Here is a 57,671-nt window from a genome sequence, read left to right as displayed (position 1 = left end):
TTTCTAAAGATTCCGATGACGGTATTATTTCATATAATGTAACCGAAAATTCTTTTTTATCCTCTGATGGATACAAATACAATAGTTTTTGTCCTTTATAGGCGTCACTGAGATTTTTATCTCTAACAGGAACCACAATTGCCTCAGACCCATTTTCAAACTTTTCTGTACCTGCTTTATTCCAATCATAAACCTGATTTTTAAACGACGAATCAGTTTTTACCTTTGATTGATACTGTTCAAACCAAACCTTCGCTTGATCAACATGAATAGATTGCTCTATTTTTTGTTTACCTCCCGCTTCTTCTAAAGCACAACGATTTGTTAACACTGCAACTCCTAAAACCATTAAGAGGATTGCTAATTTTCTAGTATTTTTCATACAAATATATTTTTATAAATATAAGAAAAATACTATGCAAAATTAAAGGAGCAAATTTTATTTCATAAAAAAAACCTGCTCGAACTAACGAGCAGGTTTTTTATAAAGTTTTAACTAACTAAACTAGTAGTTAAATTGCAATCTGTTATCTTCAATTTTAGCGTTAGCTTTCAATGCCGGTAAAATTCTACTTGCATCAGATGCGCTTTGTGCTTTTACTTTAGCAACGTATTCTGCGTGATTAGCAGCTGCAGGAGCTTTTACTGTACTGATGTTTTTCACTACATATACACCTGTATTACCTTCAATTGGAGCAGAGATTTTGTTTGCAGCTAATGCAAATGCATTACCTACCACTTTTGGCTCTTGTCCTACACCTCCAGGCAATACCGGGCTATCCATAGTAACATTAGCAGCTTGTTGAACTTCTACACCAGCACTTTTAGCAATAGCTTCAAGTGATGAACCTTTCATTTTTGCTTTTAAGATCTCCGCTTTTTTCTTGTTTTTCAAAATTGACTCTACATAAGGTCTTGCCAAAGTTACTGATACTAAACCTGATTTGTTTTCACTTTTGTATTGTGCAATTACGTGACCGATATTAGCCAATTCAAAACGTTTTACATCTCCAGTGTTCGTTTCTTTATCAAATGCCCATCTGATGATGTTACGTTGATTTCCTAATGGACCAAATGCTTCGTCCATAGCTTTTGCAGTTATTGGAGCAGCCACTTTTAAACCTAATTCTTTTGCCGTAGCATTAAAATCTTTATCGGCAGCGTCCATTTCAAATTTAGTTGCCAATGTAAATACTTTATCAGAAGTAGCTTCAGAAGGCTCAATTTTTTGAGCGATAGTAGCTAAACGAATTCCGTCTTGTTTGTCGGTAATTTTGATCACGTGAAATCCAAAAGGAGTTTCAACTAAACCAACTTTTCCAATTCCGTTACTGAATACAAAATCATTGAATGGTTTCACCATTTGGTTTGGACCAAAATATCCTAAATCTCCTCCTTGTTGCGCAGAAGAATCATCTGAACTTGTGAAAGCCAACATCATGAAACTATCAGGATTTGCCTGAACCTGAGCAAGAATTTCTTCTGCTTTAGCTTTAGCTTCTTCTTTAGTTCTTTTCTCTTTTGTATTTGGAGTTTGAGAACCTTCGTATCCAATTAAAATATGACTTGCTTTTGCATTAACTCCTGCTTTAAATCCTAAAGATTTAGAAATTGCATAGTATCTTCCGTAAACATACGGTCCGTAAATTGCTCCTGCAGGCAAACTGAATAATTTATCAGCATCAACAGCCGGCAAAGCATTTTTTGGTACATATGTTGAATCGTAAGGAACATCAGAATTTGAGTTTACAAATTCAGCAATGTTAGTAGCATTTTTAAATCCTGGCAAAGTATCGTTCTTACCTGTTTTAGCATTGTACTCTACTCTTCCGTTTAATAATGCCGTAATTTTAGCTTTAATTTCAGCTTCGTCTTGTTTTGAAGCTTTATCTTCTACTAAAACATATTGAATTTCACGAGTTGCATCCGCTTTGAATTTCTTCTCGTTTTTCTTCATATATTCTACAATCTCTGAATCAGAAATTTTCACTTCACTATCTTTAATTGAAGAATACAAAGCAGCAGCATAAGCAAAGTTTACTTTGTTAGCTTCCATTTCATATTTTAGTTTTCCTTCGCTTACAGTAGTGTAAAGTCCTGATTTTACTAATGTATTGTAGATTTGAAATTTAGCGTTTAGCTCAGCATCTTTTTCTTTTTGAGAGATAAATTGTGCTGCTTCAGGATTGGTTTTAAAGTATTCTTTAAATTTAGCTACATCAAAAATACCGGCAGCATTTAAGAACATTGGGTTTTTACCAATATTCGGATCTGCCTTTAAAACTTCAAGCAGGTGTTTTTCACCAACTCTCAATCCTAATTTATCAAACTGTGTTGATAATAATGCGATTGAAACCTCTTGGTCCCAAACTCTGTTTGCAGCTTCAGTGGAAGTAATTCCTTGACCACTTTTTTCAACATTACTAACTTTAACTCTAAAGTCTTCAAATGAAATATCTTTTCCATCGATGCTTCCCACATCTTTTGAACTTTGACCAAAGGTTCCTCTTGTGAATAGATCTTGTATTATAAATGCAAATAATGCAAGTGCAATAACTCCTATCAATAAAGCGGAACGCTGTCTAATTTTTGCTAAAACTGCCATTTTTATTATCGTTAATTTTATATTCAGTTTGCGAAAATACAATTATCTAGTTAATAACAATACAACTAGCGTTTTATTTTACACAATTTTTTTTATTAATTTAAAAAATCACTCTTTTATTGTCAATTTAACCAATTCTATTTTCTTATTTGTGGCTTCTTCAATCACAAAATGATAGTTTCCAATTCGTATTTCTTCTCCTTTTTGAGGAATTTCTTTGGTCGAATTGACAATAAAACCACCTAAAGTCCCGTAAGAATCCTCCTCAGGAATCGCTAATTTATAGGTTTCATTTAGATATTCTACATCTAATCGGGTCGAGAACAAATACTTACCTTCTCCCAATTCCTGCTCCATCAATTCCTCATCTAAATCATGCTCGTCTTCGATCTCACCAAAAAGCTCTTCAACAATGTCTTCTATTGTAATAATTCCGGAAGTCCCTCCGTATTCATCCAAAACTACGGCCACATTTTTTCGTTTTTTGATCAACAGATTTAATACATCTTTTATTAAAATGGTTTCAGGAACAAATTCAACCGTCATCAAAACCGATTTTATTGTTTTTGGTTTTTTAAACAAATCAAACGAATGCACATACCCCACAATATCATCGAGTGAGTTTTGACTCACTATAATTTTTGAATATCCGGTTTCTACAAATAACTCTTTAAGATCCGTAACACTGTCAAACAAATCAATATCGACAATTTCGGTACGCGGGGTCATAATATCACGAGCCTTTACACCTGAAAATTCCAGTGCATTCTGAAAAATCTGAATTTCAGAATCTACTTCTTCATCATCTTCAACAGCATTCATTTGTTCTGCGATATAATTCCCCAATTCAACTTTGCTAAAATACAACTGTACCTGATCTCCTTCTGTTTTAAAAAATTTACGCAGAATAAAATCTGAAATCCAAATGAAAAAAGTAGAGAAATAATAGAACAAACGATAAAACAAATAGGCCGGAATCGCAAAAATCTTGATTAACGAATTGGCATAAATCTGAAAAAAAACTTTTGGAAAAAACTCAGCAGTTACCAAAACCACAAAAGTCGAAATAGCGGTCTGAATCAGCAAACTTGCTAAATTTGAAAAATGCCCTCCTGAACTGATGATCCATTTCAGAATCAAATCTCCCATGTAAAAGGCATAGACAACCAAAGCCAGGTTATTGCCAATAAGCATTGCAGCAATAAACTTTGAAGGATTTCCGGTAAGTTTTGTTAGAATTTGTGAGGCAAAATTATCTTGTTTTTTTTCAATTTCAAGATAAATTTTATTAGATGAAATAAAAGCAATTTCCATTCCTGAAAAAAAGGCTGACAATATTAGACATAATATTATAATCCCTATTTCCATTGTTTACTGCTTTTTATTACGGTCATCAAATTTCTTGACAAATTTCCTCCTGAAGAAGAACATAAATACTGCCATACCTGCAATTAAAAAACTTAAAGCGGCGGTATCATTTCCATCGTTTATCTTTGTAAAACCATCATAAATAAAGTAAATGGCAAATATGATGTAAACGTATTGTGTATATTTTATGTAACCCATAATCTCTTTTTTTTATTCGTCTGATTCGATCTCGCCGCTCACACGCTGCGAATTAATCACTTTAAAATCCTTACTAAAATCTATCCCTTGCCCATTTGAGGTTCCTTTTGCATCTGTAAGCTTAAATTTCCTTTCGGTATAAAACCATTCGTTATTCTGATCGAAGTACAGCTGTTCTGTTTCCAGCATTTGCCCTTCTTCAGAAGTGATTCTAACTTTTCCCTGCAAGTCAATTATGCCGGTTGGCTTATAAGACACTGCATAATTTGATCTGATAAAGGTACGCTTTTGATTTTTATCGTATAAAGTAACATCAATTCCTTTTGGGAATTCGGTAAATGGAAAATCCAAATTAGAATAATCCAGCATTTTAGGACTTTTCAAAACCCCGGTTATACGCCCGGAATCTGTATATTTAATATCAACGGTATCTGCATCACTTCCGGGAACAAACTCTGAGAAGTTAATTTTCTGAACTTCTTTAAAATTACTTTCGCACCCAAAAAACAGTGTCACAGTAAAAACTGTGACAGCCGCTATTGTATATCTTTTTGATAAATTCATTTGCCAAATGTAGTAAATTGTAATGAGCTTAAAAAAACATAAAAGTTTATGTTTAATTGAATTTACTTTTCACGAACCATTTATCATTAAATGAGAAGCTCATACTAAAATTGAAATAGTTTTCCTGAACTAAACCTGCTGACGTCGTTCCTCTTTTTCCGAACTCAAGTCCAATATTAACATTTGAAAAAGATCCGTTATTAAGTGGAATCCCCATACCCAATGTCATTCCTAGGTCATTGATCTCTTGATTATTTACGACCAAACCAATTTTCTCGTATTTTAATCCGGCTCTATACGTCATTCGGCTAAAATAGCTTGTGAACGATCCATAATTAGGAATATAGTAACCGCCTATCGCATACTTTTGATATTTTTCGTAACGTACATTATCTCTTGTATTGTAAAAATTTGCAAGCTGTCCCTCGCCCTGAAAAGAAATGGTAGTACCTACCAACCATTTTCTGGCTTCTCCGATACCAGCACCAAAGGTTATTTTATTTGGCAACTTTAGTTTATTTGTTTGTTCAGGAGTATTAATTGGATCCGAATCACCATCTACCTGAATAACTCTCGTGCTGTTTGAATTTAAGTTACTGGCAAACGTATAATTCAAACTGGTAAACAAACTTAGTTTTTTATCAATTTTTGTTTGATACATTGTACCAATATTAAAATTAACACCTGATAACTCAGAAGTATTTGTTTCTCTGGTTGCGTTTTCAACATTTGTTCTAAGCGCTAAACTACTAGTTGTAATTTTTCCGAAATTATATTGTGCATCAACTCCAATATTCCAGTTCTTTTTAATCTTATATCCTAAACCAAAAAACACTTTATTAACTCCGCCTTTTCCCTGAAGCTGAGTACTTGTAGCCCCTTCTGTATCTGTAAGGTCATTTTGAATTTTATATCCAACAGAACTTAACGGAACCAAACCAAACGCTGCACCAAATTTTCCCATTGGAATTCCTAATGCCAAATAATCAAAAGTAGCTCTTTGCGCTTTTTCCGATTTTTCGCCTGTTTTCAGATTAGTTGTACCAAAAGATCCCCCAACTGTAAAAGTTGTAAACTTTAAACTCGCATAACTTGCAGGATTTTCAATATTCAGGTGAATACTATCCTGCTCCACCGCAACTCCTGACATCGATCTGTTTTCAAGGGTCCCTTTAAATCTTGTATCTCCAATTCCGAAGAAAGAATAAGGCGATGCGGTACCCTGCTGAGCGAATGAAACGAACGAGATAAGCAAACAAGCGCTTACTATAATTTTTTTAATCATTGTCGATTTTATATTGAAATGTTTGGTTCAAACTCTCCAAAAGGAAATTTGAATTGGCAAATATGGTATTTTTTAATCGTTTAGCCAAAAAATCTGCATCACCTCCCGTTAAAATTATTATAAAATTTGAAAAGTTTGCCCGATATTCATCGATAAAACCATCAATCTCATAGACGAATCCATTGACCACTCCGGAATGAATTGCCTGTTTGGTGGAATCTCCAATATAGGAATCCGGAGACTCTAAAGTGAGTAACGGCAGTCTGGCTGTAAAATTGTGCAAAGATTCGTAACGCAACCTTAGTCCCGGAGATATAGCTCCACCTAAATAATTATCATTTTCGTCGATGAAATCGTAGGTTATACAAGTTCCGGCATCAATTACCAGTCTGTTTTGTTTGGGAAATTTCAAAGTTGCTCCGGCCGCCAAAACCATTCGGTCTATTCCTAATGTTTTTGGAGTTGCATATTTATTGGTGAAGGGAAAAATATCCTCATGGGTTAAAAAATGAACTTTTAGATCCTTTTCGAAAGTCAGGAAAGATTGTTTTTCGATATTTCCAACCGATGCAACTACCAAATCGGAGCATTTCTGAAATTTTTCTAAAATTTTTTTAATTTTTTTTTCGAGCTCATTTTTCTCAAAAGTAAAAATTTCAAGAACAGTACCACCCTCAAATACAGCAGCTTTAATTCGGGTATTTCCAACATCAACCGTTAAAATCATGTTTGTTTTTTTTGCTAGGCGAAGATACGAATTGATTTTTTTAAAAAAATGTTTTGGATAAACGAAAAATGATTCTATCTTTGCACCCGCAATGCGCACAGCACGGTACCTTAGCTCAGATGGTAGAGCAATGGACTGAAAATCCATGTGTCCCTGGTTCGATCCCTGGAGGTACCACCAAAACCCACTCAACCGAGTGGGTTTTTTGTTTTTACTATCTTTCCTTCGCAATCAAACATTCTAACACAAACTTTTTTCTTTCCGATTAGACTTTGCGTTCCTTGTATAATCCTTCATGCACATTCCGGTTAGAAACAGCACACGGATGATACAGATTCTATGTATTATTTTCCAGAGAATAATAACATCTCTCATGATCCGCTTCTGCCTTTTCGGGACTTAAACAATCATGTTCATCTCCCTTAGTGCTTTACACTATTCAATAGCTATGGCTCTCTCTGAGCAACTGTTCCCGAATACTTTCTTCAGGGGCATAAATTATAGCCTAAATATTTTACGATAACTATTCTGCCTAAAAAACAGCATATATCTTTTATTATCTTTTTGTTAAAAAATCATTAAATAAATAAAAAAATATCTTATATATTCGCGAAATAACACTTTATACTTTTATTCATCATCAAGTACACAAAGTAAGCTTATGAGCAATACCTCTACAAAGGGCATCTGGAAAGTAATTTCGGCATCGTCGATGGGAACCATGATTGAATGGTATGATTTTTATATTTTCGGAAGTTTAGCAGTCGTCATTTCAACCAAATTCTTTCCCAGTGATAATCCTACTGCTGCATTCTTATCGACTTTAGCCACTTTTGCTGCCGGATTTGTAGTGCGGCCTTTTGGGGCATTGTTTTTCGGAAGACTTGGTGATATCATTGGCCGCAAATATACTTTTATGGCTACCCTCTTATTAATGGGAGGCTCTACTTTTTTAATTGGCTGTATTCCGAGTTACGAAACAATTGGCTTTTTAGCTCCTTTATTGGTTTTAATTCTTCGTTTACTTCAGGGTCTCGCTCTTGGGGGCGAATATGGCGGAGCTGCTACTTATGTTGCAGAACACGCTCCTGCGGGACAAAAGGGTTATTGGACTTCGTGGATTCAAACTACCGCAACAGTTGGTTTGTTTATTTCTTTGATGGTCATATTAGCTACAAAAAATATTCTTTCGCCCGAAGATTTCGATTCCTGGGGATGGCGTGTTCCGTTTTGGGTTTCTATTGTGATGATTGGAATTTCGTATTTGATTCGTAAAAACATGGATGAATCTCCTGTATTTGCCAAAGCTAAAAAAGAAGGAACAACAAGTACCAATCCTTTAAAAGAAAGTTTCGGGAATCGCTATAACCTTAAATTTGTTTTACTCGCATTGTTCGGCGCTACTATGGGGCAAGGTGTGGTTTGGTACACGGGGCAATTTTATGCCATGAGTTTTATGAAAACAGTGATGAATATTAATTCGTCACAAGTAGATGAATTACTGGGAATCGCATTGTTGTTCGGAACACCATTCTTTATTTTTTTTGGATGGCTGAGTGATAAAATCGGACGAAAACATATTATGATGGGAGGAATGTTGCTTGCTATTTTGTTTTACAGACCTATTTACAAAAAGATGTACAACACAACCGATCTAAAGCACAAGACTGAAATAGCCGAGAAAACAACTACAAATACAGCTGTTTTTAAAGAAAATCAAACCATTACCACTATTTCAAAAACCTATACAGACGGAACTACGTATACAGAAAAGAAAACAAACTTTGCCGATCAAAAAGAATCTCAAAGCAGTGTTATTATAAATATCAATTCTAATGATGAATGGACTTTAATTTTCTTAGTTTTCATTCAGGTTTTATTTGTTACCATGGTTTACGGCCCAATTGCAGCGTTTTTAGTTGAACTGTTTCCAACTAAAATCAGATATACTTCGATGTCACTTCCCTATCATGTAGGGAACGGAATTTTTGGCGGACTACTCCCGGCAATTTCAACTTATTTTGTAACTCATGCTAAAGCTGCCGGAAAAGATGATTTTTATCTTGACGGACTTTGGTACCCAATTATTATAGCCTCAGTATGTTTTGTAATTGGAATGGTTTACATCGATAATAAAAATAAAACAAATCACCTTTAATATACTATTTATGAATTCAATTAAACAAGCTTTAGGTGTTCTGTGGATTATACTGGCAATTGCAGCGACTTATTTCTGCATTTTCGAATTTGGCTTACCTAAACTGCTTTCAGACAAACAAGACGATCTTGTATTCGGAATCATTATTCTTTTCATTCTTACTCCATTAATTGTTTTGGGGCTAGGTACTTTTGGCTATTTTGCTGTAGCAGGAGAATACAATACTAAAATAAAAAGATAATTAAAAACGAAAGGACTGTCTAAAAACAGACAGTCCTTTCTCACCACTAACAAAACCAAAAATCTTTTACCTGTAGGTTCTATTTTTCTATTTATTTCGATAAATTATTTTTTAACAAATTTCATTACCTGAGTATGTCCGTTCTCATCAACTGCTTTCACAAGATATAAGCCTGTTTTCAAATCGTTTACAGCAAACTGAGAATCCTTATTTTCTTTCGCATTAAAGCTTTTCACTAATTGCCCCGAAACTGCATATACCTGAACTTTTGACACTGGTACATTTAAAGTAAAATAGTCTGTAACCGGGTTGGGATACAGATGAACTGCACTTCCTTTTTCAAAATCCGTAATGGCTAAATTTGCTACTTTATTACCATAAATTCTATACTCTCCCGCAGGAAGATTTAAGGGAGCATTTACGTCAGTAACATTAATAGTAGTATTGTCCATCAAATTATACCAGGTACCTGTATATTGAAAACCTGTTGGAACATTTTGTGCAGTAACATCAAAATTTGCCACTATTAAAACATCCTTTAACTGAGTTGAAGACAAGGCCGGATTTGTAATTTTAATATTAACTGATAAAGAATTTGTATTTGCAATTACAGGAGTTCCTAAAAACACAGGCTCCTTTATTTTCAAGGTAATCATCTTTGCCCAGTCAGTGTAAATTTTACTACGCGCTGAATTACCCAGCCAATTATTGACCCATTGAGGCTGTGGCTTTGTATCTAGTTTACAATCGCCTGCAACGCCATCAAAATCATTGTTAACCGAATTATCATTACAGGTAAAAATAGAATTCTCCCATCCTAATTCTCCAAAATGCCAGATCATTTTTGGCCCCGGAACTAATAACGAAACGGCACCAATTGCCGACATTCTGGACAAGGCCGTATCTAACGTTTTTACATTATAGCCCGTTCCTGAATTTCCATATTGTATGTTTTTATACATCAAACGTTCTTCATCATGACTTTCAGCATATCCCATTAATCGGTTTGCGGTAAAACCATGACTTCCGCTAGACATTCTTGAAATATTACTCTCACTTGCGTACCCCATTGACAATTGGTTGTAGGGTCCTGTCATTTTCCCCCACATCATTACTCCTTTAGAAGGTGTCTCAGCAATTCTGTAATTCGCCCACTCTTTTTCCTCAGTATCAGATCCCAGGTGTTCGAAAATTGTATAATGCGTAGGATCCAAACTCCATGAATAATCAGCATATTTCTTTAGTACATCTACCCTGTCTTGTTGATAGGCATCTGTACAGGCTCCATCAGAAGCTGTACAATTTTGTGTAAAACCTTTGGTTAAATCCCAACGAAAACCGTCAATTTTATATTCTTCGATCCATTGCTTGACAACACGATCGACATAGTTCTGCGTTTTTAGTGACTGGTGATTGAAATCTTCCCCCACATTGTAGGCATGTTTAGCCACTGTATTAAAATAAGGGTTTTCGGCAGTTGGCGAACCAAAACCATCTCCATCCGGATCATTCATCCACATTCTCACCATAGGATTTCTTCCGAAAGCATGATTTAAAGCAACGTCCAGAATTACTGCAATTCCATTTTGATGGCATAAGTCGATGAATTCTTTTAACTTATCTGAAGTCCCGTAAAATTTATCCAAAGCCATATGAAAAGAGGTATTGTAACCCCAACTTTCATTGCCTTCAAACTCCATTACCGGCATTAATTCGATGGCATTTATTTTAAGGTTTTTGAAATAATCGATACGGTCTATTAAACTTTGATAGTTTCTGGCTGCATCAAAATCACGAACCAAAACTTCATAAACTACTAACTTTTCTTTTTCAGGTTTTATGAAGTTGGTCACCTGCCAATTGTATGGTGTTTGTCCGGTTTTTAGAACGGTAACTTCAAAATTCTGTCCTGCCGGATAAACAGGCATGTTGGCATAAGAAGCTGAAGGAATAGAAGGATCATCATAAGGTGATAACACCAAAGTGGAATACGGATCGGCCGTTTTTACCATCGAAGGTGAATTAGCCAATGGTGTTGTATCTACCACCCAATATTGATACGTATTATTTGCGCCTGAAACCAAACCTGTTAATTCCAGCCAAAATTTGCCCGAAACAGGGTCTTTTTTCATAGCATAAGCCGATGAAGGCTGCCAATTATTAAAACTTCCGGCAACGTATACAAAGTCTTTTAAAGGCGCATCCAAAACCAAAGTCGCTTTTGTGGCATCGGCCAGATTGTAGTTTATTCCGTCTGTCAAGTCCGCCGGCATTGTTTCTAAAACCGTATTTGGATTTACCACAACCGAAAACTTCTTTACAATAGTAGTTGCTCCCTGAGTCACACTCAGTTCATAAATTTGATTGCTTGTAATATTTGAGTGAGAATAAGAATAACTTGCCGTACTTGTATTGGTATTAATGGTCGCTCCATTTGACTTCAAGAGGTAGCTTGCCGCACCATTTGTATTGGTGGCTACTATATTAAAATTTGCTCCTGAAACAATAATTGTTGTACTATTTTCTGCAGGACTAGTGAGGCTTACCTGAAAGCTGCCTACTTCTACTAAAATATCCTGCGATTTTTTATCACCATTTCCGTTTTTGGCTTTTACCAAAAAACCAATTCTTCCAATCCCTGTGGTATTGTAATAAACTGTTGGCGTAATGGTTTTGGTATACGTGTCTGTACCCGAATTATAGGTAAACTTGCTCGCCTCGCTTGAGGCATCCCAGGAACCATTATCCGGACTTCCCTTCTGAGTAGTATCGTTGGTATCAAAAGCCCAGGCCCACATATACAAGGAATGATCGGTAATTCCCCAGCTATTCTCATCAACACTGGTACCGTTAATGGTGATGGTAATGGGTGTAGTCTCTTCAAAAGTTGACGGACTTACGGAGTAGCTTACCGTTTGCGTTTGGGCAAAAGTAGCCACAGACCACAAAAATGTGATCCATAGTAAAGTTTTTTTCATAATGTGGTTGATTGGTTGGTTAGTTAGTCTGACTAAAAAAAGGGCTATCTTCTAACAGATAGCCCTTTCAATTTCAGTAAAAAATTATTCCTGATTTGGAATCATTAAATAGCTTCCGTCTAAATCATTAAAATAAATAACATATTTAGATTTTGCTACTGGTATATTTTCACCGGAACCTCCTCCTGAGAATGGAGTAGTTCCTCCCCATGAAACGTCCCATTTATCATCTGCTCTGAATTTAAGCCCTCCATCTTTCAACGCCGTTACTCCCAGAGTCCAGATATGATCGTTGAACGTAGATTTTTTCATCGCTGTCGATGTATTCCAGCCTCCTGGTGTACTATCGCCAATGATACCAACTGTACCATATGTTTTAGCAGCAGACGCATCATACGGAGTTAGTTTGTACGTTAGTTTTTGCACATCGATTTTAAAGGTGTAATACCCTTGAGTTGCAATTACAAAACTAGCCGGATCAGCGTCAGATTCTTTTCCTCTGTACACTAAAACATCACCTGCACCACCATACATTGGAGCCCAGCTGCCTAAAGTACTAATGGCTTTAAAAGCACCCGCTTTAAAGAATCCTGTAAATGTATATTCGTTAGGATTTTTTGGATTTCTGAATAAAATTTGGTTTCCTTTATTATTGTCCCATCCTGAAACCGTTGCATCACCAACTAAATACCATTCTGTAAATTTGTAATCTACTTTTCCGGTATAAGGCGTTACACTAATTGTGATTAGTGTTTTAGAAACCTGTGGAACTCCGCCTGAAACGCTTGACGCTATTTTGACATCAAATAAAGAAGCCACTTCTGTTTGAGCTCCAAGATCAATCGCTGCCTGGTTCAAATCTTTTGCAAGCACTGCAACCTCGGCTATATTTGTGGTTCTTTCCAGCGTAACTGCTTTCGAAAAATCACCTCCTTTTTTATCAATCAACAACGTATAACTTACTACTACAGGAGCAGAATAGGTTGCTTTAGACCATGTAAATTTGGCCACTTCCTGTGAAGGTTTATCCACATCTAAAACAAATGCTTTTCCTGTTGCAGGTGCCGTAATTTCAGGTGTCGCAACAGCATCAACAATTTGTCTGTTCTCTACATCATCGGCATTACATGAAACAGCTAAAACACCAATAAATGCGATTAAAATTTTATATATATTTTTCATTTTAATGTTTTATAAAGTTAATACCCAGGATTTTGCTTCAATGTTGGATTGGCTTGGATATTTCTTGCAGGAATTGGCATTAAATCTCTGAAAGATGCAGTTGCTGCTCCCGCCATAATTCCACCTTTCCATTGCCAGATTTTAGATCCTCCACTAAACTTACCAAAACGAATTAAATCAGTTCTTCTGTGACATTCCCAAAACAATTCTCTTCCTCTTTCATCTAAGATAAAATCAAGTGTTAACTGTGGAAGTGTAATTGCCGGTGCACCCGCTCTGCCTCTAATTTGGTTTACGTATCCTAAAGCTGTATTAAGATTACCGCTGGTAGCTCCTCTAAGAGTAGCCTCAGCATACATTAAATAAGCATCTGTTAATCTGAACATTGGAAAATCAATATCCGGAATATCATTTCTTTGTGCTGCAGAACCATCCGCATTTTTATTGATGTATTTTGTTACTGCATAACCATCCGTAAAGGTCGATACATTATTAATGTCTAATGATTGTCCATTCGTATAGAATGTTCCTCTTTTATCCCCTGTTGCAGTTGCATCAGGAAAAAGAGCTACAAACTCTTTACGAGTTCTAATCCCTTGCCATCCACCATCCATTCCTCTGGATGCTGCATCCATGCTACCTCCAATAGAAGCGTGCATGATAAAACTCATTCCTCCACCAGTTGCTCTAATGGCATTACCATCACTAACAATTGGGAAAATAACTTCAGACTGAGCGCCATTTCTGTTATTATCTGCAGAGAATAAGTATCTGTACGGAACATTTGCGAAAGTATAACCTGAACTCGTAATAATTTCATTACACAATGTTGCAGCTTCATTGTTCTTGTCTACACCAATGTATACTTTAGCGTTCAAATAAACTTGCGCCAATAAAAATTTGGCAGCGGTTTTATCCACTCTTCCATATTCATTTGCTTTTGAAGCTACTAAGCTATTGTCTAAGTCCTTCAATTCAGATTCAACAAAAGCAAAAACTTCCGCTCTTGTTTTTTGCTCCGGATAAAAGAATCCAACAGGGTCTTTTTCTGTTGTAATTGGCACATTTCCGAACAAATCCATTAAGTTGTAATAAGAGAAAGCTCTTAAGAAACGAGCCTCAGCTCTAAAGTTAGCGATATCAGCTTTCAGCTTGGCATCAACATTTCTTGACGCTAATTTCTCTTCTGTTGTTTGTCTTAAAAACTCATTCGCAACACTAATGTGGTAAAACGCTCTGGAGAAAGTCCCTTCCAAAAACTCATTTGCAGGAGACCATGTTTGCGCATTCAAAGTTGGTAAAGTACCATCAGCCCAGGCAATAATCGCTTCATCTGTGGTAAATTCCTGTGTCACAAAAAGTAATCTTAAGTAACTGCTAAAGTCACCACCAAGTCCAGCGATATCAGGGTTTTTTCCAGGTATAGCCGCATCACCATCACCATCATTACCTCCAACATACAAACCTGCATATAATTTAGCTAAAACCTGTTTGTACGAGGCCGGATCTTTAAAAAAGGTTTCTGATAAAAATTCATCATCATCCTTTGGCGTCACGTTTAAGTCGTCCGTACACGAAGTAAGCGTCATACTTAATCCTAAAACGAATAGGAAAAAATAAGATATATATTTAAATGATATTTTCATTTTGTTTGTTTTTAAATTTTTGATTTTCAGTCTACTATTAGAAATTCGCATTTACACCAAACAAGAATGTTCTTGCTCTCGGATAAACGTTATTATCAATTCCGTTGAATTTCTCAGGATCTAAACCATTGTATTTTGTTAGAATGAAAACATTCTGAACTCCAGCTGTAAATCTTAAAGAAGCACCTTTAATGATCGTTTTATCAAAAGTATATCCAAGTGTAACGTTGTCTAATTTGATAAAAGAAGCATCTTTCACAAAATAGTCAGACAAGTAACGTGATGTACCATTGTCTTCAAAAGTGAAACCAGTATTGTAGTAGTCTGAACTTACGTTAGACAAATCTGTTTGTCTTCTTAATCCCGCATCAGAATACCCTAAATTAGAACTTACGTTATCAAAAATCTTATTACCTACACTTGCTCTCCAGTTCATTGTAAAGTCAAACTTTTTGTAGTTTAAGGTAGAAAACAATCCAAAAGTATAATCAGGTGCAGCTTTTCCAGCTCTGTAACGGTCAGCCGTATCAATTTTTCCGTCTCCGTTTCTGTCTACATAAGCCCCGGCAATTGGTCTTTTGTTTGCATCGTATAATTGCTCGTATACAAAAAATGAATTTGGTGCATAACCTACTGAGTTAATCAGGATTTTATTTCCGTTTCCTCCGGCGATATTATCTCCCGTTAAGTACCCCTGAAAACCAGGAACTGTAATTCCTAATTCCGAAATATTCTGATCGATATAAGTCGTGTTAAAAGCTACATTCCAAGTCAGATTATCACTTTTAATAATATCAGAAGCAATACTAAATTCAACCCCTTTTGTTCTTACACTTCCAATATTAAAGAAACCTTGATTTCTAATATTAGCACCATCAGGAACTGCGATATCCGCTAACAAATCAGATGATTTTTTATCAAAATAGTTGATAGATCCTGTAATTCTGTCATTGAAGAATCCGTAATCGATACCAATGTTAGATTCTGCCAATTCTTCCCATTTGATATTTTCGTTATATCCTTCTGGTCTTGCAGTTGGATAAATGGTATTACCAAAAATGTATTGTGAGTTAATTGTTCCTAAAGTTACCCTTTGTAAATAATCGTACTGAGCAGAGATATCCTGTTGTCCTGTCGTTCCGTAACCCACTCTTAATTTCAAACTTGAAACCGTTGAATTCCCTTTTAAGAAAGCTTCTTCAGCAACATTCCATGCAAAAGCACCTCCTGCAAAATTTCCCCATCTGTTGTCTTTAGAAAAACGAGAAGTTCCGTCTCTTCTGTAATTTAAAGTCAGTAAATATCTGCTGTCATACCCTAAATTCAAACGTCCGAAGAACGATTGTAAGTTCACATCCGGATCTGTAGCTACGTCCTCATTAGGATTTGGCTGTCTTGTTTCTCCAGATGAATATTTTTCTTTTTGAAATAATTGGTAGTTATAACCTGCCGTTGCATCAATTTTAATTTTTCCTAAATCTTTAGTATAATTAAAATAAGCATTTAAGTTTTTATTTTGAAGTGCATCCGTATATCTCGAATAGTTTCCAAGATTTACATAACCCGGATCGCTGAATGCTTTTGGCTGAAATCCTAAAATACTTTGTGTACTTACTTCAGTAAATCCGCTGCTGTCAAATCTGTCGATACCTGCTTCAGCAACAACTCTTAAATCTTCAAAAAAGTGAAGTTTATAATCTACTCTAACATTCCCCCATTTTCTGGTTGAAGTTGCTCTTCTGTTATCCTGATTTAATCTTGCTACAGGATTTCTTGCTGGTAATAACGGTAAATTTCCGTTTGGCTCCAACCATTCAAAATATCCTCCATAACGAGAACCTGTCTTATAAACCGGTTGCGTAGGATCAAATCCGATAGCGCTTCCGATAACTCCACCCTCATCCTGAAATTGATTTTTACCGAAAGCTAAATTTCCGCTAATATCGATTTTTAAATGATTGTCAAACAATACCGGATTTAACGATATCGATGTCGTAGTTCTTTCAAAAGAAGTGTTTCTTAAGATTCCAGGATTATCAATATTACCAACAGATAAACGTACTGGCAATTTATCAAATAAAGAACCGCTTACAGAAATATTATTGTTGGTTGTCAAGGCTGTATGAAAAATTTCATCCTGCCAGTTTGTATTTGCATTCCCTAGTAAAGCCTGTTGTGCAGGAGTACCTTTGGTTTTTACTAATTCTCTGTATTGATCAGCACTCATTACATCCACTGTATTGGCTACTGTATTGATACCAACCTGAGAACTGAAGTTCACTTTAACCCCACCTTTTGATCCTTTTTTAGTTGTAATTACGATTACACCATTTGCAGCTCTTGATCCGTAGATTGCAGCAGCAGATGCATCTTTAAGTACTGTAAAAGATTCAATATCATTAGGGTCAATGGTAGATAAAATACTGGTAGAACCGCTTGGTACTGCATTGCTTAACGGAAGTCCGTCTAAAACAATTAATGGCTCGTTTGAAGCATTTAAAGAAGATCCTCCACGAATTCTGATATCTGCTTTAGCTCCCGGAGCACCACCTCCCGTTACATTCACACCTGAGATACGACCGCTAATTAAACTCTCCGGAGTCACGTTAATTCCTTTGTTGAAGTCTTTTGCAGCGATTTGAGATACAGAACCTGTTGCATCCTTTTTCTTAACCGTACCGTAACCTACTTGCACGACAACTTCTTTAAGCTGATTGGTATCTTCTTCCAAAGAAACGTTTAGTGTTTTTTGACCATTATAAGCTACAGTTGACGTTTTATATCCAATAAATGAAACCAAAATTTTGTCCCCATTTTTTACATTAGATAACTGAAATTTACCGTCAAAATCTGTTGATGCTCCACCGGGAGCACCCTGTACATTTACATTTACTCCCGGGATTGGCTGTCCCGTTGCCAAATCGACAACTGTTCCGGTTAAAGTGCTTTGAGCTAACACAGTAAACGGCAACAAGAGGAATAAAAATAACAACTTTTTGTAAATTGTTTTCATACTTTTTGTTTAAATTTAGTTTGAGTTTTTGATTGTTAGTTAAGTTTTTAATTTTACTTCGAATTTCAAAATTAGGAATTAATTAACATGACCAACCGGTTGGCTTTTTTATTGGTTTACGAAAACGTGGTAGTGTTGAAAACTTTCTTTTTTTTGTAATCTTTTAAGTCAAAAATTGTCGATTTTAGAAATAAAAGATACCTTTATTAACAATTAGATTTTTTTCAAATAACAACTATGAAACGTAAAATAACCCTAAAGCAGATCGCAAAGGAACTTGACGTCTCTATTTCAACGGTCTCAAAATCACTAAGAGACAGTCAGGAAATAGGAGAAGAAACGCGCGCAAAAGTGCAGGCATTTGCAAAGTTTTACAACTACAAGCCCAACAATATTGCCCTTAGTTTAAAAAATCGAAAAACCAAAAGTATTGGTATTATCATTCCGGAAATTGTACATCATTTTTTCTCTACCGTGATCAACGGAATTGAACAGGTTGCCAATGAAAATGGCTACAGCGTTGTGATCTGTTTGTCTGACGATTCTTTCGATAAAGAAGTTTTAAATATGGAAATGTTAGCCAACGGAAGTATCGATGGCTTTATCATGTCACTCTCTAAAGAAACACAATACAAAGGTGATTTTCACCACATTACCGAGGTTATCAATCAGGGAATGCCGGTAGTTATGTTCGACCGTGTCACCAATGATATTTTATGCGACAAAGTCATTATTGATGACAAAGCAGCTGCTTATGAAGCCGTTCAGAGTCTGATTGACAACGGCCGCAAAAAAATCGCGCTGGTCACTACCGTAGATTATGTAAGTGTGGGAAAACTCAGAACCGACGGTTACGAAAAAGCACTTCTCGATAATGGATTGCCTTTTAATGAAGATTTAATCATAAAAATCGAAGATGTAGACACTTGCGAAATCACCATCAGTCAGTTATTGCATGACCGTGCGTTTGATGCTGTTTTTGCCGTAAATGAGCTTTTTGCGGTAACCATTATCAAAACCGCAAGCAAAATGGGCCTCAAAGTTCCCGAAGATATCGCTGTAATTGCCTTTACTGACGGGATTATTTCTAAATACTCTACTCCAAGCATCACCACCGTAAGCCAGAGTGGTGAAAAAATGGGGAATAAAGCCGCTAAAATGCTGATCGAAAGACTCGAAGCGGAACATGAGGACGATGAAGAAGAGAACGAAAATTACACCACAGAAGTTATTGAAACCCATCTGATAAAAAGAGAATCTACTGACTAAAAACCTAAAAATCAAGATTTTCTAAAGTCACAAATAACATTTATGACTTTTTTGTTAGCGTATTTAAAAAAATAATTAATACTTTTACGCCTGCTCAAAGCTTTTACTTTTACTTCGAAAATAATAAGTAAGTTTTGATAAGCAAAGCGCTTATCGTCTAATTAATTCTTTAATTACGATAATGGAAAAGCGTAAATTAAGTTTCTGGGAAATTTGGAACATGAGTTTCGGTTTCTTGGGAATACAGTTTGGTTTTGCACTGCAAAATGCAAATACTTCAAGAATTTTTGAAACTCTGGGTGCCAAAATTGACGAAATTCCAATTTTATGGATTGCGGCTCCGGTTTCAGGATTAATTATCCAACCCGTAATTGGTTATTTTAGCGATAGAACCTGGACTCGTTTGGGCCGACGACGCCCCTATTTTCTAATTGGAGCCATCTTGTCGTCTGTTGCCTTATTCATCATGCCCAACTCTCCAACTTTATGGATAGCTGCCGGTACGTTATGGATTATGGACGCGTCGATAAATGTTTCAATGGAACCTTTTCGCGCTTTTGTTGGAGATAACTTACCTGAAAAGCAGCGTACTTTAGGTTTTGCCATGCAAAGTTTCTTTATTGGAACCGGTGCGGTTGTAGGTTCGGTTTTACCCTATCTTTTTACCAATGTTTTCGATGTAAGCAATACGGCTCCGGAAGGAATTATACCGGACTCTGTTAAATGGTCCTTTTATATTGGCGGAATTGTTTTCCTGCTTTCTGTTTTATGGACTGTTTTTAAAACAACAGAATATACACCCGAAGAACTCCATGCTTTTGAAGTTCAAAGCAAAAAAGACAAGGAAGATCTTATTCTCAATCCGGAAACAGAATCTCAAGGTAACATCAAAAGACAATTCTTTTTAGGATTACTATTGGCGGTAGTCGGAGCTCTGGTTTCCTTTTTAATTTTCGAGAACAGTCTGGCTAAAGAACTATACATACTGTTTATCGGATTGGTTTTCATGGGTGTTCTATTCATGATTGCTTCACAATTAAGAACTTCTAAAGTTCAAAATGGTTTTACGATCATCATGACCGATCTATTGAACATGCCTGTCACGATGAAAAAACTGGCCTGGGTGCAGTTCTTCTCTTGGTTTGCCTTATTCTCAATGTGGATTTATACGACACAAGCGGTTACACAACATATTTTTGGTACTACAGACACTACTTCTAAAATTTACAATGATGCCGCCGACTGGGTTTCAGTTTTGTTCACAGTTTACAACGGAGTGGCTGCAGCAGTTGCTTTTTTATTGCCGGTTATTGCAAAAAAAGTAGGCGTTAGAGCAACACATTTATTGGCCTTATGTACCGGAGGTGTTGGTTTAATCTCCATTTATTTTATTGGCGACAAACAAATGCTGATCCTACCAATGTTGGGAGTGGGTATCGCGTGGGCAAGTATACTTTCAATGCCTTATGCCATGCTATCCGGAGCTTTACCGGCAGCAAAAATGGGTTATTATATGGGAGTTTTCAACTTCTTTGTAGTCATACCACAAATTGTAGCTGCCACAATCTTAGGATTTGTCATTAAACAATTCTTTCACAACGAACCTATCTACGCCTTAATTATTGGAGGTGTATCTATGATATTTGCCGGATTACTTACCCTTAGAGTAAATAGCAGAACTAAAATTGAAATTCATGAATAATAAAAAAGCATTCATCTTCGATCTTGATGGAGTGATCGTTGATACCGCTAAATACCACTTTTTAGCCTGGCAAAAAATTGCAAAGGCCTTAAATATAAATTTTACACACGAACACAACGAATTACTTAAAGGAGTAAGCCGCGTGCGTTCGTTAGACATAATCCTAGAATTAGGAAACGTTCCCGCTTCTCAGGAAGACAAAGACAAATGGCTCATTCAAAAAAACGAAGACTACTTGTCTTATTTGGTTGACATGAATGAAAGCGAAATTCTTCCCGGAGTTTTTAAAATTCTTCAATTTTTAAAAGAACAAAATCAGGGAATTGCATTGGGTTCTGCCAGTAAAAATGCACGCCCGATTCTGGAGAAAACCGGAATACTTTCGTACTTCGATGTTATTGTTGACGGAAACGACGTTACCAATGCCAAACCGGACCCTGAAGTTTTCCTAAAAGCAGCTCAATTGTTACAGATTAGCCCTGAAAATTCCTTTGTTTTTGAAGATTCAGTTGCCGGAGTTCAGGCCGCCAATATTGGAAAAATGACCAGTATCGGAATCGGTTCCAAAACAATTCTACACGAAGCACACTATGTCTTTGAGGATTTTACCTCAATGGATATTCAATTCATCAAATCATTAATCGCAAAATAAATCAATCAATCGCAAAAATGAATCAAGATTACATTAAACCAGACAATTGGTCCATCATCGAAGAAGGCTTTGACGCTGAAAGAGTAAAATCATCAGAAAGTCTTTTTAGCATCGGAAACGGTGCTATGGGTCAGCGTGCCAATTTTGAAGAAACCTATTCGGGTGAGACTTTTCAGGGAAGCTACATCGCGGGAATCTATTATCCGGACAAAACAAAAGTAGGCTGGTGGAAAAACGGATACCCTAAATACTTCGCCAAAGTATTAAACGCTCCAAACTGGATTGGAATTGACATTCAAATCAACGAAGAAAACCTGGATTTGCACCATTGTACTGCTGTGAAAAATTTTCGCAGAGAATTAAATATGAAAGAAGGCTGGTACAATCGTTCTTTTGAAGCTACTTTAAAAAACGGAACCGAAATTGCCGTAAACATTCGTCGTTTTCTTTCTTTAGATCTGGATGAAACCGGAATCATTAAGTACGAAATCACTCCTTTGAACAAGGATGCCAAAATTGTTTACAAACCTTATATTGATGCAGGAGTTACCAATGAAGATGCCAACTGGGACGAAAAATTCTGGGAACCTCTTGAAGTTAAAAAAGCAGCAAATGAAGCTTTTGTAACGGCGCAGACTTTTAAAACGCATTTTAAAGTAACCACTTTTATGCACAATACGATTTTTGCAAACGGAGAAAATGTAAACATTTCGCCTTCAACAATCGATTCAACTGCAGATAAAATTCAGTTTACTTACGGTACCATTATCGCAAAAGGGCAAACCTCATCGATCCAAAAAATTGGTGGATATACGGTTTCTTTAAATCATGAGAATACTTTAACTGCAGCCGAAAAATGCATTAAAACAGCCGTTGCTCTTGGTTATGAAACTTTACTTCAGAATCAAATCAATGCCTGGAGTAAAATCTGGGAAATGTCAGACATTACCATTGACGGAGACGTAAAAGCACAACAGGGAATCCGTTTTAATATTTTTCAGTTAAATCAGACTTACTTAGGGAAAGACAGCCGTTTGAATATTGGACCTAAAGGTTTCACCGGAGAAAAATATGGCGGATCTACCTATTGGGATACTGAGGCTTATTGCATTCCGTTTTACATGGCCACTAAAGATCAGCAGGTTGCCCGCAATTTACTGACCTACCGTTTCAACCAATTGGACAAGGCAATTGAAAACGCCAAAGACAATTTAGGTTTTAAAAACGGTGCCGCTTTGTATCCAATGGTAACCATGAACGGTGAAGAATGCCACAACGAATGGGAAATCACACACGAGGAAATCCACAGAAACGGAGCTATCGCTTTTGCGATTTACAACTACCACCGTTTTACCGGAGACTACTCTTATATTCCCGAAAAAGGTTTAGAAGTACTTATCGGGATTGCACGCTTCTGGCACCAAAGAGCTTCTTTCTCTAAAGCCAAAAATCAATATGTGATTCTGGGCGTTACAGGTCCAAATGAATACGAAAACAATATCAACAATAATTTCTATACCAATTATACTGCAAAATGGTGTATTGATTATGCCGAAGAACAAATTAACAAAGTGGCTGCCGAATATCCTGCAGATCATCAGCGAATTATGGAAAAAGTAGCTCTTTCTCCTGCTGAAATTCTGGAATGGAAAAAAGTTGCTGATAATATGTATTTCCCAACTTCAGAAGAATTAGGCATCTACCTGCAGCAAGACGGGTTCTTAGACAAAGAATTAATTCCTGTAAAAGACTTAGACCGTTCTCAGCGTCCTATCAATCAAAAGTGGTCCTGGGATCGTGTATTGCGTTCCCCTTACATCAAACAAGCCGACGTTTTACAATGTTTCTATTTCTTTGAAGATCACTTTTCTAAAGAAGAATTAAAACGTAATTTTGAGTTTTACGAATCTTTTACGGTTCATGAAAGTTCGTTGTCGCCATGCGTACACTCTATTCAGGCGGCTGTTTTAGACAAAATGGACATGGCTTATACCTTCTATTTAAGAACCTCTCGTTTGGATCTCGATGATTACAACAAAGAAGTTGAAGAAGGCTGTCATATTACCTCAATGGCCGGAACTTGGATGAGTATCGTAGAAGGTTTTGGAGGAATGCGTGTGAAAAACGATCAGCTTCATTTTTCTCCAAAAATCCCAAAAGAATGGAACGGTTATTCTTTTAAAATTAATTTCAGAAATCAAATTTTAAAGGTAGCTGTAAATCATAACGAAACAACTTTTACGGTAGACAGTGATCAGGATTTAACCCTTGTAGTGAATGGAAATCCGGTAACCGCAGAAAAATTGTTTCAAACCAATTAATACAACACACTTAAAAACTTAACAACATGAAAAACTTATTTTTCGCAAGTTTAATCCTGTTTGCTTTCAGCTCCATAGCAAAAGCACAACAATTAAAATCACCCGAAGGAAAGTTCGTAATGGAGTTTTCGCTTCAAAACGACGGAACTCCGGTTTACAATCTGAAATACAAAAATAAAGACGTTGTAAAAACCAGTAAATTAGGTCTTGAACTTAAAGATGATAAAAAATCTTTACTGAATGACTTTACAGTTGTTGACAGCAAAACAAGCACTTTTGACGAAAACTGGAAACCGGTTTGGGGAGAAGTAGATCAGATCAGAAACCATTACAATGAACTGGCTGTAACTTTAAACCAAAAAGGAACGGATCGTCAAATTGTAATTCGTTTCCGTTTATTTGATGACGGATTAGGATTCCGATATGAATTCCCAACACAAAAAAATCTTACCTATTTTGTAATCAAAGAAGAGAGAACACAATTTGCAATGGCGGGTGACCACACTGCATTCTGGATCCCGGGAGATTATGACACTCAGGAATACGATTATACCAAATCGAAATTATCTGAAATCAGAGGTTTATCTCAAAAAGCATATACTGCCAACGTATCTCAGAAATCTTTTTCTCCAACAGGAGTTCAAACTTCTTTGATGCTGAAAACCGCTGATGGAATTTACATCAACTTACACGAAGCAGCTTTGATCAACTATTCTTGTATGCACCTGAATTTAGACGATAAAAACATGATTTTTGAGTCTTGGTTAACTCCAGATGCAAAAGGCGATAAAGGATACATGCAGGCACCAAGTCATTCTCCTTGGAGAACCATTATGGTAAGTGATGATGCGAGAGAGATCTTGGCTTCAAAAATGACTTTAAACTTAAACGATCCGTCAAAAATTGATGATACTTCGTGGATTAAACCTGTAAAATATATTGGGGTTTGGTGGGAAATGATTACAGGAAAAAGTTCCTGGTCGTACACCAACGACTTTCCAACTGTACAATTAGGTGTTTCTGATTTCTCCAAAGCAAAACCAAACGGAACACACGGAGCGAATAATGCCAATGTAAAAAAATACATTGATTTTGCTGCCGCAAATGGCTTCGATGCTGTTTTGGTTGAAGGATGGAACGAAGGCTGGGAAGACTGGTTTGGACACTCTAAAGATTATGTATTTGATTTCGTAACGCCTTACCCGGATTTTGACGTGAAAGGTTTACATGCCTATGCAAAATCTAAAGGCGTAAAAATTATCATGCACCATGAAACGTCAGGTTCAGTTCGTAACTATGAGCGCCATATCGACAAAGCCTACCAATTCATGAAAGACAACGGATATGATGCTGTAAAAAGCGGTTATGTTGGAGACATTTTACCTCGTGGTGAAAATCATTACGATCAATGGATTGTAAACCACTATCAATACGCTATCGAAAAAGCAGCCGATTATAAAATTATGGTGAATGCTCACGAAGCCGTTCGTCCAACCGGAATTTGCAGAACGTATCCGAACTTAATTGGAAACGAAGCAGCGAGAGGAACCGAATACCAGGCTTTTGGAGGTTCTAAACCAAACCACGTAACCGTTTTACCTTTCACCCGTTTGATTGGAGGCCCGATGGATTACACTCCGGGAATCTTCGAAATGGATATCAGCAAAATGAATCCGGATAACAAATCTCATGTAAACAGTACATTGGCAAACCAACTGGCATTATACGTTACGATGTACAGCCCGTTGCAAATGGCGGCTGATACTCCTGAAAACTACAACCGTTTTCCGGATGCTTTTCAATTCATTAAAGATGTTGCTGTAGACTGGTCTGAAAGTAAATACATCGAGGCTGAGCCAGGCGATTTTATCACGGTTGCCCGTAAAGCAAAAGGAACCAACAACTGGTTCGTTGGAAACGTAAACGGAGAAACTGCCCGTACCTCAAACATTGATTTCAGTTTCCTTGAAAAAGGCAAAAAATACACGGCTACCATCTACGCTGATGCAAAAGATGCGCATTACAAAACCAATCCGCAAGCTTACACCATCAAAAAAGTAGCGGTGACCAATAAATCAAAATTATCTCAGTTGTCTGCTCCCGGCGGCGGTTATGCAATCAGTATAATCGAAACGAAGTAATTTTTTCAAAGACAAGTAATTTCCCCAAGATTGCTTGTCTTTTTTTTAATCAACATCTTTTTGTTACATCGAACGAATTGTCTCATCTCGACTCCGCTCGAACGGACACTGAAAATCACTTGAACTGACACCGAAAATCACTCGAACTGACATTGAAAATTGTTCGACTAACACTGAGAATAACTACCTATTACTATGAAAAACAAAAAAACATCACTTATCTATAAATTAGTTCTAATAATTTTGCTGTTTTCCGCTTCCGCGAAAGCGCAAATCCAAAAAACAGAACCTCCTTTTTGGTACGCAGGGATGAAAAACCCGGAATTGCAGATTATGTTCTACGGAAAAAACATTTCACAATACGAAGCTTCCGTATCTAATAATGTGACGATCAAAAATGTAGAGAAAACCGAAAACCCAAATTATCTTTTTGTAACCATTGATACTAAAGATGTAAAAGCTTCTGACTTGGTTTTCTCCTTCAAAATCAAAAACAAAGTTGCTTTTACTCAAAAATACACACTTAAAGGAAGAAGAGCCAACTCGGCAGATCGAAAAAGCTATGACGCATCGGATGTAATGTACCTCATCATGCCGGATCGTTTTGCCAACGGAAATCCGAAGAACGACAGTAATACCGCTTTAACCGAAAAAGGGAACCGTCAGGATCCAAGTGGCCGTCACGGTGGAGACATCGAAGGAATCATTAAAAATCTGGATTATATTTCATCTCTTGGTGCAACCACTATTTGGAATACGCCCCTTTGTGAAGACAACGACAAACAGCACTCGTACCATACTTATGCACAATCAGACGTGTACAAAATAGATCCGCGTTACGGAACGAATGAAGATTATGTTCGCCTGTCTGCAGAAATGCATAAAAAAAACATGAAACTGGTTATGGATTATGTGACCAATCACTGGGGAATTACCCATTGGATGATGAAAGATATTCCGACCAAAACATGGTTCAATCAATTTGAAACTTTTACGCAAACGCACCACCGTCGTGAAGTAATTACCGATATTCACGCTTCAAAAATAGATCAGGAAGTTTGTGTTGACGGCTGGTTTGTGCCTTCAATGCCCGACTTAAACCTTAGAAATCCTTTGGTTGCCAAATACCTGACTCAAAATGCGATCTGGTGGATTGAATATGCCAATCTTGACGGATTTAGAGTTGACACTTACAATTACTCTGATCAAACTGCAATGGCCAATTGGGCAAAAGCAGTTACGAACGAATATCCTAATTTCAATATCGTTGGAGAAATATGGATGCACAATCAGGCGAATTTAGCCTATTGGCAAAAAGACAGTAAAATTGGTGCGATCGAAAATTACAATTCCAATCTGCCTAGTGTGATGGATTTTACACTTCAAAGCCAAATTAGTTCAGCTTTCAACGAAAATGAACCAAGTTGGGATAATGGACTGATTAAATTCTACAACAATTTTGCAATGGATTATTTGTATCCCAACACCAATAATATTTTAGTTTTTGCCGAGAATCATGACACTGACCGTATCAATCATAATTTTAAATATGATTTAGCAAAATATAAACTAACAATGACTTTATTGGCTACAATACGTGGAATTCCGCAAGTATATTACGGTTCAGAAATTGGAATGGGCGGTGACAAAAGCAAAGGAGATGCCGACATTCGTCAGGATTTCCCTGGCGGATGGGCCGGTGATAAAAACAATGCTTTCACCAAAGAAGGCAGAACAGCTGAGCAGGCTGCTTACTTTGATTTCACCTCTAAACTATTCAACTGGAGAAAATCAAACGAAGCTGTTCATTTCGGAAAGATGACACATTACATTCCGGAAAACAACACTTATGTTTATTTCAGATATACAGATGCTAAAACTGTAATGGTTGTTTTCAATAACAATACAAAAGAGCAAGTTGTAAAAACAAATCGTTTTAAAGAAAACATCAAAAATTTTAAAACAGGTAAAGATGTGATCACCGGAAAAACATTCGATTTAACATCTGAAATTACTTTGGAGCCAAAATCCGCTTTGGTTTTAGAATTGGAATAGAATTTTATTAGTCACGAATTCACAAATTATTTTTTGACAATCTTTGAGAAACAAAATTCGTGAATTCGTGGCTATTTAATTTTTAATAAATTCCTTGTCCACCTTGCCTAAAACTTTGCGCCCTTTGCGGTTAGAAAAAACACTGCATTTACCGCAAAGATTCACAAAGTTTTTTAGCCACAGATTAAAGGATTATCACAGATTTTTTAAAATCATTCTAATCCTTTAATCTGTGGCTATTATTTTTCCTTTGCACCTTTGTACCTTTGCACCTCTGAACCTTCACGAAATGAACAAAATGCTAAAAATAGCTCATAGAGGTGCAAAAGCATACGAACCTGAAAATACGTTACAAGCTTTTCAGAAAGCCTTAGACCTAAATTCAGACGGAATTGAACTCGACGTTCACTTGAGCGCTGACGGGCACTTAATCGTAATTCACGATGAAACGATAGACAGAACAACTAACGGAAAAGGTTTCGTAAATACTTTTTCTATAGCTGCTTTAAAATTGTTTCTTATTGAGGAGAAATATCAAATCCCTACTTTAAACGAGGTTTTTGATTTGGTTGACAAAAAATGTCTGATCAATATCGAATTAAAAGGTTTAGCAACTCCTGCTAAAGTTGTCGCGTTAATTGAACACTATATCTCAGAAAAAAACTGGAATTACAATCATTTTATAGTTTCAGGTTTCGATTGGAATATGCTAAAAGAAACATCTGATTTAAATCCAAAAATTCCAATTGGTGTTTTAACAGAAGAAAACATTGATACTGCTCTGGCTTTCGCCAAAACTATAAAAGCAAAAGCAATTCATCCTGATTTTCAATTATTAAATACAAATAATGTAAAAGAGATTCAGAAAAAAGGATTCTTAGTTTTACCCTGGACGGTAAACGAGGAGGATGACATTCAAAAAATAAAAAGTTATGCTGTAGATGGAATAATCTCTGATTGTCCGGACAAAATATAAATTTAAAATTTTAGCCACAGATTAGAGGATTTATACAGATTTTAAAATTCTTTTAATTCTTATAATCTGTGGCAAATAAAAAAATATGACTCAAAATTTCGACATAATTATCGTCGGCGGAGGTGCGGCAGGTTTTTTCACAGCGATTAATATTGCAGAGAAAAATCCTAAACTAAAAATTGCCATTTTAGAACGAGGAAAAGAAGTACTTTCTAAAGTTCGTGTTTCAGGTGGAGGAAGATGTAACGTAACGCATGCCTGCTTTGAACCCAATGAATTGGTTAAATTTTACCCGCGTGGCGAAAAAGAACTTCGCGGTCCTTTTCATCAGTTTTGTTCGGGAGATACCATCGAATGGTTCGAAAAACATGGGGTTGAGTTAAAAATCGAAGAAGATGGCAGAATGTTTCCCGTTTCCAATTCCTCCCAAACCATTATCGATTGTTTCTTAAAAGCCACCGAAAAACTAGGCATAAAGGTACTCACGGGGCAAAGCGTACAATCGATTTTTAAAAAAGAAGATTGTTGGAAAATTGATACTCAAAATGAAAATTTCGCTGCCGAAAAATTAGTAATGGCCACGGGAAGCAATCCTAAAATCTGGGAAATGCTGCAAACACAAGGACATGCAATCGTAAGTCCGGTTCCCTCCTTATTTACTTTCAACATCAAAGATCCCCGAATAAAAGAATTACCCGGAGTTGCAGCACAAGTCACTGTAACCGTAAAAGATACCAAACTCGAGTCGACGGGACCTTTGTTAATCACACATTGGGGAATGAGCGGTCCCGCAGTTCTGAAACTGTCTGCCTGGGGTGCCAGAATCCTGCACGACAAAAACTATCAGTTTACGATTTTTGTCAATTGGCTGAATGATGTTGATAGCGAAGATGCTGAAAAAATCTTAAAAGACTTAAAACAGGAACACGCCAAAAAAGCCGTCTCGAAAAAATCTCCTTTCGATTTTCCGAATCGTTTGTGGGAAAGTTTAGTTCTGGCTTCGGGCATTGACACCGAAACCAAATGGGCCGATTTGTCTAAAAATCAATTGCAACAGCTCGCTTCACAACTTACAAAAGCAACATTTCAGGTCAACGGAAAAAGCACTTTTAAAGAAGAATTTGTAACTGCCGGAGGGATTGATTTAAAAGAAATCAACTTTAAAACCATGGAAAGCAAACTACATGAAAATCTCTATTTTGCTGGCGAAATTGTCAATATTGATGCCATTACAGGCGGATTTAATTTTCAAAATGCCTGGACAAGCGGATTTATTTTGGCGAGCTCAATTTAATTAGGGTACAGTCTCGGTTTTCAGTCACAGTTAATCCGAGACTGAAAACTGCGATTTATCAATTAACAAGACTTTACATCTTCACTAAGATTTCATTAAGACTATTCTAATAATTTTACGTTCAGCTAAATACCATTAGATGAAAGTAAAATTACTTACCACCATTTCTTTTTTCACTTATCAGCTTTCTATTTCACAATCAGAAAAATTACTTCACGGAAAAGTTATCTGCAATTATACCCCACTTAACAAAGTCGAAGTCATAAACAAAACAGCCAAAACAAGCACAACAACTAATAATTTAGGAGAGTTTTCTATTCTCGTTAAAAGTAAGGACAGCTTATTGTTTTTTTCAAAAGATTATTTTTTCACCAGACTAAAAATAACGCAGGAAAACATCGATCAGAACAACATCACCGTTAATATGGTTATAAAACCGGAAGAATTAAACGAAGTAGTAATTACCAATATCAAATTTGATCGGGTAAAAACCTCTCAGCAAAATATAGACGATATAAAATTAGCAAAAGATGCAGGATCTTTAGAAAAATATACCGGTGTTTACAACGGAACTATTACCAATGGTATCGATTTTGTACGCATTGGAAAAGGTTTATCTAATTTGTTCAGTAACAAAGAGGATGAGCCTGCCAAAAATAAAATCTCGAAAACTGATTTCAAAAAACTCGTAGCAGCATCAATTCCACATGATTTTTTCATCAAAAATTTAAACTTAAAACCAGAAGAGAAAGAGCTGTTTATTGAATTTTGTGATGCTGATCCCAGATCTAAAAGTCTTTTAGAAAACAGCAACATTCTAATTACAATGGATTTTATGTATGCCAAAAATGAGATGTTCAAAAAGCTGAAAACGGAGAGTCAGAACTAAGCATCCGTTTTTGAATCATTCAGAAAAATGTAATCTCTTAAACTCTTCCATTTAGTATAAAAAACGGCCAAAGCAATTATTAAAATTGCCAAAACAATAGATAGAATAATTAACAGTATTTCGATTTGATTTACATAATCTCTATCGATCCCATTCATTTTATCTCTTAAATCATGATTTGCATCATAAAGTCTTAAATTTCGATCCTCACAATAATCAATCTCGAATTTGTAGCAATATTGCAGCCTTTTATTAATCAATTCATCATCTAATCCATATTCTTTTGCTTGTTCATATATTTCAATCGCTGTTTTATTCTTCTCAATTATTTTGACAATATTAGCCAATTCGAAAAGCAAGATCGAAATTATTCTGTCCTTTGGTTTTAAAAAGGTTATTCGTTCATTCAACTGATAATAAATAGATTTACTTAATCTCTCTAATTCAGATTTTGACAAATTACTTTTAGGGATTTCATCTGTACCAAAACTTGTACCTATTAAAAATTCCCCCGAAACATTGTTTAAATTCTTAATTTTAGTCTCTAAAATTTTTAAATGTATCCATTCTGATCCTTCATGAGATTCAGAATTAATCTGAATTGACTTCTTAATCCAATCATAAGCTTTCTCATTTTCTCCCATTAATTCGTAAAGCGTTCCAAGATTCGATGCTGTAGAATATCGATTTGGCTTAATCTTTTCAATACTTAGATATAATTTTAATGCTTCTTCATACTTTTTTAAAACAATTAAAACATACCCTTTATCAGACAAATAATCTATATCCTTTGTCTTTTTATAAATACTATCCAGTTCAAAAAGCAACTGGGAAGAAACTCCTGCGTCAAAATTATGACCATGAGGAACAATTCCTCTGTAATCAATGTAAATTAAATATCCATTTTTTAATGTTTTCGTTTCACCATTCAAGCAGGCAAAACACTTAAATGAGATTAAAATCAAAATTACTAAAGAGAGCTTAAATTTATTCATAAAGCAGATTTATCATAGAATTAACTTGAAACAAAAAAAGCTTGTAACCTGAAACTATAAACTATCAATTCAACCACCAGATACTAGCATTTAAAACTGCGGCAAATGCTACCCAAATCATATACGGAATCAATAAATATCCGGAAATTTTATTGATTTTAACGAATTTCAAATACGTTTCATAAATCATCAGCCATAAAAGTACAATTTCAATTAGGGCTAGCATTGGGTTCTTTAATTCGAAGAACAAGTAAGACCAGATCGCGTTTAACGTCAGCTGAATTATAAAGAAACCTAAAGCCATTTTCACCGTCTCTTTCTGCTCTTTTATTTTATCCCAAACCAATCCCGCTGCTACCGCCATCAAAATATAAAGCAGTGTCCAAACTGGCATAAAAATCCAATTAGGCGGATTAAAAGGAGGTTTTATAAGAGTAGGATACCATGTTTCAACACTTGGTCTTGTCACTATACTTGCAGAATATCCTACCATTAAACAAATAACTAATGCAATTGCAATTTTGACTGCCTTGTTCATTTTACTATGATTTTTTTCCAAAAATAATCAAAAAGAAGGCGTAAATCCTATAACTACCCTTTAGTTTGTTATTAGTTGGCACTTGACTTACATTTTCCAACAGAACTTATATGACGCAATATTTTAAAAACTATCTTTGCCAAAATTTTATAGTTCATGTTTACAGCAGCTGATTTTATTCCTAATACCTATACTTCATCCATCGAAAACGGAAATTTTGAATGGAGCGCACCCAGCAACATCGCGTTAGTAAAATACTGGGGGAAAAAAGACAATCAGATTCCGGCAAATCCTTCAGTAAGTTTTACCCTTAAAAATTGTAAAACGATTACTAAACTTGCTTATACGAAAAGAGAAACTTCTCCCGCAAGTAATTTCTCCTTTGATTTACTTTTTGAAGGGAAACCAAAAGAAGACTTCAAACCAAAAATTCAAAAGTTTCTGGAACGAATTGAAATCTATTTACCTTTTCTGAAAGAGTATCATTTTACTATCGATACTCAAAATACTTTTCCACACAGTTCCGGGATTGCTTCGTCGGCTTCCGGAATGGCAGCTTTAGCAATGAACTTTATGAGTTTAGAGAAAGTATTAAATCCTGAAATGACAGAAGACTATTTTTACCAGAAAGCTTCTTTTTTAGCCCGCTTGGGATCCGGAAGTGCCTGCAGAAGTGTAAAAGGAAATCTGGTAGCTTGGGGAAATCAGGCAAATATTAAAGGAAGTTCGGATTTGTATGGCGTTGAATTCCCTTATACCGTTCACGAAAATTTCAACAACTATCAGGATACCATTTTACTGGTTGATAAAGGTGAAAAACAAGTTTCCAGTACTGTTGGACATGATTTAATGCACAATCATCCCTACGCTGAAAAGCGTTTTGCTCAGGCACATGAAAATCTGGATCAGTTAATTACCATTTTTGAAAGCGGTAATCTGAACGAATTTATAAAAGTAGTTGAAAGTGAAGCATTGACATTACATGCCATGATGATGACTTCTATGCCCTACTATATTTTAATGAAACCGAACACCTTGCAAATCATTAACGCCATCTGGAAGTTCCGAAATGAGACTCAGATTCCGGTTTGCTTTACACTTGATGCCGGAGCAAATGTTCATGTTCTCTATCCCGAAAACGTTAGCGATAAAGTGCTACAATTTATTCAGGACGAATTAGTTGTATTTTGTCAGAATGGTCAGTACATTTGCGACGAAATTGGAGATGGTGCAATTGCATTGTAATTTTGCGTATCTTTAATTAAAATTTTGATTATGGACATTCAATTAGAAAAACTTGAGTTAATAAAACTATTAGCAGAGACAGAAGATCCATCTATCTTGAAATCAATTCGAAAAATCTTTAAGAAGGAGCAGAAAGACTGGTGGGATGATTTGACAGAAGAACAAAAAGCAAACGTAGCTCAAAGTGAATTAGAGTTTGAACGAGGTGAATTCAGTAGTTTTGAAGATGTTATGAAAAAATACAGATAGTGAATCTTAAAGTAAATTTTTCAAAAACTGCTGAACGAAATTTAGATGATATTTTAAAATTCATCGAAGCCAGGTGGTCGGAAAAATCGAAAAAGTTGTTTATTATTAAATTTGAAAAAGCAATTTCGATAGTAAGTATGAATCCTGAGATTTTCCCAAAATCATCCGTAAATAAAAAATATCGAAAATGTGTTATAACCAAACAATCGAGTTTATTATATAGTTATAGCGCTAATGAGATTAGGGTTCACACTATTTTCGACACCAGACAAGACCCAAATAAAATAAAAAAAGACATACAATAAACATGAAAGGACCCTTATTTTACTCAAAAATATTACTCTTTGGAGAATACGGAATCATCCGCGACTCTAAAGGACTTTCTATTCCTTATAATTTTTATAACGGTGCTTTGAAAAAAACCGAAGATCCTTCGGCAGAAGCAATGGCATCCAACGCAAGCTTAAAACGTTTTGCAGCTTATCTTGAAACTTTACAAACAGAACAGCCGGATTTGGTTGCTTTTGATTTGACGGCTTTAAAGAATGATGTAGAAACCGGAATGTATTTCGATTCCAGTATTCCACAAGGATACGGAGTGGGAAGCAGTGGTGCACTTGTTGCCGCAATTTATGATAAATATGCTACTCATAAGATCACCGTTTTAGAAAATCTGACTCGCGAAAAACTATTACAATTAAAGAATATTTTCGCTCAAATGGAAAGTTTCTTCCATGGAAAGAGCTCTGGTTTAGATCCTTTAAACAGTTATTTAAGCATTCCTATTTTAATCAATTCGAAAGATAACATTGAAGCAACCGGAATCCCAACTCAGAGTTTTGATGGAAAAGGGGCTGTATTTTTGTTAGATTCAGGAATTGTAGGCGAAACTGCTCCGATGGTTAACATTTTCATGGAAAGCCTGAAAGACAAAGGCTTCCGTACTATGCTTAAAAATCAGTTTGTAAAATATACCGATGCTTGTGTAGAAAACTTTTTACATGGTGACATGAAATCGTTGTTTACTAATACTAAAAAGCTGTCAAAAGTCGTTTTAAACAACTTCAAACCAATGATTCCGGAACAATTTCATGGGATCTGGCAAAACGGAATTGACACGAATGACTACTATCTGAAACTTTGCGGTTCAGGAGGTGGCGGTTATATTCTGGGCTTTACCGAGGATTTGGAACGTGCCAAAGCATCTTTAAAAGATTATAAATTAGAAGTCGTTTATCAATTCTAAATCCTGTCTTTTAAAACTCGCTTTCTTTAAATAAACCATAAAAGTTTAAACTTATGAATAGTGTTTTAAAGATTATCAAAGCGATTTTTTCAGGAGGAATTCTATTTTTAGCACCTTTAATTTTATTAGCGGTACTTTTAGAAAAAAGATTTAGTATTGTTCAAAAAATCACTGTTCACTACACGAAAGTAAAGTTTTTAGCATTGGTTATTGAAGAGGTTGCTGTCATTGTCTTTATCTGCTCTGCAACCGGATCACAACTTTTCCTTTTCGACTCCTGATGCTTCAAATTCACTGGGAGTCTATCTTTGTTTTGCAGAAGGAGAACCTAAAAACAAGTCTAGAATTAAAACCTGAAACCAAACTCAAAAAATGTTAAGCAGACAGCACAAACTTTTAGTAATGAAAATTGTTAGTTTGTTCTCCGTGGTGAGAGGCTATAACATCCCGATTATCGTTTTGGCTCAATACTTATCCTCTATTTTTATACTTGCACCGGAAAAAAGAGCACTGGATATTTTACTGGATTTCAATTTATTTTTAATCGTTTTTGCTTCCGCAATCACTATTGCTTCAGGTTATATTATCAATAATTTCTACGACAGCCAAAAAGATTTAATCAACAGACCTAACAAATCAATGTTAGACAGATTAGTCAGTCAAAAAACAAAATTATCCGTTTATTTTACACTCAACTTCATTGCAGCCTTAATGGCGCTAATTGTTTCCTGGCGTGCTTTTCTATTCTTTTCGGTATACATTTTCCTCATTTGGTTCTACTCTCATAAAATAAAAAAATACCCTATTGTTGGCAATCTTTGTGCGGCATTCCTGGCAGTAGTTCCATTCTTTGCTATTCTGTTATATTTCTACAATAAAATTTCATTTGAAGAAATCGAGAATCACATGAGTCATTTCATGGTTATTTCATCTCATGCGGTTTTCTTGTTTTTATTGTTGCTCATTCGAGAAATGATAAAAGATCTGGAGAATCTTAAAGGTGATTTAGCTAACAATTACAGGACAATTCCAATACTTTACAACGAAACGGTTTCCAAACAAATCATTACAGTTTTAACGATCCTTACAGTGATTCCGGTTTATATTTTAATCAACATTTACGATGTGGGTTATATGGATATTTACTTTTATGTCTGTTTTGGTGTATTGCTATTTTTCCTGATTTATTTGTGGAAATCAAACTCTAAGGAACAATTTTTACTATTACACAATGTCTTAAAATTCCTGATTGTATCGGGAGTATTTTGCATCGTATTGATTAACCCAAGTGTTCTATGGCACGGGAAAAATTTATTACTAAAATCTTAACGGTTTAATAGCTCATTTTTGCCCTTTGTTTTGCTTTCACCGTGTAAAATCTTCATAGTGTAACTTTCAAAATGCTTAAAAAAGACAATTGTAACACTCTTATAACTCTAAAAAACAACAGCTATCAATCTAAGAACAATGAACTTAGGATTATTTAGCAAGAATAAACTATCTTTGCACAAATTACAGAATTTATGAACAATAAGGAAGGCAATAATAAAAGAGGCGGTTCGAGACCAAATAGCTCAAGACCAAACTCTAACAAGCCAAAACCTCCTATGGCAAAACGTGCTCAAGGGCCGAAAAAGGTGAAACCTGCTGTGAAGGCTGCCGAAGAAGAAAAGGCGCAGAAAATTAAAAAACAGAATCAGGCTCCAAAAAGACAAAAAGCTTCAGACGAAATTCGTTTAAACAAATACATCTCAAATTCAGGTGTTTGTTCTCGTCGTGATGCCGATATATACATTCAGTCCGGAAATGTTAAAGTAAATGGAGTTCCGGTAACTGAAATGGGTTATTTAGTAAAATTAAATGATGTTGTAAATTTCGACGGTGTTACTTTGACTCCTGAAAAGAAAGAATACATCTTATTAAACAAACCTAAAAACTTTACCACTGCTCTTGACGAAGGTCAGGAATATCGTAATGTTTTAGAGTTAGTTCGCGGTTCTACAACGGCAAAAATTGCTCCGATTGGAAGAATGGACAAAAACACAACCGGTTTATTGTTGTTTACTAACGACACGGACATGATTCGTAAATTTACTTTACCAAATCAAAAATCATCTAAAATCTACCAGGTTTCTTTAGATAAAAACTTGAAATTTGAAGATTTAGAAAAAATAAGTAAAGGCTTAGTTCTTGATGGACACCGTGTTTTCGTGGAAGAAATCAGTTATATTGAAAAAGAAGCAAAAAGTGAAGTAGGTCTTAAATTACGTTCTTCGAATGTAAAAGTAGTACGTGCTATTTTCGAAAACTTTGACTATGATGTATTACGTATTGACCGTGTATCGTTTGCAGGTTTAACTAAAAAGAATTTACCGAGAGGTAACTGGCGTTTTTTAACCGACCAAGAAGTTATCAACTTGAAAAACGTATAAGAAACTACTCAAATTGATTTAAATATAAATCCTGTTTTACGCTGTAAGACGGGATTTTTTTATTTAGAAGCTGAAAAAGTTATGACCGAATAACGTAAAAATAGATCTTCCTATAGATTGGTTTTTTTCTTCTACTGTTTCGTAACAGGAAAAACCGAGGATAATTTTGATTCCGGGAGGAATACTGTTTAAAATATCTCTTTTTTGATCTTCTAAAAGCAATTTTAAACTCTCTAATATTTGGATATTATTCTTAAGATAAGAGACGACTAATAAAGCAGAAAAGTTTAGAATCTCTCGGGCTGTTTCACTTTTGATTCCAACTTCATTAGAAATCATTTCAGAAATCCTGCCTTTTTTATTGGTAAATATTTCTTTCAGCAAACTATTCCCTTCTAATCGATAACAATCATCAACTGATAAAATACGTCCTGATGTAAAATCGACTTCCTGATAAAAAGTGGAATCGTCCTGCATCATTGAAGTAATTCCCTTGTAAAAATCCGACTCCTCCGCCCTGTTATACAACCCCATTAAAACCGTACCTATCGAAACATCAATTCCTTTAATTAAAAGTGCATCATTTTCAAAATAAAACTTGTTCAACTTTGAAACAACATTAGAAGAAATAAAACGTCTAAGTTCAATTTGTAGGTTAGGAGTCATATTTAACTTGTTTGAAATTATTTAAATCCGTTAAAAATAATCGACGAAGTGAGGCTTTTTATCGTTTATCAGGATAAAAATATAAAATATTCTAACATTTCCAAAAAATAAGTTAAATGGTGAATTGTAGCTTAAACAGTTGTTAAACATAAAAATTCCGAACCTCCAGTAAACATAACCCATTCGTTATCAAAACAAACAAAAATCCTCTCAAAAAAAAATCACATTTTTTTGATAAAAAATTAAAAAATAAGAAAAAGCTTAAGGATAAATACGCGATTTAAAACAGTAATACGCGATTTTGCCAGACAATGCTAATAAAAATACCCAGGAAAATAATGCAGCATAAAAAATTTACAAAACTCGAAGCCAAAAAACCTAAAACGGATCCTGTTGCCGCTTTCAGTGCTCTTTGATGATTAGTCGAATCGTAAATCAACTCTCCAACGAAAGCCCCCACAAAAGGCCCAATAATAACCCCAAAAGGAATAGGAGCAATAATACCAACAATTAAACCAATGTTAGTTCCCCACACGCCATACGAACTCCCTCCAAATTTTTTAGTCCCTTTTGCCGGAATGATATAATCAAGAATCGTAATTACAATCGTTAGCAAAAGTGTAATACCTAAAACCCAATAATTGTTTTCAACCGCTTTGGTCAGGTACAGCAGTAACAACCCCACCCAGCAAGATGACAATCCGGGTAATACAGGCAGAAAACTGCCAAAAATCCCAACAATCATACATATAAATCCAAGCAACAACAATAGTAAATCCATGTCTATTTTTTTGTAAATTTGATCTACAAACTTTCTAAAGGAACAAATTAATGCGTCAATTTTTGCAATTTATCTCCTGTAGTTTTCTGATCCTTGTCATCAATAGTAATTTGTATGCCCAAACTAAAAAACTCTCAATAGACGACAGACTTCTGCAAGACAGCATTTATAAAAGTAATAAGAAAAAAGTGCTCAACTTTTCGATGAAAGATTTTAACACTTTATTCTTCGAATATTTTAATCGAAAAAATGATCCAAATATTGTATTAAGCAAAACAGAGTACTACAATTACACCGTTCGTATTGCTGCTTTCTCTGACCGACTAGCTTCTTTATATCCTGAAGAAAAAGAAGTTGCCGCAAAAAACAAAGAAAAATGGCTGTCGGAAAATTATGAAGATTATTTGCAATTCAAAGCTTCTCAAAAAAAATAATTGTATTTTTATATTCTAATTTATTTATTCAATCCAACATCAAAGTCTTGAAGAAGTTTTTCCTTTTATTCGTAATTCTATTTTTCCATTCTTGTCAATATTTTGAGAAGAAGGTTCCGTCTGAAAAAGAATTACTTCAAAAAGAACTAAAATCGATTAACTGGAAAGAAGTTGATGAATTTCCATCTGTTGCCAATTGCGAAAAAATTACCGATAAAAAGCAACGTCAACAATGCTTTTTTGAGGTAATGGCACAACTTATTCAGGAAAAACTGGATATTGACACCCTTTCCATACTCTATCCCGAACTTGACACCATCGAAGTAAAAGTGACCGTTTTTCCAAACTCAACAATGAAATTTGAACCTCAATTTCCTAAAGATTCTGTTGCCTACGACACTATTAAAATCGATAGTATTCTACATGCCCGCTTGGTTAATTTCCCTAAAGTAAATCCGGCACTTAAACGTGGAATTCCGGTAAAAACACAATTTATCTTACCTGTTATTCTCAAGGCAAAAGAAAAAAAATAGTTGTTTTCTCGTTTATATAAGAGAGATTCTATTTCGTGAACTTTCTTCCCTTCCATTCATAAGAGCCAAACAAGCTGTATAAAGCTACAGCCGAACTAAAAAAAGGATACAACAAACTACTTAAGAACAAACTTTTTATTTTGTCTTTCACTAAAAAACGGTTCGTAGCATAGAGTAAAATATAATCGATTGCGAATTTTGAAAAAGCCAACAAAACAAAGAAATAATAAGGCAAAATCGAAAAAACAACACTACAAACCCCTACTACAAAACTCAGATTTCCTAAGAAAACAATAAGACCTAATAGCTTTCCAAAACTGCTTTGATAGGAACTTGTTTTGGCTGCCCAACGAACCCTTTGATAAAATAAGGTCTTCCAGTCCTCCGTTGGTTTTGTGCTTACAATTGCGTCTGCCGCTTTTAAATAGTGAACTTCATCAGGAAATAAACCAACCGCTTTTTGCAGTAAAAACACATCATCTCCACTGGCAATTTTGCTATTCCCTTCAAATCCATTTAAATCTTCAAACAGCGATTTAGTGTACGCAAAATTGGCTCCGTTGCACATAAAAGCGCTTTGAAGTCCAAAACTTCCAATAGTAGCACCTTGCAGACTCGTTAAATCCAATTGCTGAAAATGATGCAAAAAAGAGTTCTCACATTCGTACGTTACCGCTCCTGCCAGCATCGAAACCTTATTTTGCTGAATGTAATTATCGAATGTCAACAACCAATTCTCAGGCACCAGACAATCGGCATCTGTAGTAACAACCCAATCTGTTTTCACCAATTGCATAGCAGTAGAGATAGCATCTTTTTTGGGAGAATTCGAAATCCGAAGATTGTCAATTTGCGAAATTTGAAATGTGAAATGTGAGATTTGAAATTTCTCCTTAGAATTATCATCTACCAAAATAACTTCAAACAAATCATTAGGGTAATTCAGTTTTGAAAAACTTTCTAAAAGGTTAGGCAAATTCTCTTCTTCATCCCGAAACGGAACTATAATCGTAAAGCTTGTTTGAGGTTTCAAATCTATATTTTGGTACTTTTTTACTTTAAAAAAACCATAAATAAGCAAACCAATGGTAATCAAATAAATACCTAATATGACAGACAAACCCCAAATCATTCTGCTGTTTTGGTCTTAAAATTTAGTACATAATAAGCTCCTATAACAACCGGTAAAACCACATTAAGAAACCACATCAACGTGCTGATAAAAACTACAATCCACTCGTTTACCCCTAAAATTCCAAAGAAATAAATCGCAACACTTCCTTTTACCGCAAAATCCAGAAACTGAAAAGTAGGCAGTGACGAAGCCAAAAAGTAAACTACAGCAATAGTAGCAATTAGTGTAAAATAAGGCAAATCAACATCAAAAGCCAAGAACAAAAAGTAATACTGATGTGAAAAGACTAAATACCGTAAAATTCCTAAAACAATATTCTTACGATGAACTGATTTTGGGATTTCATTAATCTTATGTATCAATTTCTCGATTGAATATCCCTTAATTTTTATTTTCTTTAGGGAAAACAGAACAACAAAAAGCAACACAAAACCCCCAAATAAAACGGCAACCGTTTGCGTTGTAATAATCTCATATTTGGCATTGAAATACAATAACCCAAAAATCCCGAAAATCACCGTTAAGATCATCTGGATTCCGTTGCAGATCAGGTTTAAGAAAATTACTTTCTTTGCCTCTGATTTCGGATAATACAAGGCTTTTCCGGCGTACTCTCCTACTCCGTTTGGCGTAAAAATTCCGGCTGTTAAAGCTGCCAGCACTTGTTTTGTGGCTTCTCCTAAAGAAATCTCATGAATTACTTTAGCCAGATTTTGCCATTTCAGGATCTCGAAATAACGATTCAAAACGCTCAAAAGTAATATAAACCCAATTCCTAATACGGACTGATTTTTACGAAACAGCACAATGAATTTTTGCCAGTCCAATTGATCATTATGCGCCAACTGATTATAAATAAAGTAAAATGCACCTCCTACAATCAAAAGTTTGATTAGAAGAACAAGGAATTGCTTAGCTTTGTGAGGAATTGAAATCATGTCGCAAAAGTAATCAATTTGAAAATGTGGCAATTTGAAAATTGGAAAATGAAATGTTAGAATCAGGAAATAAAAAGCGAAATTTAATTAGCTCGCTGGTAAATCATCATTTTTGCATAGAAAACGTAACAAAAAGTTCAATATTAGAGGTTTTAAAAGCATCCAGTACCAAGATTGTAGAATTTGATGAAAAATTCGATTGGTCATTTTTATCTGATGAAAGTTCAAGCAAAACCACAAAACCATTTATGTTATTTGACCAAATTAATGAATGGAGTTATCTAATATGGAATGTTTGGGATTTTGAAGAAACAAAGCAAATGACATTATTTCTTTCGAAAGAGCTTAATACAAAAGTTTATTATTTTTTCGTTGATCCTTGGATTGCCACTTGCAGATGGGTTTTAGCAGATAACGGAACTCTTTTGACATCCTATTATGAAAGTCATGGTACAATTTTAAATAACGAAGACAATTCTGAAACCGAAGATATATTAAAACAAGAAGATGATTTCGAAGATAAGTTTTGGAATTTATACAACAGTATCTGTCAATCAATAGAAATACTGAATAAAGAACAAAATGTAATATTAACAAAGGGATATCTAAGCTGATAAACTTTAAACGTGAAACATCAAACCTGAAACAAAAAAATTGACAAAAGAACGCATCATATTAGGTATTGACCCCGGAACGACAATTATGGGTTTCGGATTAATTAAAGTCACCAATAAAAAAATGGAATTTCTGCAGCTTAACGAACTGCAATTATCCAAATACGACAATCATTACCAAAAATTAAAAATCATATTTGAGCGTACTATCGAACTAATAGAAACGCACCATCCGGACGAAATTGCGATTGAAGCTCCTTTCTTTGGCAAAAACGTTCAATCTATGCTGAAATTAGGGCGTGCACAGGGTGTTGCAATGGCAGCGGGACTCTCGAGAGGGATTCCCATCACAGAGTACGAACCGAAAAAGATCAAAATGGCGATTACCGGAAACGGAAACGCCAGTAAAGAACAGGTCGCAAAAATGCTCCAGCAGCTTCTTGGACTAAAAGAATTACCCAAAAACCTCGACTCAACAGATGGTCTTGCGGCTGCCGTTTGTCATCATTTTAATTCCGGTAAAGTTATTGCCGGTAAAAGTTATTCGGGTTGGGATGCTTTTGTGAAACAAAATGAAGAACGAGTTAAAAAATAAGTGATCAGTGATCAACTTTTTAGTGTTCAGTTTTTTAAACAATAAATAATACCGGATGACATTTCAAGATTTATTAGCTTATAAAAAATCTTTTTCTTTAGCAATGAAAATATTTGAAATTTCAAAATCATTTCCAAAAGAAGAGATATACTCATTGACCGATCAAATTAGACGCTCTTCACGAAGTGTTCCTGTAACTATTGCTGAGGCATATCGAAAGAGGATTTATCCTAAGCACTTTTACAGCAAGTTAACTGACTCTGATGGAGAAAATTCAGAAACACAAGTTTGGTTGGAATTTGCTTTTGCCTGTAAATATATTTCTAGCGATCTATACAAAGAACTCCTCTCTGAGAGTACTGAAATAGGAAAACTAATTAACTATATGCTTCTAAATCCTGAAAAATTTGGAGTTAAAAAAGAGTAAGCAGTATTCATCTGCTTAATACTCATCTTTTAAAGTTAAAAACCTGAACACTGAAAATCTGAACACTGAATACTATAAATGAGCGGCATCTACATCCATATCCCTTTTTGCAAGCAGGCTTGTCACTATTGCGACTTTCATTTTTCGACTTCAATGAAAAAGAAAGACGAGATGGTTTTGGCTTTAGCCAAAGAAATTATCCTGCGAAAAAATGAATTGAACCTTACCGACTCCGCTCGAAGTGACAATCAAATAGAGACTATATATTTTGGTGGCGGCACCCCATCCGTTTTAAGTAATGATGAGATAAACTTTTTAATAGAGACCGTTTACAAGAATTACAATGTTGCAGAGAATCCGGAGATCACGCTCGAAGCAAATCCCGATGATTTATCTCCTGAGCGTATTCTGGAATTATCTAAAAGCCCTATAAACCGTTTAAGCATTGGAATTCAGTCTTTTTATGAAGACGATTTAAAGATGATGAACCGCGCTCATAATTCGGTGGAAGCCAAAAAATGTTTAGAAGAAGCAACAAAATATTTCGATAATATTTCGCTCGATCTGATTTACGGAATCCCTGGTCTGACTGACGAAATGTGGAAACAAAATATCGAAACCGCTTTAAGCTTCGGGATTCCTCATATTTCAAGTTATGCTTTGACAGTAGAGCCCAAAACAGCTTTAAAAAAACTAATTGACACTGGTAAAATTGCAGAACCACAAGACGAAGCAGCTTCCAATCATTTTATGATTCTGGTTGATATACTTCAGAAAAATGGTTTTATTCACTACGAATTATCCAATTTTGGAAAGGAAGGTTACTTCTCCAAAAACAATTCGGCATATTGGCTGGGCAAAAAATACATTGGAATTGGACCTTCGGCTCATAGTTTTGACGGCCACAAAAGAGGTTGGAATATTGCAAATAATGCTTTGTATCTAAAAGCAATTCAACATAATGAACTTCCTATTGAAACGGAAATTCTGACTCTTTCAGATCGTTATAATGAATATATTATGACAGGGCTACGAACCATTTGGGGCGTTTCTCTGGAAAGAATTGAAAACGAATTCGGATCGGAATATTTGAATTATTTACTAAAACAATCTCAAAAATTCTTAACCGATGATTTGCTTTCAATTGAAAACAATATTCTTAGGCCAACTTTAAAAGGAAAATTTTTAACGGATGGAATTGCAAGTGATCTCTTTTACTTAAATTTGGAAGAATAAAAATTGAACGCTGATAAAACGGATGCAAGCAACGCTGATAAAAATCCGCAAAAATCCGCGTTAGAATATCTGTAAAATCCGTGTTCCATTATGCTAGCACTTATTGAAGGCAAATATCAAATCGACTTATCAAAACCCATTGATATTTCAATTCCGTTAACCAATACTGATGAAAACCCGATTGCCTGGTACATCGAAAAACCAGTCATTGAACCGGTCGTTTTTGGTGATTGGATTGGGAAGGTATCTGAAGGGAAATCATCTACTAATTTCAATAATATTTTCTTCAACCCTCACGGACATGGAACGCATACGGAATGTTTGGGACATATTACGAATGACTTTTTCAGTATCAATCAGTGCTTAAAGCAATTTTTCTTTACTGCCCAACTAATTACAGTTGAGCCTGAAAAAATGGGTGATGATTTAGTAATTACAAAAGAACACATTTCGACTTTGCTCAATGTGACAAATATTTCGACTTCGCTCAATGGGACAAATGATTTGGTTTCGCCCACCAAAACAATTGAGGCTTTAATTATTAGAACGCTTCCAAATCAAAAGGATAAAAAATCAACGAAATATTCCAATACCAATCCGCCCTATTTATCAGAAGAAGCGGCAATTTTCATCCGTGAAAGCGAAATTCAGCATTTATTGATTGACTTACCAAGTGTTGACAGAGAACATGATGAGGGAAAATTACTGGCACACAAGGCGTTTTGGAATGTAAAAGACACCCACAATCTAAATTCCGACGCACGATTAAACGCAACTATTACCGAAATGATTTTTGTTTCGAATGAAATCGAAGATGGAGCCTATATACTAAATCTCCAGATTGCTTCGTTTGAAAATGATGCAAGTCCAAGCAAACCAATATTATTTCAGATTTCAAATCTTACAAGGTAAAATCTTAAATATAAAATCGACCCTCTAAAATGATAACAGTTTCAACAGATAAGAGCAAACTTGATGTTTCGTTTATACAAAATTTCCTGAAAGACATTTACTGGGCCGCCGGAAGAACTATCGAAGAGGTGCAAACAACAATAGATGCTTCAGTTTGTTTTGGTATTTATCTTAATGACAAACAAATTGGTTTTGCAAGAGTCATTACAGATTATGTTGTTTTTGGCTATGTAATGGATGTTTTTATTACTGAAGAACAACGTGGCAAAGGATATTCGTCTGTTTTGATAGAACACATGATGAACGATCCGCAGCTCAAAAACATTCAGATTTGGAGATTAGCCACCACTGACGCTCACTTTTTATACGAGAAATTTGGCTTTACTGCCTTACAGCATCCCGAAAAAATGATGGAAAAGAAAATATCATGAAAACTATACTCAAACTTGAAGAACTGGGAATGTTTACTCTCGGAATCTATTTGTTTAGCCTTTTAAACTATCAATGGTGGTGGTTTTTAGTCTTCATTCTGGCTCCTGATTTTTCTATGATTGGTTATGCATTTAATTCCAAAATTGGTGCTTTATCCTACAACCTGTTCCACCATAAAGGAATTGCAATAATAATTTATATATTAGGTTGTTATTTAAAAATAGAATACATTCAACTTATCGGAATCATTCTGTTCTCCCATGCTGCAATGGATCGTTTTTTCGGTTATGGTATGAAATATCAAAAAGGTTTTAACTATACACATTTAGGTGAAATTGGTAAATAAAAAATAATATGAATCTGGAAACGTACTACGAATATTGTCTTTCAAAAAAAGGAGTTAGCGAGCACTTCCCTTTTGACGAGGACACTTTGGTTTTTAAAGTTGGCGGAAAAATGTTCGCATTATCCTCCTTATCACAATGGGAAAAAAACGAACCCTCGGTTAACTTAAAATGTGATCCCGAACGTGCTCAGGAACTAAGAGCCGAATATGAAGAAATCAAACCCGGATTTCATATGAGCAAAGTGCACTGGAATACTATCGCTCTCAACGGAAGTTTACCAACCGCTTTCGTTAAAGAATTGATCGATCATTCGTATGAATTGGTTTTCAAAAGTTTGACAAAGAAAATTCAGAATGAAATTATCGAATTAGAAAATTAGGCATTACATTTGCAGCATAAGACCAAAAAACTAGCAACTCAGTTACCATGTAACTTAGCAACTTATCAATCATGAAAGAACAATTTAAAAAATTTCTGAACGAAGAACAAGACCCTAAAGCGATTGAAAAAATCACTTCGAAGCTCAATGATTTATTGATGAAAAACGAAGAAATCGGGTATATTGCGGTTCAAAAAAAACCTGCAATAACTGTTTTTCCGGATAGCATAATCTTAACCAACAAACGTATTATTATCTGCAAACCTAAAAACTTAGGTTTATCAATGGATTTTACAGATTATACCTGGGATGATATAACAAGCACTTTTGTAAAAGAAAATATTTTAGGTTCTGAATTTTCATTTGGCACCAAAACTGATCTGACGATCTCAATCGATTATATTCCGAAAACTCAGGCCAGAAAAATTTATACTTATGCTAAAGAGCAATTGGATTTGTTAAAAAATCCTGCTGCTTCTGAGACTCCAATAACTGAGGCAACACCAATCGTTGAAGATGATTTTGAAGACGACGTAGAAGAAGTTGAAACAGAAGAGGTGACCAGTTTCGCCGAGATTTTGCCTGCTGCCGCTACTCCTTACGAAACTTTTGAACCTATTCAACCCGCTCCAACTTCTACAGGAGAACGTAAATTAAGCGACTTATCCAAAGAAGAACTTTTTGATAAACTGCAGAATTATAAAAAACTACTTGACAATGGTTTAATCATGCAAGGGGAATATGACACCTATAAAAAAGAGATTTTAAGCTATATGTAATTTAGTCTTAAAGTTTAAAGTCATAAAGTCTTAATGCTTTTGTGTGTATAAAGCAAAAAAGCCGGAATAGAAATTCTATTCCGGCTTTTTTACTTTATGACTATAGACCTTCGCCTTTACGACTTACAAAGTAGCTTTCTGCTTCTCCACAAAACTATTCGATTGCAGTTCCAGTAACTCTTTTGCATTTTTACGCTGTAAATCAAAAAGACCTCTGTCTCCCGCAATATCAGCATATACTTTATCGTGCATTTGGGCACTGGTTTTCACTAATAGTTCACGCTGGTATTTATTCTGTTCCAAAGTCGCTTTCATAGCTGTTTCGGCTTCTTCCTGTTTGAAATCAAATTCGCCTTTGGGTGCTAATAATTTTGCTATAATTGGAGAAGTTTCAATTGCCAGAAACAACAGCATGATAAAAAATGAAGGAAGCCAAGGCAACTTATTCAAGGCATTAATGCGCGCCATTAATCCGTCAAAACCTTCAATGATCGGTTGTGTCTGTGTGACTTTTTTATCTAAGTCAGCCTGTAATTGTTTTCCTGTTTTTTCTTTCTCGGCAATTTTTGCTTCGTTAATAGTCTTTAAAGCAGCAAGCTCTTTTAAAGCTGCATCGTGTTTATCACGTTTTTCCTTATAAACCGGTCCTTTCCCCAGTTTCTTTGTTCCCGAAGTCCCTTCAGCTTCTGTGATATAAGTAGAGTACAAAGCATTTACTTCTTTTTCTTTTGTCAGAATATCATTTTTCAAAGAGGCAATCTCAGCCTTGTTTTTATCTAAATCTGATTTGAAATAATTGCCTACCTGTTTTTTGTTTGCCAATTCCATCTCATTTTTTTCCTTCAATAAAACGGTATTGATTTCTTTTTCGAAAATTTTAATTTCCAGGGGTTTCGAAATTACAATTGCTATAATAATGGCCAATATAATTCTGGGAGTCGCCTGAATAAATTCATCCATAAAACGATCTCTTTTTTTAATCGTCGAAACGATAAATCGGTCCAGATTAAAGATGAGCAAGCCCCAGACAAATCCAAAAGCTAAAGCCGGATAAAGAGAGTCAAAAACGGTAAAAAGCGCATAAGCACTGGCCAGAAAAGCCATAACGGCAGTAAAAAAAACGGTGGCGCCAATACCAACATATTTGGTTTGTTCGCCATTTGAACAGCCTTCGAGCAGATCCCGATCGGCTCCGGAGCAAAGGATAAAAAATTGTTTTAACATGATTGATGATTTTTGATTGATGATTATTTCGTCAGTTCGCCCTTTGGGCTCAATTGACAGGGCAAATTTAGCGCCAAAAAATTAAATTCTAAGTTAAATAGTTCATTTCTTTTAAGTTGGCTTCTTAAAAAACATTTCCCATTTAAATGTTATTTCAACATTAATCTATTTTTAATGTAAACGAAGAATCATAACACTATGTTAATTTTTTTCAAGTCCTTTAATAACATTCAGGTTCTAGTTTCGCAGCAAATCAAACTAAAACACAAATGAAAAAAATTTATTTAGTAATTACACTTCTGTTTTTTGCCTTGTCAGGTTATGCTCAAAAGGCTATAATCTCCGGAAAAGTGCTGGATACAGATGACAAACTTCCTTTACCGGGAGCAATGATTCAAATTGTAGGTGAGAACAAATACACTGTTACAGATTACAATGGTCATTTTGAATTGCTTAGCATAAATGCAGGAACCTACCAGTTACAGGTAAAATATATTGGATACACCGCTCTCACAAAAGAAATTACAGTGGAACAGGGTAAAAACAACGTAATTGATTTTGCACTTAAAACTTCGGGAACTGAATTGAACGAAGTTGTGGTGGGAGACATCTTAAAAGGTCAGGCAAAAGCCCTGAACCAACAAAAAAACAACAAAAACATTGGAAACGTAATCTCTTCTGACCAAATGGGGCGTTTTCCGGATGCCAACGTTGGGGATGCCTTAAAACGTGTTCCGGGAATCACCATGCAAAACGATCAGGGTGAAGCCCGTAACATCATTATCCGTGGACTTGCTCCTTCATTGAACTCTGTTACCTTAAATGGAGATCGCATTCCATCGGCAGAAGGAGACAACAGAAATGTACAAATGGATTTGATCCCATCTGATATGATTTCGACAATTGAAGTCAACAAAACCTTAACTTCCGATATGGATGCAGATGCTATTGGAGGTTCTGTAAACCTGATCACAAGAGCTACACCAAACGGAGAGAGAATTTCTGCAACACTGGCCGGAGGTTATCTGCCAATCCGCGAACACGCCTCTTATACAGCCGGACTGGTTTATGGAAATCGTTTTCTCGACAATAAACTGGGAGCCGTTTTCAGCGGATCTTATAACAATGTGAATTACGGATCTGATAATATTGAGAACGAATGGGTAAAAGATAAATTCGGAAATGAATACTTGCAGGCATCTGAGATTAGAAAATACGATGTACAGCGTATTCGTCGCAGCGGATCTGTGGCATTAGATTACAAATTTGATGAAAATAACACCATTTTTGCCAATGCCATTTACAACTGGAGAGACGATAGAGAAAATCGTTTCAGAACTACTTACGATGATATTCAGCCCATTTATAATGGTGGACAAATTACAGCTTTTAAAGGCCGTGTAAAACGTCAAACCAAAGGCGGATCTGACAATAATCGTAATAAAAACAGCCGTTTAGAAGACCAACGTGTTCAGAATTATTCGATTCGTGGAGAACATTTAATCCACTCCAAACTGGATTTAGACTGGTCTGCCAACTATGCAAAAGCCAGAGAATACCGTCCAGAAGAACGTTACATCGAATACCGTCAAAAAGGTTTGGACTTAACTCAGAATCTATCTGATATCGAATTTCCGTTAATCGCAACCACCGGAGAGTCTCTGGACAAATTCAAATTCCAAACGGCTACCGAAAATACAAATGAAACCAGCGAAAGTGAATTTGGAGCAAAAATTAATATCCGTTTCCCTTTTACTATTATACCATCTCAAAAAGGTAGATTAAGAACCGGACTCCGACTTCGATTGAAAGAAAAAGAAAGAAACAACAATTTCTTCGCCTACACACCAATCAATACTGATATGGCTTTGCTGTCGCAGATTCCAAACAGTTTCTATGACGGTCAAAACTTTAATCCGGGAAGTAAATATGTTCCGGGTAGTTTTGCTTCGGCTAACTTTTTAGGAAGTTTAGATTTAAACAACGCTGCGTTATTCAACAAAAAAGCAGATCCATCAGAATTCTTAGCAGTAAATTTTAATGCTAAAGAAAACATTTATGCCGCTTATGTAAGATGGGATCAGGATTTTAACGATAAACTGTCTATGGTTTTAGGTTTTCGAGTAGAAAACACTCATATTGATTATACCGGAAACCGTGTTCTGGATGAAGAAAAATTAGAAAGTCAAATTAACACGACCAATTCTTACACTAATTTATTGCCAAGTATTTCATTCCAATACAACGCGACCAAAGATTTAGTTTTAAGAGCTGCCGCTACAACCGCTTTGGCCAGACCGGACTATTATGCTCTGGCCCCATATGTAAACAATATTGCTGCCGAAAAAGAAATTACAGCCGGAAATCCGGATCTTGACGCCACCTACTCGTACAATTATGATTTCATGGCCGAAAACTATTTCAAGTCTGTCGGATTAATTTCTGGAGGTGTTTTCTATAAAAAACTGGAAAATTTCATTTACAATTATAGCGACAACCAGTACACTGCTGCAAAATTTGCTGCTGATTTCCCAAATCAGGCAAATCCAATTCCGGCAGGTGAAAACTGGTCGTTTTTACAATCCAGAAACGGAGACACGGTTGATGTTTATGGCTTTGAAGTTGCTTTTCAGCGTCAGTTGGATTTCCTTCCGGGGAAATTCCTTAAAGGATTTGGTATTTATCTGAATTACACTTATACCAAATCTAAAGCAAAAGGAATCGCTGATGAAGATGGAAACGAAAGAAACAACATCAGCCTTCCGGGAACCACACCGCATATGTTTAACGGTTCTTTATCATGGGAAAACAAACGTTTCTCTGCCAGAGTTTCAACCAATTTCACTTCAGATTATTTAGACGAATTGGGTTCAGAATCTTATAAAGACAGTTATTACGACAAACAGTTTTTCTTAGACGCAAACGCTTCTTTCAAAATTACATCAAAGCTTCGTCTTTTTGCTGAAGCCAACAACTTGACCAATCAGCCTTTGCGTTACTATCAGGGAGTTAAAACACATACCAAACAAGCAGAGTACTATCAGGCCCGATACAATTTCGGTTTGAAACTTGACTTATAATAATTTACACCTAAAATCCTTACATTAGACAGAGCCTAACGGTTTCTGTCTAATGGTATTAAAAATCGAATCCATAATGAAAAATAAAACGATACTCGCCTTTATACTTTTAAGCACTTTATTCATCGCTTGTAAAGAAGACAAACTGGCACCCGTAGCTGCAAATGCTGTAAAACCAACTGTTGTTACCGAAGCCTTACCTCACGATACAGATGATCCTGCGATCTGGATTCACCCAACAGATTCTTCGAAAAGCATTATTATTGGAACGGATAAAGATACAGACGGTGCTTTGTACGCTTTTGATTTAAAGGGAAAAATCATTGCAAAATCTGAAGTTTTAAAACGCCCCAATAATGTTGATATTGCTTACGGCTTAATCGTAGATGGAAAAAAAGTTGATGTTGCTGTTACTACAGAACGTGAATCAAACAAAATAAGAATCTTTACTTTACCTGATTTAAAAGCAATTGACAATGGTGGAATCGCTGTTTTCGAGGGTGAAGAATTACGCGACCCAATGGGAATCGCTTTGTATACGCGAAAAACTGATGGCAAAATCTTTGCTATTGTAGGCAGAAAATCAGGACCATCAGGAAGTTATTTGTGGCAATACGAACTTTCAGGAAATGGAAAATTGGCAACAGCAAAAGTTGTTCGAAAGTTTGGCGCCTACAGCGGTAAGAAAGAAATCGAGGCTATTGCAGTAGATAATGAACTAGAAACTATCCTGTATTGCGATGAACAATTCGGAATCAGAAAATACAAAGCCGATCCTGCCTTAAACGACAACAAAGAACTCGCCATTTTTGGAAAAACTGGTTTTAAAGGAGATAACGAAGGAATCGCAATTTACAAGAAAACAGATTCTACCGGATACATTCTGGTCTCCAACCAGCAAGCAAACACTTTTATGGTGTACCCGAGAGAAGGAGCAAATGGCAATCCGAATAGCTACCCGCTTTTGGCAGAAATTCCAACATCGACTATTGAATGTGATGGTGCCGATGTTACCAGCATCAATCTAGGCGGAAGCTTTAAAAATGGCCTTTTCGTAGCGATGAGCAACGGAATGACTTTTCATTACTATACCTGGGATTTGATCCAGAAACGTATTGATGAAGGAAGGAAATAGTTTTTTTTGTTTCAAGTTTCATGTTTCATGTTTCATGTTTTTGCTAAACCATAAAACCCGGAATTTTATAAGTCTTGTTACATTTCACAAACTTAAAAAAACAAAAAAGCTGTTCACAACGAACAGCTTTTTTTAGTTTGAATTAGTAATCTTCCTTATTCTATGATCGGTGCGCCAGCCAAAATTTCGGCATTAGCAAATTCTTCAAATTTCGCGAAATTAGCTTTGAATTTCTGAGCCAATTCGACTGCTTTTTTGTCGTACAACTCAGGATCTTCCCAAGTATTTCTAGGATCTAAAATTTCATTTGGAACATTTGGACAAGTTTCAGGCTGTGCAATTCCAAATACTTTATGATTTTTAAAGTTTACGTTATCCAATTCTCCGTTTAAGGCAGCGGTAATCATGGCACGAGTATATTTCAACTTCATACGGCTTCCAGTTCCGTAAGGACCACCTGTCCAACCTGTATTGATCAACCAAACGGTTACGTTAGCTTCTTCCATTTTTTTAGTTAGCATTTCTGCGTAACGTGTTGGATGTAACGGCATAAATGGTGCTCCAAAACAAGCTGAGAAATTAGGTTGAGGCTCTGTAACCCCTGCTTCTGTTCCGGCAACTTTAGCTGTATATCCTGAGATAAAATAGTAAGCAGCCTGTCCAGGAGTCAGTTTTGAGATTGGAGGCAAAATTCCGAAAGAATCTGCCGTTAAGAAAAATATATTCTTAGGATTATGTCCAATAGAACCTGGCTGAATATTGTCGATATGAGTAATTGGGTAACTTACACGTGTATTTTGAGTAATGGAAACATCATCATAATCTACCTCGTTTGTTCCCGGTTTGAAAACCACATTTTCTAAAAGCGCTCCTTTTTTGATCGCTCTAAAAATGTCCGGTTCATTTTCTTCTGTAAGGTTAATTACTTTTGCATAACATCCCCCTTCAAAGTTGAAAACTGTATTTTCTGCAGTCCAGCCGTGTTCATCGTCTCCGATTAACTTACGTTGCGGATCTGCTGATAAAGTAGTTTTTCCTGTTCCTGATAATCCGAAGAAAATTGCAGTATCTCCTTTTTCACCAACATTCGCACTACAGTGCATTGGTAAAGTATTTTTGAAAACCGGTAAGATGAAGTTTAATGCAGAGAAAATCCCTTTTTTCATTTCTCCTGTATACCCTGTTCCTCCAATAAGTGCGATCTTTTTAGTAAAATCTAAAATAGCAAAATTAGACTGACGCGTTCCGTCTACAGCAGGATCTGCCATAAAACCCGGAGCACAAACTACAGTCCATTCCGGAGTAAAATTAGTCAATTCTGACTCTTCCGGTCTTAAAAACATATTGTAACAAAACAAATTAGACCATGCCGTTTCAGTAACAACACGAACATTTAATCTGTAATTAGCATCAGAACAAACATAAGAATCGCGAACAAAAACTTCTTTATTTGATAAATACTGTGTTACCTTATTGTATAATCTTTCAAAAGCATCCGGTTCAAAAGAAATGTTAACATTTCCCCACCAAACCTGATCTCCGGTAATACTATCTTTTACAATATAACGATCCTGAGGAGAACGTCCTGTAAATTCGCCTGTATTAATTGCCAATGCTCCCGTGGAGTTCTCAACACCTTGACCTGATTGCAAAGTGATCGCATGTAATTCATCTGCAGATAGTTGATATCGAACCTTTGCATTTTCAATTCCTAATTCTTTCAGCGAAATCGATTGCGTGAAAACTGTGTGACTGTCCATAAATTTTTAGTTGTGTGTGATGTTTAAGAGAATGCAAAATTATATAATTTATTATTAAACCTTTAAAAAAATTTAAATTTCACTTTTATTTATGCTAATTAGTTAAAATTTAAACTCCTAAAATGAATAAAACAAAAAATAAATGCCTCTAATTCATTTTTCTATAACCCTCTAAATGAATTTGTTATATTATTTATGCATTAAAGCAAAAAACAATAGAAACTCACATAAACGAGATTATATGTTATTTATGAGACAAAATTAAAGATTAATTTTTAGATAGAATTTTTTATTCGGTATTTTATGATTTTCTCCTCAAAATCGTAACAAATAAGAGCGCCCAGGCAATAATTAATAAAAAACCACCTATTGGAGTTGCGAATACGATAATTTTAAAATCAAAAACCGTGAGACTTTTAGTGGCTAACATATAGATAGATCCGCTAAAAAGCAATACCCCGGCAACAACCAAATTGTAGATTGTTTTCACCATTTTCTCGGCGATATCTTTTCGGGTCGAAAGAAAAAGTAAAAATAAGGCATGATACATTTGGTAACGAACACCAACTTCAAAAGTGTTTAATTCTTCTATAGACAAGTATTTCTTCAGTAAATGCGCACCAAAGGCACCTAAAATGATAGCTAACATTCCCATAAAAGCACCTGCCAAAACAATTCTTCTTTTCATATTTTCTATAACTTTCGATTTTCATACAAAAATACTTCAATAGTCCTTAAAAAGCATTTTAGTTTTGAAAAATATTTATCATTAAAAATAATTTCCATTTTTTTGGCATTAAAAAAAAATATTCAATATTTTTCCGAAATTAAAATTGTTATATATTTAACATTTTAATATATTTGTGTTATAAATATAAAATATGAGAAGCATTTTAATCATTGGAGCCGGCAGATCTGCATCGTCCTTAATTCGTTATTTATTGGCAAAATCAGAAAGCGAAAACCTACATCTCGTTGTAGCAGATCTTTCTTTGGCCTTAGCCGAAAAGAAAACACAGAAACACCCTAATGCCACTCCAATTGCTTTAAATATTTTTGATACTGAAGAAAGAAAAGCAGCCATCGAAAAAGCCTCTATAGTAATCTCGATGCTGCCAGCTCATTTACATATCGAAATCGCAAAAGATTGTCTTGAATTTAAAAAACATCTGGTTACCGCTTCTTATATTAGTGACGCCATGCAGGCACTTGACGAGGAGGCAAAGAAAAACAATCTGGTTTTCATGAATGAAATTGGTCTCGATCCCGGGATCGATCACATGAGCGCCATGAAAGTCATTGATGAAATCAGAGCCAAAGGTGGAAAAATGCTTCTTTTTGAATCGTTTTGCGGTGGCTTAGTTGCTCCCGAATCTGACAATAATTTATGGAATTATAAATTTACCTGGGCTCCACGAAATGTAGTTCTGGCCGGACAGGGCGGTGCCGCAAAATTCATTCAGGAAGGCACTTATAAATACATTCCCTACAGCGCTTTATTTCGTCGTACCGAATTTTTAGAAGTCGAAGGCTACGGGAAATTTGAAGCTTATTCCAATCGCGATTCTCTTAAATATAAATCGGTTTACGGCTTAGACAATGTCCTGACTTTGTACCGCGGAACCATTAGAAGAGTTGGTTTTTCGAAAGCATGGAATATGTTTGTACAATTGGGCATGACTGACGACAGTTATATCATGGAAGATTCTGAGAACATGAGTTACCGTCAATTCGTGAATTCCTTTTTACCGTATCACCCAACCGATTCGGCAGAAATTAAAACGCGACTGATCTTAAAAATTGATCAGGACGATATTATGTGGGACAAACTTTTAGAGCTTGATCTTTTTAATCCAAACAAAAAAGTAAACCTGCCTAATGCCACTCCGGCACAGATATTAGAGAAAATATTATCCGACAGCTGGTCTTTAGAACCAGATGATAAAGATATGATTGTTATGTACCATAAATTTGGTTACGAGCTTAATGGGGAGAAAAAACAAATTGACTCCAAAATGGTTTGTATTGGCGACGACCAAACTTATACCGCCATGGCAAAAACTGTAGGATTACCAGTTGCAATGGCAACGCTGTTAATTTTAAATGGAAAAATCACAACTCCGGGCGTACAGCTTCCGATAAAAAAAGAAGTTTATCTGCCAATTTTAAACGAGTTAGAAGAATATGGGGTTATTTTTAACGAGCAAAAAATGCCCTATTTTGGATATAATCCGGATTTGTTCTAAGATCTGGATTGTTTGTTTTTTAGAATTTTTTTTTTAGTTTTTTATTTTA

52 protein-coding genes and 1 tRNA gene (1 of these 53 running past the window's edge) are annotated in these 57,671 nt (G+C 35.5%); 33 read left to right on the top strand and 20 right to left on the bottom strand.

Annotation, left to right across the window (positions count from 1 at the left end):
* From B0A80_RS06780 to B0A80_RS06750, 7 genes are all read right to left on the bottom strand, one after another.
* Positions 1-382 carry the start of a type III secretion system effector protein gene (locus tag B0A80_RS06780; RefSeq protein WP_124020563.1) on the bottom strand. It extends 1,118 nt beyond the left edge of the window, so the window shows 382 of its 1,500 coding nt (coding positions 1-382); it begins with the start codon at positions 380-382; its stop codon lies off the left edge, out of view.
* 123 nt (positions 383-505) lie between these two features.
* Positions 506-2,605, bottom strand: coding sequence for a peptidylprolyl isomerase (locus B0A80_RS06775; protein ID WP_089076814.1), 2,100 nt, complete (start codon positions 2,603-2,605; stop codon positions 506-508).
* A gap of 108 nt (positions 2,606-2,713) precedes the next feature.
* Entirely contained in the window at positions 2,714-3,973 is a 1,260-nt protein-coding gene (locus B0A80_RS06770) for a hemolysin family protein (RefSeq protein ID WP_070905962.1), read from the bottom strand.
* 3 nt (positions 3,974-3,976) lie between these two features.
* Positions 3,977-4,171 carry a hypothetical protein gene (locus B0A80_RS06765; RefSeq protein WP_017494781.1) on the bottom strand — a complete coding sequence of 65 codons (195 nt, stop codon included), beginning with the start codon at positions 4,169-4,171 and terminating at the stop codon, positions 3,977-3,979.
* Between the two features lie 12 nt (positions 4,172-4,183).
* Positions 4,184-4,735 (bottom strand): LPS export ABC transporter periplasmic protein LptC, encoded by a 552-nt coding sequence (gene lptC, locus B0A80_RS06760; protein ID WP_017494780.1) that lies wholly within the window; start codon positions 4,733-4,735, stop codon positions 4,184-4,186.
* Between the two features lie 52 nt (positions 4,736-4,787).
* Positions 4,788-6,020 (bottom strand): hypothetical protein, encoded by a 1,233-nt coding sequence (locus B0A80_RS06755; protein WP_089076813.1) that lies wholly within the window; start codon positions 6,018-6,020, stop codon positions 4,788-4,790.
* Positions 6,013-6,747 (bottom strand): type III pantothenate kinase, encoded by a 735-nt coding sequence (locus B0A80_RS06750; protein ID WP_026109799.1) that lies wholly within the window; start codon positions 6,745-6,747, stop codon positions 6,013-6,015. Before B0A80_RS06750 ends, B0A80_RS06755 begins: the two co-directional genes overlap by 8 nt.
* Before the next feature lie 104 nt (positions 6,748-6,851).
* On the opposite strand from B0A80_RS06750, the gene B0A80_RS06745 reads away from it, so the two are divergent.
* The 3 genes from B0A80_RS06745 to B0A80_RS06735 all read left to right on the top strand — a co-directional run bounded on the left by B0A80_RS06745 (position 6,852) and on the right by B0A80_RS06735 (position 9,146).
* Positions 6,852-6,927: transfer RNA gene (locus B0A80_RS06745), tRNA-Phe, on the top strand.
* Between the two features lie 481 nt (positions 6,928-7,408).
* Positions 7,409-8,905, top strand: coding sequence for an MFS transporter (locus B0A80_RS06740; RefSeq protein WP_089076812.1), 1,497 nt, complete (start codon positions 7,409-7,411; stop codon positions 8,903-8,905).
* Positions 8,906-8,915: 10 nt separating this feature from the next.
* Positions 8,916-9,146 carry a DUF6814 family protein gene (locus tag B0A80_RS06735; RefSeq protein WP_070905972.1) on the top strand — a complete coding sequence of 77 codons (231 nt, stop codon included), beginning with the start codon at positions 8,916-8,918 and terminating at the stop codon, positions 9,144-9,146.
* Between the two features lie 104 nt (positions 9,147-9,250).
* Here B0A80_RS06735 and B0A80_RS06730 read toward each other — a convergent pair whose 3' ends face one another.
* The 4 genes from B0A80_RS06730 to B0A80_RS06715 form a co-directional block, all read right to left on the bottom strand.
* A complete protein-coding gene (locus tag B0A80_RS06730) occupies positions 9,251-12,124 on the bottom strand; it encodes an alpha-amylase family glycosyl hydrolase (protein WP_089076811.1) in 2,874 nt (957 codons plus the stop codon).
* Between the two features lie 84 nt (positions 12,125-12,208).
* Positions 12,209-13,306: a SusE domain-containing protein gene (locus B0A80_RS06725; protein WP_089076810.1), complete on the bottom strand. Its 1,098-nt coding sequence runs from the start codon at positions 13,304-13,306 to the stop codon at positions 12,209-12,211.
* Positions 13,307-13,323: 17 nt separating this feature from the next.
* A complete protein-coding gene (locus B0A80_RS06720; protein WP_070906562.1) occupies positions 13,324-14,952 on the bottom strand; it encodes a RagB/SusD family nutrient uptake outer membrane protein in 1,629 nt (542 codons plus the stop codon).
* Positions 14,953-14,989: 37 nt separating this feature from the next.
* Positions 14,990-17,965 (bottom strand): SusC/RagA family TonB-linked outer membrane protein, encoded by a 2,976-nt coding sequence (locus B0A80_RS06715; RefSeq protein WP_017494773.1) that lies wholly within the window; start codon positions 17,963-17,965, stop codon positions 14,990-14,992.
* A 237-nt stretch (positions 17,966-18,202) separates the two neighbouring features.
* Here B0A80_RS06715 and B0A80_RS06710 point away from each other — a divergent pair, with 237 nt between their 5' ends.
* The 9 genes from B0A80_RS06710 (at position 18,203) to B0A80_RS06670 (ending at position 31,264) form a co-directional block, all read left to right on the top strand.
* Positions 18,203-19,234, top strand: coding sequence for a LacI family DNA-binding transcriptional regulator (locus B0A80_RS06710; RefSeq protein ID WP_017494772.1), 1,032 nt, complete (start codon positions 18,203-18,205; stop codon positions 19,232-19,234).
* Positions 19,235-19,415: 181 nt separating this feature from the next.
* On the top strand, positions 19,416-20,936 hold the full coding sequence (locus B0A80_RS06705) for an MFS transporter (RefSeq protein ID WP_089076809.1): 1,521 nt from the start codon (positions 19,416-19,418) through the stop codon (positions 20,934-20,936).
* Positions 20,929-21,588 (top strand): beta-phosphoglucomutase, encoded by a 660-nt coding sequence (pgmB, locus tag B0A80_RS06700; RefSeq protein WP_070905982.1) that lies wholly within the window; start codon positions 20,929-20,931, stop codon positions 21,586-21,588. The genes B0A80_RS06705 and pgmB overlap by 8 nt, the downstream gene beginning before the upstream one ends.
* A 17-nt stretch (positions 21,589-21,605) precedes the next feature.
* Positions 21,606-23,909, top strand: coding sequence for a glycoside hydrolase family 65 protein (locus tag B0A80_RS06695; protein ID WP_089076808.1), 2,304 nt, complete (start codon positions 21,606-21,608; stop codon positions 23,907-23,909).
* Positions 23,910-23,935: 26 nt separating this feature from the next.
* Positions 23,936-26,050 carry a glycoside hydrolase family 97 protein gene (locus B0A80_RS06690; RefSeq protein ID WP_089076807.1) on the top strand — a complete coding sequence of 705 codons (2,115 nt, stop codon included), beginning with the start codon at positions 23,936-23,938 and terminating at the stop codon, positions 26,048-26,050.
* A gap of 195 nt (positions 26,051-26,245) precedes the next feature.
* The gene (locus tag B0A80_RS06685) at positions 26,246-28,105 is read left to right on the top strand and encodes a glycoside hydrolase family 13 protein (RefSeq protein ID WP_089076806.1); all 1,860 of its coding nucleotides are present in this window, start codon (positions 26,246-26,248) and stop codon (positions 28,103-28,105) included.
* Between the two features lie 289 nt (positions 28,106-28,394).
* Complete coding sequence (locus B0A80_RS06680) at positions 28,395-29,081, top strand: glycerophosphodiester phosphodiesterase (RefSeq protein ID WP_089076805.1); 687 nt, start codon at positions 28,395-28,397, stop codon at positions 29,079-29,081.
* Positions 29,082-29,166: 85 nt separating this feature from the next.
* Positions 29,167-30,375, top strand: a complete 1,209-nt coding sequence (locus tag B0A80_RS06675; RefSeq protein ID WP_089076804.1) for a BaiN/RdsA family NAD(P)/FAD-dependent oxidoreductase — start codon at positions 29,167-29,169, stop codon at positions 30,373-30,375.
* Between the two features lie 139 nt (positions 30,376-30,514).
* Complete coding sequence (locus tag B0A80_RS06670) at positions 30,515-31,264, top strand: hypothetical protein (protein WP_089076803.1); 750 nt, start codon at positions 30,515-30,517, stop codon at positions 31,262-31,264.
* On the opposite strand, the gene B0A80_RS06665 is transcribed toward B0A80_RS06670, so the two are convergent.
* Both B0A80_RS06665 and B0A80_RS06660 read right to left on the bottom strand, forming a co-directional pair.
* A complete protein-coding gene (locus B0A80_RS06665) occupies positions 31,261-32,259 on the bottom strand; it encodes a tetratricopeptide repeat protein (RefSeq protein ID WP_089076802.1) in 999 nt (332 codons plus the stop codon). The two genes, B0A80_RS06670 and B0A80_RS06665, sit on opposite strands and share 4 nt — an antisense overlap.
* Before the next feature lie 64 nt (positions 32,260-32,323).
* A complete protein-coding gene (locus B0A80_RS06660) occupies positions 32,324-32,797 on the bottom strand; it encodes a TspO/MBR family protein (protein WP_089076801.1) in 474 nt (157 codons plus the stop codon).
* A gap of 156 nt (positions 32,798-32,953) precedes the next feature.
* Here B0A80_RS06660 and B0A80_RS06655 point away from each other — a divergent pair, with 156 nt between their 5' ends.
* The 7 genes from B0A80_RS06655 to B0A80_RS06625 all read left to right on the top strand — a co-directional run bounded on the left by B0A80_RS06655 (position 32,954) and on the right by B0A80_RS06625 (position 37,969).
* Positions 32,954-34,042 (top strand): diphosphomevalonate/mevalonate 3,5-bisphosphate decarboxylase family protein, encoded by a 1,089-nt coding sequence (locus B0A80_RS06655; protein WP_089076800.1) that lies wholly within the window; start codon positions 32,954-32,956, stop codon positions 34,040-34,042.
* Positions 34,043-34,072: 30 nt separating this feature from the next.
* Positions 34,073-34,291 (top strand): hypothetical protein, encoded by a 219-nt coding sequence (locus B0A80_RS06650; RefSeq protein ID WP_089076799.1) that lies wholly within the window; start codon positions 34,073-34,075, stop codon positions 34,289-34,291.
* Entirely contained in the window at positions 34,291-34,596 is a 306-nt protein-coding gene (locus B0A80_RS21120; protein WP_165769227.1) for a type II toxin-antitoxin system RelE/ParE family toxin, read from the top strand. Before B0A80_RS06650 ends, B0A80_RS21120 begins: the two co-directional genes overlap by 1 nt.
* A 2-nt stretch (positions 34,597-34,598) precedes the next feature.
* Positions 34,599-35,537, top strand: coding sequence for a mevalonate kinase family protein (locus B0A80_RS06640; protein WP_017494760.1), 939 nt, complete (start codon positions 34,599-34,601; stop codon positions 35,535-35,537).
* Positions 35,538-35,590: 53 nt separating this feature from the next.
* Entirely contained in the window at positions 35,591-35,818 is a 228-nt protein-coding gene (locus tag B0A80_RS06635; RefSeq protein WP_070906005.1) for a hypothetical protein, read from the top strand.
* A gap of 91 nt (positions 35,819-35,909) precedes the next feature.
* On the top strand, positions 35,910-36,866 hold the full coding sequence (locus tag B0A80_RS06630) for a geranylgeranylglycerol-phosphate geranylgeranyltransferase (protein WP_089076797.1): 957 nt from the start codon (positions 35,910-35,912) through the stop codon (positions 36,864-36,866).
* Positions 36,867-37,060: 194 nt separating this feature from the next.
* A complete protein-coding gene (locus B0A80_RS06625) occupies positions 37,061-37,969 on the top strand; it encodes a pseudouridine synthase (RefSeq protein ID WP_017494756.1) in 909 nt (302 codons plus the stop codon).
* A gap of 63 nt (positions 37,970-38,032) precedes the next feature.
* On the opposite strand, the gene B0A80_RS06620 is transcribed toward B0A80_RS06625, so the two are convergent.
* Both B0A80_RS06620 and B0A80_RS06615 read right to left on the bottom strand, forming a co-directional pair.
* Complete coding sequence (locus tag B0A80_RS06620; protein ID WP_017494755.1) at positions 38,033-38,635, bottom strand: DUF937 domain-containing protein; 603 nt, start codon at positions 38,633-38,635, stop codon at positions 38,033-38,035.
* 280 nt (positions 38,636-38,915) lie between these two features.
* Positions 38,916-39,416: a DUF456 domain-containing protein gene (locus B0A80_RS06615; protein WP_089076796.1), complete on the bottom strand. Its 501-nt coding sequence runs from the start codon at positions 39,414-39,416 to the stop codon at positions 38,916-38,918.
* Between the two features lie 50 nt (positions 39,417-39,466).
* On the opposite strand from B0A80_RS06615, the gene B0A80_RS06610 reads away from it, so the two are divergent.
* Both B0A80_RS06610 and B0A80_RS06605 read left to right on the top strand, forming a co-directional pair.
* Positions 39,467-39,850, top strand: coding sequence for a hypothetical protein (locus B0A80_RS06610; RefSeq protein WP_089076795.1), 384 nt, complete (start codon positions 39,467-39,469; stop codon positions 39,848-39,850).
* 47 nt (positions 39,851-39,897) lie between these two features.
* Positions 39,898-40,383: a hypothetical protein gene (locus tag B0A80_RS06605; protein WP_070906012.1), complete on the top strand. Its 486-nt coding sequence runs from the start codon at positions 39,898-39,900 to the stop codon at positions 40,381-40,383.
* Positions 40,384-40,411: 28 nt separating this feature from the next.
* Here B0A80_RS06605 and B0A80_RS06600 read toward each other — a convergent pair whose 3' ends face one another.
* Positions 40,412-41,515 carry a glycosyltransferase family 2 protein gene (locus tag B0A80_RS06600; protein WP_089076794.1) on the bottom strand — a complete coding sequence of 368 codons (1,104 nt, stop codon included), beginning with the start codon at positions 41,513-41,515 and terminating at the stop codon, positions 40,412-40,414.
* Positions 41,512-42,456, bottom strand: a complete 945-nt coding sequence (locus B0A80_RS06595) for a lysylphosphatidylglycerol synthase transmembrane domain-containing protein (protein ID WP_089076793.1) — start codon at positions 42,454-42,456, stop codon at positions 41,512-41,514. Before B0A80_RS06595 ends, B0A80_RS06600 begins: the two co-directional genes overlap by 4 nt.
* Before the next feature lie 53 nt (positions 42,457-42,509).
* On the opposite strand from B0A80_RS06595, the gene B0A80_RS06590 reads away from it, so the two are divergent.
* The 9 genes from B0A80_RS06590 (at position 42,510) to B0A80_RS06550 (ending at position 48,177) form a co-directional block, all read left to right on the top strand.
* The gene (locus B0A80_RS06590; RefSeq protein WP_089076792.1) at positions 42,510-43,070 is read left to right on the top strand and encodes a hypothetical protein; all 561 of its coding nucleotides are present in this window, start codon (positions 42,510-42,512) and stop codon (positions 43,068-43,070) included.
* Positions 43,071-43,110: 40 nt separating this feature from the next.
* Positions 43,111-43,665, top strand: coding sequence for a crossover junction endodeoxyribonuclease RuvC (gene ruvC / locus B0A80_RS06585; protein WP_083342461.1), 555 nt, complete (start codon positions 43,111-43,113; stop codon positions 43,663-43,665).
* Between the two features lie 55 nt (positions 43,666-43,720).
* Positions 43,721-44,092, top strand: coding sequence for a four helix bundle protein (locus B0A80_RS06580; protein WP_070906016.1), 372 nt, complete (start codon positions 43,721-43,723; stop codon positions 44,090-44,092).
* 78 nt (positions 44,093-44,170) lie between these two features.
* The gene (gene hemW / locus B0A80_RS06575; RefSeq protein WP_089076791.1) at positions 44,171-45,328 is read left to right on the top strand and encodes a radical SAM family heme chaperone HemW; all 1,158 of its coding nucleotides are present in this window, start codon (positions 44,171-44,173) and stop codon (positions 45,326-45,328) included.
* Positions 45,329-45,418: 90 nt separating this feature from the next.
* Positions 45,419-46,240, top strand: a complete 822-nt coding sequence (locus tag B0A80_RS06570; protein ID WP_089076790.1) for a cyclase family protein — start codon at positions 45,419-45,421, stop codon at positions 46,238-46,240.
* Between the two features lie 29 nt (positions 46,241-46,269).
* Positions 46,270-46,671, top strand: a complete 402-nt coding sequence (locus B0A80_RS06565; protein WP_089076789.1) for a GNAT family N-acetyltransferase — start codon at positions 46,270-46,272, stop codon at positions 46,669-46,671.
* Entirely contained in the window at positions 46,668-47,018 is a 351-nt protein-coding gene (locus B0A80_RS06560) for a DUF4260 domain-containing protein (RefSeq protein ID WP_089076788.1), read from the top strand. Before B0A80_RS06565 ends, B0A80_RS06560 begins: the two co-directional genes overlap by 4 nt.
* Before the next feature lie 8 nt (positions 47,019-47,026).
* Positions 47,027-47,398 (top strand): MmcQ/YjbR family DNA-binding protein, encoded by a 372-nt coding sequence (locus B0A80_RS06555; RefSeq protein WP_089076787.1) that lies wholly within the window; start codon positions 47,027-47,029, stop codon positions 47,396-47,398.
* A 71-nt stretch (positions 47,399-47,469) separates the two neighbouring features.
* Positions 47,470-48,177: a PH domain-containing protein gene (locus tag B0A80_RS06550; RefSeq protein ID WP_089076786.1), complete on the top strand. Its 708-nt coding sequence runs from the start codon at positions 47,470-47,472 to the stop codon at positions 48,175-48,177.
* 123 nt (positions 48,178-48,300) lie between these two features.
* Here B0A80_RS06550 and B0A80_RS06545 read toward each other — a convergent pair whose 3' ends face one another.
* Positions 48,301-49,401, bottom strand: coding sequence for a DUF4407 domain-containing protein (locus B0A80_RS06545; protein ID WP_089076785.1), 1,101 nt, complete (start codon positions 49,399-49,401; stop codon positions 48,301-48,303).
* Positions 49,402-49,670: 269 nt separating this feature from the next.
* Between B0A80_RS06545 and B0A80_RS06540 the strand changes: the two genes are divergently transcribed.
* Positions 49,671-52,481 carry a TonB-dependent receptor gene (locus B0A80_RS06540; protein WP_089076784.1) on the top strand — a complete coding sequence of 937 codons (2,811 nt, stop codon included), beginning with the start codon at positions 49,671-49,673 and terminating at the stop codon, positions 52,479-52,481.
* Positions 52,482-52,557: 76 nt separating this feature from the next.
* Entirely contained in the window at positions 52,558-53,616 is a 1,059-nt protein-coding gene (locus B0A80_RS06535) for a phytase (RefSeq protein ID WP_089076955.1), read from the top strand.
* 155 nt (positions 53,617-53,771) lie between these two features.
* Here the strand turns inward: B0A80_RS06535 and pckA are convergent, their stop codons facing one another.
* Together pckA and B0A80_RS06525 are read right to left on the bottom strand one after the other, a co-directional pair.
* Entirely contained in the window at positions 53,772-55,376 is a 1,605-nt protein-coding gene (pckA, locus tag B0A80_RS06530; RefSeq protein WP_017494739.1) for a phosphoenolpyruvate carboxykinase (ATP), read from the bottom strand.
* A 301-nt stretch (positions 55,377-55,677) separates the two neighbouring features.
* Positions 55,678-56,064: a DUF423 domain-containing protein gene (locus B0A80_RS06525; protein WP_017494738.1), complete on the bottom strand. Its 387-nt coding sequence runs from the start codon at positions 56,062-56,064 to the stop codon at positions 55,678-55,680.
* 193 nt (positions 56,065-56,257) lie between these two features.
* Between B0A80_RS06525 and B0A80_RS06520 the strand changes: the two genes are divergently transcribed.
* Complete coding sequence (locus B0A80_RS06520) at positions 56,258-57,622, top strand: saccharopine dehydrogenase family protein (RefSeq protein WP_070906025.1); 1,365 nt, start codon at positions 56,258-56,260, stop codon at positions 57,620-57,622.
* The last annotated feature ends 49 nt before the right edge of the window (positions 57,623-57,671 follow it).

It is taken from the genome of Flavobacterium tructae, from assembly GCF_002217475.1.
In the GTDB taxonomy this organism is placed as follows: Bacteria; Bacteroidota; Bacteroidia; order Flavobacteriales; family Flavobacteriaceae; genus Flavobacterium; species Flavobacterium tructae.
This window is presented reverse-complemented; position numbering and strand designations above follow the sequence as displayed.

Excerpts from the sequence above, each read along its gene's own strand:
- B0A80_RS06595 (WP_089076793.1), bottom strand. The coding sequence starts at position 42,456 with ATGATTTCAATTCCTCACAAAGCTAAGCAATTCCTTGTTCTTCTAATC.
- B0A80_RS06520 (WP_070906025.1), top strand. The coding sequence starts at position 56,258 with ATGAGAAGCATTTTAATCATTGGAGCCGGCAGATCTGCATCGTCCTTA.
- B0A80_RS06560 (WP_089076788.1), top strand. The coding sequence starts at position 46,668 with ATGAAAACTATACTCAAACTTGAAGAACTGGGAATGTTTACTCTCGGA.
- B0A80_RS06540 (WP_089076784.1), top strand. The coding sequence starts at position 49,671 with ATGAAAAAAATTTATTTAGTAATTACACTTCTGTTTTTTGCCTTGTCA.
- B0A80_RS06750 (WP_026109799.1), bottom strand. The coding sequence starts at position 6,747 with ATGATTTTAACGGTTGATGTTGGAAATACCCGAATTAAAGCTGCTGTA.
- B0A80_RS06625 (WP_017494756.1), top strand. The coding sequence starts at position 37,061 with ATGAACAATAAGGAAGGCAATAATAAAAGAGGCGGTTCGAGACCAAAT.
- B0A80_RS06545 (WP_089076785.1), bottom strand. The coding sequence starts at position 49,401 with ATGTTAAAACAATTTTTTATCCTTTGCTCCGGAGCCGATCGGGATCTG.
- hemW (WP_089076791.1), top strand. The coding sequence starts at position 44,171 with ATGAGCGGCATCTACATCCATATCCCTTTTTGCAAGCAGGCTTGTCAC.
- B0A80_RS06675 (WP_089076804.1), top strand. The coding sequence starts at position 29,167 with ATGACTCAAAATTTCGACATAATTATCGTCGGCGGAGGTGCGGCAGGT.
- B0A80_RS06550 (WP_089076786.1), top strand. The coding sequence starts at position 47,470 with ATGAAAGAACAATTTAAAAAATTTCTGAACGAAGAACAAGACCCTAAA.
- B0A80_RS06765 (WP_017494781.1), bottom strand. The coding sequence starts at position 4,171 with ATGGGTTACATAAAATATACACAATACGTTTACATCATATTTGCCATT.
- B0A80_RS06685 (WP_089076806.1), top strand. The coding sequence starts at position 26,246 with ATGAAAAACAAAAAAACATCACTTATCTATAAATTAGTTCTAATAATT.
- B0A80_RS06730 (WP_089076811.1), bottom strand. The coding sequence starts at position 12,124 with ATGAAAAAAACTTTACTATGGATCACATTTTTGTGGTCTGTGGCTACT.
- B0A80_RS06770 (WP_070905962.1), bottom strand. The coding sequence starts at position 3,973 with ATGGAAATAGGGATTATAATATTATGTCTAATATTGTCAGCCTTTTTT.
- B0A80_RS06710 (WP_017494772.1), top strand. The coding sequence starts at position 18,203 with ATGAAACGTAAAATAACCCTAAAGCAGATCGCAAAGGAACTTGACGTC.
- B0A80_RS06535 (WP_089076955.1), top strand. The coding sequence starts at position 52,558 with ATGAAAAATAAAACGATACTCGCCTTTATACTTTTAAGCACTTTATTC.
- B0A80_RS06725 (WP_089076810.1), bottom strand. The coding sequence starts at position 13,306 with ATGAAAAATATATATAAAATTTTAATCGCATTTATTGGTGTTTTAGCT.
- pckA (WP_017494739.1), bottom strand. The coding sequence starts at position 55,376 with ATGGACAGTCACACAGTTTTCACGCAATCGATTTCGCTGAAAGAATTA.
- B0A80_RS06580 (WP_070906016.1), top strand. The coding sequence starts at position 43,721 with ATGACATTTCAAGATTTATTAGCTTATAAAAAATCTTTTTCTTTAGCA.
- B0A80_RS06705 (WP_089076809.1), top strand. The coding sequence starts at position 19,416 with ATGGAAAAGCGTAAATTAAGTTTCTGGGAAATTTGGAACATGAGTTTC.
- B0A80_RS06720 (WP_070906562.1), bottom strand. The coding sequence starts at position 14,952 with ATGAAAATATCATTTAAATATATATCTTATTTTTTCCTATTCGTTTTA.
- B0A80_RS06660 (WP_089076801.1), bottom strand. The coding sequence starts at position 32,797 with ATGAACAAGGCAGTCAAAATTGCAATTGCATTAGTTATTTGTTTAATG.
- B0A80_RS06735 (WP_070905972.1), top strand. The coding sequence starts at position 8,916 with ATGAATTCAATTAAACAAGCTTTAGGTGTTCTGTGGATTATACTGGCA.
- B0A80_RS06680 (WP_089076805.1), top strand. The coding sequence starts at position 28,395 with ATGAACAAAATGCTAAAAATAGCTCATAGAGGTGCAAAAGCATACGAA.
- B0A80_RS06630 (WP_089076797.1), top strand. The coding sequence starts at position 35,910 with ATGTTAAGCAGACAGCACAAACTTTTAGTAATGAAAATTGTTAGTTTG.
- B0A80_RS06665 (WP_089076802.1), bottom strand. The coding sequence starts at position 32,259 with ATGAATAAATTTAAGCTCTCTTTAGTAATTTTGATTTTAATCTCATTT.
- lptC (WP_017494780.1), bottom strand. The coding sequence starts at position 4,735 with ATGAATTTATCAAAAAGATATACAATAGCGGCTGTCACAGTTTTTACT.
- B0A80_RS06525 (WP_017494738.1), bottom strand. The coding sequence starts at position 56,064 with ATGAAAAGAAGAATTGTTTTGGCAGGTGCTTTTATGGGAATGTTAGCT.
- B0A80_RS06610 (WP_089076795.1), top strand. The coding sequence starts at position 39,467 with ATGCGTCAATTTTTGCAATTTATCTCCTGTAGTTTTCTGATCCTTGTC.
- B0A80_RS06650 (WP_089076799.1), top strand. The coding sequence starts at position 34,073 with ATGGACATTCAATTAGAAAAACTTGAGTTAATAAAACTATTAGCAGAG.
- pgmB (WP_070905982.1), top strand. The coding sequence starts at position 20,929 with ATGAATAATAAAAAAGCATTCATCTTCGATCTTGATGGAGTGATCGTT.
- B0A80_RS06690 (WP_089076807.1), top strand. The coding sequence starts at position 23,936 with ATGAAAAACTTATTTTTCGCAAGTTTAATCCTGTTTGCTTTCAGCTCC.
- B0A80_RS06640 (WP_017494760.1), top strand. The coding sequence starts at position 34,599 with ATGAAAGGACCCTTATTTTACTCAAAAATATTACTCTTTGGAGAATAC.
- B0A80_RS06555 (WP_089076787.1), top strand. The coding sequence starts at position 47,027 with ATGAATCTGGAAACGTACTACGAATATTGTCTTTCAAAAAAAGGAGTT.
- B0A80_RS06655 (WP_089076800.1), top strand. The coding sequence starts at position 32,954 with ATGTTTACAGCAGCTGATTTTATTCCTAATACCTATACTTCATCCATC.
- B0A80_RS06670 (WP_089076803.1), top strand. The coding sequence starts at position 30,515 with ATGAAAGTAAAATTACTTACCACCATTTCTTTTTTCACTTATCAGCTT.
- B0A80_RS06755 (WP_089076813.1), bottom strand. The coding sequence starts at position 6,020 with ATGATTAAAAAAATTATAGTAAGCGCTTGTTTGCTTATCTCGTTCGTT.
- B0A80_RS06635 (WP_070906005.1), top strand. The coding sequence starts at position 35,591 with ATGAATAGTGTTTTAAAGATTATCAAAGCGATTTTTTCAGGAGGAATT.
- B0A80_RS06615 (WP_089076796.1), bottom strand. The coding sequence starts at position 39,416 with ATGGATTTACTATTGTTGTTGCTTGGATTTATATGTATGATTGTTGGG.
- B0A80_RS06590 (WP_089076792.1), top strand. The coding sequence starts at position 42,510 with ATGTTAGAATCAGGAAATAAAAAGCGAAATTTAATTAGCTCGCTGGTA.
- B0A80_RS06715 (WP_017494773.1), bottom strand. The coding sequence starts at position 17,965 with ATGAAAACAATTTACAAAAAGTTGTTATTTTTATTCCTCTTGTTGCCG.
- B0A80_RS06740 (WP_089076812.1), top strand. The coding sequence starts at position 7,409 with ATGAGCAATACCTCTACAAAGGGCATCTGGAAAGTAATTTCGGCATCG.
- B0A80_RS06600 (WP_089076794.1), bottom strand. The coding sequence starts at position 41,515 with ATGATTTGGGGTTTGTCTGTCATATTAGGTATTTATTTGATTACCATT.
- B0A80_RS06775 (WP_089076814.1), bottom strand. The coding sequence starts at position 2,605 with ATGGCAGTTTTAGCAAAAATTAGACAGCGTTCCGCTTTATTGATAGGA.
- B0A80_RS06570 (WP_089076790.1), top strand. The coding sequence starts at position 45,419 with ATGCTAGCACTTATTGAAGGCAAATATCAAATCGACTTATCAAAACCC.
- B0A80_RS06620 (WP_017494755.1), bottom strand. The coding sequence starts at position 38,635 with ATGACTCCTAACCTACAAATTGAACTTAGACGTTTTATTTCTTCTAAT.
- B0A80_RS06695 (WP_089076808.1), top strand. The coding sequence starts at position 21,606 with ATGAATCAAGATTACATTAAACCAGACAATTGGTCCATCATCGAAGAA.
- B0A80_RS06565 (WP_089076789.1), top strand. The coding sequence starts at position 46,270 with ATGATAACAGTTTCAACAGATAAGAGCAAACTTGATGTTTCGTTTATA.